This is a genomic window from Blautia sp. ZXY-1-B12 (assembly GCF_056339915.1).
This window is the reverse complement of record NZ_JBWJVP010000227.1, coordinates 1-57,671: the sequence shown is the minus strand read 5'-3', so window position 1 is coordinate 57,671 and position 57,671 is coordinate 1. Positions and strand designations below refer to the sequence as shown.

Genomic DNA, 57,671 nt, shown 5'->3' with positions numbered 1-57,671 from the left:
CCCTTATACGCTTTTCCGTTTTTCCGGAAATAATAGGTGTGCTCCCCACTTTTTTCCCTGACTTTGTACATTCCATTCTCGCAACGTACACCGTCGCTTCCAAAATAGTAGATATCGCCGGTAGATCTGGTCACGCGGCGGTTTTTAAACATATATCCGGATTTTGTATGGAACCAGTAACATTTCCCGTCTACTTTCTTCATTCCCATCAGAGCATAACCATCAGAACTGATATAATAGGTCTTTCCATTTACAGTTACCCACTGATCTGACACACGTTCGCCATTTTCATTGACATAATAGTATTTTCCATTTTCCTGATGAAGTCCTGTCTGTTCCTGGCTTCCATCATTGCTGCCTGTATCGGGTTTCATTGCCGGAACATAGGAATGCAGAGATTTCCATCTCGGCGTAATTTTCTTTGTATAGTCCACATAGCCAAAATCCATATCAACATCATTGCCTGCAGGAATTCCTGCTACCAGTCCGCTGGTACTATTCAGTCCGCTTTCCCGGTTACCGTCTGTGGACTGCCATATTGTATAATTGTACCGTTCCTTATCAGGTGCCTGAATCGTGTCCCCATATCTTGCGATCCATACATCCACTCCTGATAATAAGGACCAGTCTATGTAATTATCATACCAGTTGGTATTGCAGTAAACCATTGGATAATATCCGGCCCTGCGCACTTCATTGCAGAAGGTCAGTGCCATCTCTGAGACTGTTTTTGCAGAAAGCTTACTTGCTTTTGCATACTCCAGATCATATACGACCGGATAGGAAACCTTGTAACCCTGCATTTTGCTGATGGCAAGCTGTGCTTCCTTTAATGCGGTAGTTGTCGATAAGGCTGTACTGTACACATAGGTGCCTGTGGGTACTCCGGCAAGTTCTGCATTTGTCATATTCTCATCATAGGTATAATCTTCGTGAGTCAGGCCATAGGAGATCCGGACAAACGCAAAATCTATATCAGACCTCTTTACCTGTTTCCAGTCAATATTGCCCTGCCATTCAGAGACATCCATGCCTCTGGTTATCGCACCCGGAATGATTTCACCACTTCCGTTATAGCAGACACCGTTGATCTTTTTCCATGCTTTGGAGTTCACTTTTTTTCTTGATGACTCTGTACCGGAAGTTCTTGCAGAATAAATAAATTCCTCCTCAGCCACTGTATCACGTCTGTCATAATGCGGATTTGCAAAAACAGAGCTTACAGGCTGCGCTACAGCTATCGCAGCTGCCAGACAACCAACAATAAGCCTTTTTCTGATTTTTAAAAAATCTCTTTTCATCTTTCTACTCCTGTCTTCTAATAAACGTCCATTTTATTACAATACTATTAACATATTATACACACTATATTACATTTTCGCAAGATAATCCCTGATATATACCCAAAAACGGCTGCACATTTCTTGCTCTGTGCAGCCGTTTTGCATATTTCGTTTCTATAAGCAATTATGTTTATTTATCCTGGCAGAAATATCCGGATCAGACAGCCGGATCTGTAGGATCAAAATTAGCAGCTCCTCTTAACGGAGTCAGTGCTTTCTTTCCAAGAGGTCCTTTCATTGCATCATCTGCTTTATATTTACCATCAATAATACTGATCGGTGCGCCATTACAGTTCTCATAAACCCACTTCGCATCTGCCACACAGGTTCTGATACATCCATGTGATGCGGGAGATCCAAGCTTATTGTACTCTACTGCCGGAAGATTATATGAGTTTGCCTGGCCGCAGGCTACAGAATGAACAAAGATTCCTCCCTGTCCGGCACCGTCTACATGAGTTCCATACTGTCCCCAGGATGGTCCCATAAGAGGCTGCCACCTCAGGCTTCTGCTCAGTGTAAAGTTACCGGTCGGAGTTGGTGTTCCTGCTAAACCTACAGATACCCTGATCGTCTTAACAGGAATTGTTCTGGCTGAATCAGCATAAACAGTCATAACTCCGTTTACTCTGTCCACCTGAACAGAATACGGTCCTCTGTATCTGTTTGTCAGATCAGTGATACGGTATCCGTTACGGTCAAAGTAATACAGAATTCCATTAACTCTCATACTCTTATTTCTTGCAAATCCGTTTCCTGACGGATCGATATATCTCACCAGGTTTTTAGCATTACTTACAATTACCCATCCTCTTGTATATTTACCGTTTGCATCCAGATAACCGTTTACTCCATTCTTTTTCATAAACTGATTTGTCTGAACCACACATTCTTTAAGATAATAGTAATTGCCGCTGTATTTTCTCCATCCGCTCTTATACAGGCTTCCCTTAGAGGATGCGATATACCATTTCTTTTTATAGCGCACCATTGTGCTCTTATATACTTTACCTTTGTGTTCTGCGGATGTAGATGATTCAAATATATATTTCTTTCCATCGATTTCTGTCAAACCGCTTGCAAGCTTTCCTGATGGTTTAAAATAATAACCTGCGGAAGTCCACTTATCCGTATAATGATTTCCCTTGGAATCAAAATACAGCCAGCCAAGGAATTTGCCACTGGTGCTGACAAGTTTCTGCCAGCCATGTTTCTCAACAACACGACCCGGAGTACTTCCAAAGTAATAGTAATGATCGCCTGCTTTTGCCCATCTCTTTGTCCAGGTTGCCCGCTTTCCGTTTGAACCAAAATAATATCTGAAATTGCCGTATTTTACAAGTTTATTTCTATAAATCTGGCCGTTACTGTCGGTACAGTAATATGCACCATTCTGAGCCTTCTTTATCACTGATTTCAGAACATATCCATTGGCATCCAGCAAATAACTTCCGGTTCCTTTCTCCGGAATAGCTGTGGCAACTACGCCACGCTTATAATATTTACCTATATCTGCCGGAACACTTCCCTTTTTAAAATACAGCCAGCGCTCTCCCTTAGTGGTATCTGAGCGAAGCCATCCATTGTGGAACATTTTTCCGGGGATGTCGCTGCTTGCAGGATCAAAATAATACAGGTTTGATTCGCCGTTAACTGTGAGGGTGATCTCTCCTGTCTGTGGCTTACCTTCAGGATCGAGGCAGTAATAATCCTCATTGATCTTGAAATATCCGGTATATGTACCTTCTGCTTTTGCTTTCGCTTCAAGCTGTGCAATTGTCTCCAGATTACCATTCTCATCGTAGTACTGGAAATATGTTCCTGTCCATTTCCATACACTCTTCTCCTGCTGGCCTACTGTAGATGTATATGGAGTTATCGCTTCTCCTTCACATCCGGTATAAACAACAGCCTCATCTGCAGTTGTAAAATAGGACTGATTTGCCTGGGCTTCTGTTTCTTCCCCTGTGGCATCTTCTCCTGCTGACTGAGCTGCATCTGATGTCGGTTCTTCATCAGCTGAAGATTTTTCTTTTACCTCAGCCTGTCCAGTTACAAGGATTCCCTCTTCATCAAACAGATAATATCCTGTATGGGTTTCCCCTTTATACTCTGTGCTGATCTTTACAATTCCGTCTGCCGCTGTATAAAATTCTTCATTTGTTACAGACACTGTATCCGTTGCTGCTGGTGTTTCCATTGCTGTAACCTCTGCTGTCACAGCTGTTGTATCTGTTTCAGCCACTGCTGTTTCAGATGATTCTGTCTGATCTCCTGAGAATCCGTCAGTCTCAGACGGCATCTCCTCATCGGGTAGTGCTACTGTTGCTGCTTCCTGATCATCTGTATTTGCTGTATCCTGATTTTTTGCAGGTTTGCGCAGTTTAAAGCCATTCTCTGTGCTTACCCAGTCCTCAGCTTTCACTACAGCGGCTCCAACGGCATCCGTAGCATCTGCTGTTGACGGCGTCTCGTCCGGCAATGCAGCAGCCGTATCCGTTCCCGCTGTAAATGCGTCGTCTGTCTGTTCCTGTGATGGTACTGCTGTCCCATCATCTCCATCTGAAAAAGCGTCTGCTTCTGTTTCAGAGGTTTCTGTTTCAGAAGTTCCTGTTTCAGAAGTTTCTTCTGTAACATTTACTTTTTCTGCATCTGTCTGTGTGGCAACAGCCGGAGCTGTATCAGGTGAAGTAAATGCAGCAGCACCTGCTTCACTGACAGTTGCCATTGTCATAATAAGACTCAATGTAACCGCAACTAATCTTCTTTTCACAATAAGTTCCTCCTCTTTTAGTCATGTTACTTTATGGTTACTGTTCACTCTGTTTGTGCACAGCAGCTTTCTACTCGCCAAGGCCGCTATCAATAGCAGTAACAAGATGATCCAGGGCTTCCTGTTCATCAACACCTTCACAGGTAAGTTCTATCTCATTTCCGCATTTTACGCATGCACCAAGTACACTCAATACACTCTTTGCATTTGCCATGCCCCCATCGTAGACAAATGTTATCTGTGACTGGTATTTCATTGCCTCATTGCACAAAATCCCCGCAGGTCTCAGATGAAGACCTGTGGGATTTTTAACTGTCACTTTTTTACTGACCATTTCACTGTTCCTCTTATATTGTTACTACCCCTTCTGTAAGTGGAGAATTCTTTTATTCCTTGTTTTCCTTACTGTCATCAACAGCAGTCCCTGATGAAATCACTACTTCCGTAGTCACATCTTCCACTGTCTCATAACCATCCGGCAAGACTATCTCAACCGGGACTTCATAACTTCCTTCTTTTTTGCCATCCAGATCTATAGATGCCTTAATGTCTTTGTCATTATTCAGATCATCCAGATCTTTGTTATCTGATTTGATCCGCACTTCTATCTGTGCAGTCTCAAATGTTACCTGCAGATCTTTCGGTTTATTCTTAACCTCTATATTCTTAGTCGGAAATTCAAACTCTCTGCTTCCGGCCGGAAGAATACTTACAGTTACCCATACATCTTCACTGGAGTCACTGGTAAGTTTCACATTGTCCGGCAGAAGATTCGTAAGACTGATTTTTTTCTCCACATCTTCGGATTCACCGGAAATATCAATACTGTCTTCCGGTATAGTGATCACATTATTATTATCCGCAAGACTTTCAAGACCTTCTGCACTGCCTGCTACACTGATCGTATCCGGCACTGTTCTCACAGCCCCAACCTGATATCCTTCAGCCGGTGTCCCTACATAATCTGCAGATATCTGCACTCCCTGACGGATTTTCCATAATTTGGCAGTCACTGTTACTTTTGCATTATTCTCAATCCGCAATGAATTCATTTCAGAATCGGTAAGTACCTCCTGATTCTTATCAATGATCGTAAGGTTTACATCCTGTGTAAAATCCTCTGTATTCCCATCCAGTTCAATGGAAGCATTTACCTTATCTATTTTATTGATCAGCGTCTTCGGGCCTGTAATCCTTACTTTCTCCGGACTGGCAGTCAGACTTCCTACTTCATAATCTTTGCCCGGTTTCGTATCACCTCTGCTGACATTTACCACAAACTCCTGTGTCTCTTTTTCATCAAGATTTACACTGAGATTCTGAGGAGTAACTTTGATATCACTGGGAGATACCCCCGGTACAGAACAGGTAACGGTAATAGGAACCATAACCGGATTTGTATCCAGGCTTACCGCCTGCTGAAGATCAGCTACCGCAGAGATGTCTGTGACTTTAATCTTGTCTCTGATCTTCTTAGTTGCAGTGATCGCAACTTTTATGGAATCCTGGTTCTGTTCCGGCATACACATCTTACCGATGGTATCTGAAGATTCCACATATTCCTTGTTGATCAGTTCCACATCATTGAGCGTATAGTAATTGGTTCCTGTCGGATTATCTATATTTACAACGATCAGCCATAGCACAACAGCTATTGCGACAGACATGATTTTCAGAGGTATATTATCTGTTATTTTTCGCTTCTTCATGCTTCACTCTTCCTTTCAGTAAATGGCGAAGTTTGCTGTTGTCTACAACCTGCTTATTCTGCGCTCTGACCAGGATTTCTCTGAGTTTTGCACTGTTTACACCTCTGGTCAGCTTTCCTCCCTGCGCTACAGATACCTGACCGGTTTCCTCTGATACAATGATCGTAACAGAATCTGTCTGCTCACTGATCCCCACACCTGCCCTGTGCCGCGTTCCAAGCTGTTTGCTCAGTTCCATATTATCAGACAGTGGAAGATAGCATGTTGCAGCCACAATCCTGTTCTCTCTTACAATAACAGCTCCGTCATGAAGTGGTGTGTTATGTTCAAATATATTGATCAGAAGCTGACTGGTAAGGATTGCATCCAGATTAATACCTGTTCTTATATAATCGGTCAGCAGCTCATTCTGCTCAATTACGATCAGTGCTCCGGTCTTAACTTCTCCCATATCAAAACATGCTTTGACCAGCTCACTGATGGTTTTATCCGTAAATCTTTCCTTCACCTCTTTACCTGCATCAAAAGGTATCAGTGAAGCCATGATCCGCTTTTGTCCAAGCTGTTCCAGAACTTTTCTGAGCTCCGGCTGAAAAATAACGATCACACCTACGATCAGTGTACTTGCCAGATTTGAAAAAATCCACAGAATCGTATTCATCCTGAAAATATACGCGATCAGAATGAAGAGGAGAACGACCAGTATTCCTTTCAGAAGTGTATATGCATGAGTATATTTGATCCATACCATGAACTGATATACAAAAAAAGCGATCAGTGCAATCTGTATGATATCTATAATCCCAATCTTAGGAAATGCCAGTCTTGATAATGTCTCTATCAAATTTCCTGAAAATTCCTGCATATGGCTCTCCTTTCCTTATCATTTTTATATACCTTATCGTTGAAAATGTTTTCAGTGGATTTTGTGTTACTGTTCACTCCGTTCACAGTAACGATTTTGTCTCATCGTTACCGGAAACTGCTTTTTACAGATTTTTTAATGATTCTTCCAGTTTCTTCTCAAAATCCACGCTGTCAATATCTTTCTTTCTCTCTACAGGTGCTGCAGCCTCATCTGTCGTCACTGCTTTCTCATCACCATGAAAAATAGGATTCGCATAAGAAACAACGTTATCCTGTGCCGGTCTTTCATCCTTTGCAGAACTTCCGTTAATCTTCTTTATACTTCTTTCAGATGTTGTGACACAGGCTTTCGGCACTGCTTTTACATAATAATAATATTCATCATCCTCATATTCCAGTCTCTCGGTACGGGTATAGTCACCACCAAATACAAAGAATTCAAGAAGTAATCCTATCACCACAGAGATCACTGTATAAATGATCAGCGTAACAACATCAATATCCAGTCTAAAATAAAATCCACCTGCAATAATCATCAGAACATACACAACTCCACCTGCAATAATGGCAATTCTCCATGCATAGTCAAAAGAGCGGGTACGTATCAGATTCACCAGCAGAATCACTGCGATAAAGGCAATCACTGTGATCCACATTCCCCAGTTCTGCACGATTCCATCTGTCAGAAGTTTTAATTTGTCAGCTATGGCAACATCCGAGTTCTCCAGAAGTTTATGCTGTACACGTATAAAACGGATAAAATAGTAAATAATCACTCCGCAGCCTGCAGGAAGCGCAGAAAACGCATTGCACAAAAGTCCGCTTCCGATAGGAAGAAGCGTCGGAACACTGAACCCAAAGGAAAGCGGTGTAAATACAAGTACTAAATTATTGTCTGAACTGAATCTCAGGAAGAGAATTGCCATAAACAGGATCAGCACAAGCATAAAACCTGCAACTTCTATCCCCAGTGCATAACCATGTGCGACCATCAGGGCAAATCCTACAAAAATCATTACACCTGAAGGAAGAATGGAACAGATCAGTGCAAGGATCAGAACAATAAATATATTATCGATCTGCTTCATATATCCCATATTGGTATTGATCCATATGAAATAAACCATTGCCAGAACGAAACGTAAGACAGGCAGGATATAAATCTCATACTGGCTGTATAAATTCTTTATTCGCTGTTTTAATTCGAGTAATGCTGTCATTTTTTATATCCTCCTGTAACTCCTCTGGCTGAAGATTTTTTATCTTCGCGACCGTAGATTTTACTTAATTGTGTAAGTTCTTCATAATAATTTTTCACACTTTTCTTTGCTTTGTGGTATTTCACCGTATATTGGATATATGTCAGGACAGAAAACAGTACCAGCACTGCCACATACCCCAGAATAACTTCCACGCCCAGTGAAACAAGGTTCATCTTATGAACATTATCTATCAGATATTCAGCAAAATATGCTGCGATACCGGCCAGAATCAGGCAATACCCAATCGTAACAAGGAAAAAATTCTTAATCATGGCAAGTCCGATATAATCACTACGGTAGTACCTGCTGACCGGAAGATATTTCTTTCCTTCACCCTGTTCATACATGGCAAGTTTATTCATGATTTTTATCTTCTCTTCATTTAACATAAATTACTCCTTACTGTATGCTTTTCCTTTTGCTATAATCCGCTATTACTGTTCACTCTGTTCTCAGCAACAACCTGATATCATTCATATAATCATACAGATTAATTGTAACATATATCATTATGTATGAAAAGTATTTTTTCTTATCTCCTGCCTATGCAAACCGTAAGAAAATAAACATTTCCGGCACCTTTTCTCTTCAGGCATCCGGCCATTGCATCGATCGTACTTCCTGTTGTATACACATCATCTATCACCAGGATATTCTTTCCCCTGACATCTCCGGTCACGCAGAACGCTTTTTCCAGGTTTTTTCTTCTCTGCAAAGCATTCAGTTTTTTCTGCGACTTTGTCTTTAAAACTTTCTGCACAATATTGACATCTGTGGAAATCCCGGTATAATGACCGAGTTTCTCCGCCAGATATGCAGCCTGATTAAAACCTCTCTGCCGCTCCTTCGACCTGTGTACGGGAACCGGCACAATCAGATCCGGCTTCCATTCCCGCAATTCTTTCTGCGCATATCGATACATTGCTCTGGCATAAAAATCACCGTATTCTCTGCATCCATAGTACTTATATCTGGTAACAGATCTTCTCATTATGCCATCATAGACAAAAATACCTCTTCCCTGTTCATACACATGCCTGTGTTTCTGACAGTCTCTGCAGTATTCCCCTGTTTCTATGGGTTTTCCACATTTATAACATCTGGGATGACCAATCGGACGAAGTTCTTTCTCGCATTCCGGACAGATCATCCTTCGCTGATCTGCCAGTATTTTCTGACAGACCGGACAGCATCTCGGGTAAAAAATATCAGCTACCATGTTCAGAAACCGTTTCATTTCCATTTCCTTCCACTATTTTACTCTTTGTTTTGCTATCCTCTGTATTTCTGTTTTTCTCATATTATCGGAATAAATTTTTTCTCTGTTATTATTCAGTCATCAGATCACAGTCTGCAATATCATTCTTCACCATCTGTATTATTATCCCCTGTAGTCTCACTCAGTTCTCTGATCCGTTCATCCAGTGCACTGTATCTCTTCTGCTGTTTTTCATTGTGTATCATCTCTGCAAAGGTCTCCTCGTTTCCCACAACCGTCACACATTTTCTTGCTCTGGTAACTGCGGTATAAAGAAGGTTCCTGTTTAAAAGCATCTGTGGTCCGGAAAGTAATGGAAGTATGACTGCCGGATACTCAGATCCCTGAGACTTGTGGATTGTAATAGCATATGCAAGTTCCAGTTCCTCCAGCTGTTTGAACGAGTACATTGCAAAACGTCCATCCTCAAATTCCACTTCTGCTGTCTCAGCAAATTCATTGATTTCCCTGAGGATTCCGGTGTCTCCGTTAAATACTCCCACGCCTTTCTCAATGACAACCCCATATCGTCCCCGGATTTCCCATTCCATCTGATAATTATTTCTGATCTGCATGACCTTGTCCCCTGTGCGGAACAGCCGGTCTCCAACCGCCCTCTCGGATTTCCCGTCTTCCGGCGGATTCAGGTATCTCTGCAGGATCTGGTTCAGCCGCTCTACTCCCAGAAGTCCCTTTCTCATAGGTGTCAGTACCTGTATCTCAAAGGGTTTGGCATCTACATAGCGCGGCAGTTTCTCCTGGATCAGCGCGATCACTACTCTTATAATGATATCTGCATCATATCTCTTCAGAAAAAAGAAATCCCTGCTCTTATTATTGATCTGAACCTGTTCTCCCTTATTTATCTTATGAGCATTTACAACAATATCACTCTCTGATGCCTGTCTGAATATCTTAGTCAGTTCCACTACAGAGAAACATCTGCTTCGGATAATATCTCTCAGCACATTGCCCGGGCCTACACTCGGAAGCTGATTCTCGTCCCCCACAAGGATCAGTCTGGTTCCTGCTACCACTGCAAGAAGAAGAGAATGCATCAGATGAATATCCACCATAGACATTTCATCAATAATGATCACATCTGCCTCCAGCGGATTCTGTGCATTCCTCTCGAATTTAGCTGAATGCCCGTCCCTCTCTTCTTCCGGCATTCCATTCAGTTCCAGCAGACGGTGAATTGTCTGCGCCTCATATCCGGTAGTCTCTGTCATTCTCTTTGCAGCACGTCCGGTAGGTGCAGCCAGCCGAATCTCTGCACCTTCTCCCTCAAAAAAGCGGATGATCGCATTGATCGTTGTCGTTTTACCTGTACCGGGGCCTCCTGTAAGAATAAAGAGTCCATGATCCGCTGCTTCAGTGATTGCTTTCTTCTGCATTTCATCCAGAACAGTTCCTGTCTCTTTCTCGATCAGCTCAATTCTGTGCCTGACAAGCTCTTTATCCTCAGGACACACAATATTCAGTTCATTAAGCATCCTGGCAGTGTTCAGTTCCAGATAATAATACTGTGCCGGATAAACGATAGTTTCTCCGCTTTTTTCTTTCAGCACCAGCTTCCTGTCAATAACCATATCCATAAGATGTTTCTCCATATAGGATTCATCCACTCCCAGAAGTCTGGCACATCTTGTAAATAACTGTTCCCTCGGAAGATAAGTATGTCCTTCTCCCGAAGCCTGCAGAAGAGTATACAGCATTCCGCTGCGGATTCTGTAATCTGAGTCTGCGTGAATACCGACTCTGGCAGCAATCTCATCAGCAATCTTAAATCCCACACCGGAAATATCTTCCGCAAGTCTGTAAGGATTCTCCTGAAGGATCGTATAGACAGATTCCTTATATTTCTGATAAATCTTTGCGCCCAGGTTCAGGGAAATCCCATATTTCTGCAGAAAGATCATTACTTTTCGCATCTCTGCCTTCTCACTTACCTGCGCAGCGATCTCCCGGGCTTTTTTCTCACTGATCCCCTTTACCTCTGCAAGCCGCTCCGGCTCTTCTTCTACGATACGGAGTGTGTCATCTCCAAACTTCCGCACGATCCTGGCAGCCAGTGCAGCACCGATTCCCCTGATGGCGCCCGAACCCAGATAACGTTCTATTCCATATGTATCCTCCGGCATCTTCTCTGTAAAAGAACTGATCTGAAACTGTTTGCCATATACCGGATGATGGATATATACTCCGGTTGCTTCAATAGATGCCCCCTGTGTGATCGCAGGGAAACTTCCCACGCAGGTCAGCTCTTCCTCTTTTTTTGTACCTTTCAGTACCATAACTGTATATCCGTTATCTTCATTTCTGAAAATAACATGATCTATGTATCCTGTGACAGTTTCACTCATGTGCTTTTCTCCACACCTCCTGCTTCTTTGAGCCTCTGACAACGCAAAAAGGCACTGCACTGTGCAGTACCTCCTGCTTTATCCGTCAAAACGTGCCATTACCTCTGCATACTTACCGGTTCCCACTGCGACCACGCTCATTGCATCCTGAACAGTCAGTGTACTTACTCCGGTTCTCTGCTCGATCAGTGTATCCATCCCATGAAGAAGGGCACCGCCGCCTGTAAGTACGATTCCTCTGTCTACAATATCCGCAGCCAGTTCCGGCGGTGTCTTTTCCAGAATTCCATGAACAGTCTCCACAATCTGGCTTGTAGCATCCTTTAACGCCACACGTATTTCTTCTGAGGTAAGTGTCACTGTCTTCGGCAGACCGGTGATCACATTTCTCCCCTTTACTTCCATTGTTCTCGGATTTGATTCCTCTATAGCCGTACCAATCTGAATTTTGATCTTCTCTGCCATATCTTCTCCGATAAAAAGTCCATGATTCTTTCTCACATAGTTCAGTATAGCCTGATTAAAAGTGTCCCCTGCAACTTTCACAGAAGCCGAAACCACAACCCCCGCAAGAGAGATAACCGCAACATCCGAAGTTCCGGCTCCAATGTCTACGACCAGATTTCCAAAGGGCTTGGTCACATCCACCCCGGCTCCGATTGCCGCAGCTATAGGTTCCTCCACCATATAGACATCTCTGGCACCAGCCTGATAGGTTGCTTCCTCCACTGCCTTTTTCTCAATCTCTGTAATTCCACTGGGAACACAGATACTGATCCTGGGCTTGCGGAAAGCTCTTCTTCCTATTGCTCTGGATATAAAGTATTTCAACATCTTCTCTGTAACTGTATAATCAACGATCACGCCCTGTCTGATGGGACGGATGATCTCCATATCTGAAGTAATGCGCCCTTCCATCAGACGGGCTTCTTCACCGATCGCACGTATCTTCTCTGTATTTTTATCATAAACTACGATCGAAGGCTCATTTAGCACAAGCCCCTTTCCTGTAGAATAAGCCAGACTGTTCCTGGTTCCCAGGTCAATCCCAATATCACTTGTCGGCATGGAAATCCCCTTTCTGTTCTTACGTTCTCCTCATCCCCTTCAACTGATCATTACTTTTTACAGTCTCTACCGGGGACTTATCCGGTTTAGTTATAACAACTCCATAAAATAATGCGATCAAAACAGTCCAACAGGGCTTCACATCCTGATAAGCCGGATCAAAATATATTATTTACGAGAATTGCTATAAATAATCTCTTCTATTATATACAACTTCCATTTAAAAAGAAAGTCCTGCAATATGATTTCAAGATTATTTCAGATATTTCTTTACATATTTTCCGGTATAGGAAACCGGTGACTGTGCCACCTCCTCAGGAGTTCCCTGAGCAACTACGGTACCTCCTTGGTCTCCACCCTCCGGTCCGATATCAATGATATAATCTGCGGTCTTAATCACATCCAGATTATGCTCGATCACAACTACTGTATTACCGCCCTCCGATAATCGTTTCAGAATCTCCACCAGCTTATGCACATCCGCAAAATGCAGACCTGTGGTAGGCTCATCCAGAATGTAGATAGTCTTACCTGTGCTGCGCTTGCTCAGCTCTGTGGCAAGCTTGATCCTCTGTGCCTCTCCTCCGGAAAGCTCTGTGGACGGCTGTCCCAGCCGGATATAGGAAAGTCCTACATCATAAAGAGTCTGTATCTTTCTTTTAATAGAAGGAACATTCTCAAAAAAAGTCAGTGCTTCCTCCACCGTCATATTCAGCACATCGTAAATATTCTTATCCTTATACTTTACTTCCAGGGTTTCTCTGTTATATCTCTTACCTTTGCAGACCTCGCATGGTACATATACGTCCGGAAGGAAATGCATCTCAATCTTGATAATACCGTCACCGCTGCATGCCTCACATCTTCCGCCCTTTACATTAAAACTGAATCGTCCTTTCTTATATCCTTTTGCCTTGGCATCTGCTGTTGCTGCAAAAAGATCTCTGATCTGGTCAAATACCCCGGTATAAGTCGCAGGATTGGAACGTGGAGTACGGCCAATAGGTGACTGGTCAATATTGATAACCTTATCCAGTTGGTCTGTTCCCAGAATATCCTTATGTTTTCCCGGAATCACTCTTGCCCGGTTCAGATCTCTTGCCAGGCGTTTATAAAGAATCTCATTGATCAGAGAGCTCTTACCTGAGCCCGAAACTCCTGTGATACAGGTCATGATCCCAAGAGGTATCTTCACATCGATATTCTTGAGATTATTCTCTGCCGCCCCCTTGACAGTAAGAAAACCGGTTGGCTTCCGTCTCTCCAAAGGTACCGGAATTTTTAATTTTCCGCTCAGATAAGCTCCTGTGATGGAATCCTCATTCTTCATCAAATCCTCTGCAGTTCCCATGGCAACCAGTTGTCCGCCATGCTCCCCTGCACCGGGACCTATATCTACAATACAGTCTGCGGCACGCATGGTATCTTCATCATGCTCCACAACGATCAGGCTGTTTCCAAGATCACGCAGTTTCATCAGAGAACCAAGAAGTCTGTCATTATCCCTCTGGTGAAGTCCGATACTCGGTTCATCCAGAATATAGGCAACTCCTACCAGCCCGGAACCAATCTGGGTAGCCAGACGGATTCTCTGCGCCTCGCCGCCGGAAAGAGTTCCTGTCGCACGTCCCAATGAAAGATAATCCAGTCCTACATCTGACAGGAAACTTACCCTTGCCCTGATTTCCTTCAGAATCTGTCTGCCGATAAGCTGCTGCTGCTCGGAGAGCTGCATATCCGCCAGAAAGGCTTTCAGCTTCTCTATGGAAAGATTGGTGACCTCATAAATATTCTTATCCGCCACAGTCACAGCCAGTGATTCCTTCTTCAGTCTCTGACCTTTACAGGTTTTACATGGAGTAATGCGCATGAAAGATTCATACTCCTGCTTCATGGCATCAGAGCCTGTCTCTCTGTAACGCTGCTCCACATTTCGGATCAGCCCCGGAAACGCCACATCGTAAACGCCCTCTCCGCGCTGCCCTTTATAGTAAACCTTTACAGAATGTCCATTAGTTCCGTTGATCAGAATGTCCTGTATCTTCTCCGGATACTCCTCAAAAGGTGTTGCCAGGCTGAAATCATATTCTCTGGAAAGAGCATCCAGGATTGCCCTGGAAAAGCTTCCCTCATTTGTGCAGGACTGCCATCCTGTGACCACAATGGCACCATCCAGGATACTCAGAGATCTATCCGGGATCATCAGATCAATATCAAATTCCATTTTATACCCAAGTCCCAGACAGTCCGGACAGGCGCCAAAAGGATTATTGAAAGAAAAGCTTCTCGGTTCGATCTCATCTACACTGATACCACAGTCAGGACAGGAAAAACTCTGGCTGAAATTGTGAATATTTCCATCCATAGTATCTACCATCAGAAGGCCCTCTGCCAGATCCAGCACTGTCTCAATGGAATCTGAGAGTCTTTTCTCAATCCCGGGCTTCACGATCAGACGGTCTACCACAATCTCTATATTATGCTTGATATTCTTGTCCAGACTGATCTCCTCGGAAAGCTCATACAGGTTTCCGTCAATCTGCACACGTACATATCCGCTTCTCTTTGCCTGCTCCAGAAGCTTTGCATGAGTTCCCTTGCGCCCCCGCACAACAGGCGCCAGAAGCTGGATCTTCGTTCTCTCCGGAAAAGACATGATACTGTCTACCATCTGGTCAACTGTCTGCTTCTTAATCTCTCTTCCGCACTTCGGACAATGAGGGATTCCCACTCTGGCATACAGAAGTCGGAAATAATCATAGATTTCTGTCACTGTTCCTACTGTGGAACGGGGATTGCGGTTGGTAGATTTCTGATCAATGGAAATGGCCGGCGGCAGACCTTCGATGCTCTCCACATCCGGCTTCTCCATCTGTCCCAGGAACTGTCTTGCATAGGAAGAGAGAGATTCCATATAACGACGCTGTCCCTCTGCATAGATGGTATCAAAAGCCAGTGAAGATTTACCGGAGCCACTCAGTCCTGTAAATACTACAAACTTGTCTCTGGGAATATCCACACTTAAATTCTTAAGATTATTAACATTGGCACCTCTGATCCTGATAAAGTGCTTCTTCGTTGTATCTGCTGCCATTGTGGGCCTCCTGTTTCTCATTTATAAATAATAACTGTTTCTTACCTTGACAGTTACACCTTTTTCGTATGTTATGATATTCATGGATTGTGCGCAGTTTCGCTGCCCCGCAATCCTCATGGCATCAGTATAATACAGGAACATTTGTTCGTCAAGGCGTTTACGGCAAAAAATCCGCCATAACGGAATTGCTTACATGGATTCCTTCTCTGCTCAGAAAAATCCTTCCGTTTTCTTCCAAAAGCAGTCCCATTGACTTATATTTTCTCAGAACATCCCCGTATATTGCATCTATTTCACTGCCAAACTGCCGCTCAAACTCAGCTTTTGCGATTCCTCTGGTCATACGAAGTCCCAGAAACATGAACTCCGCCATCTCATCCTCTCTGGTGAGGGGCGGCTCTTTTTCTCTTATTTTTTCCGGAGTTCTGCTGTTTTCCAGATATTTTTTCATATCCTGTGTATTGGCAAAACGTTCCTTTCCATAAAGAGAGGAAGCTCCCAGGCCAAACCCCAGATAATCCTGTCGGATCCAATAGCCCACGTTATGCCTGCATTCTCTGCCTTTCTTTGCGTAATTGGAAATCTCATACTGCTCAAAGCCATATTCTCTCAGAATCTGTGCTGTTGCCTCATACATATTGTACTCCGCATCTTCATCCGGCAAATTCAGCGTCCGCGATGCAAAAGGTGTGCCCTCCTCAATGATCAGGCTGTATGCGGAAATATGTTCCGGATCCAGTCCTGCAACAGTGCGAAGATTGTGGATCCATCCTTCATAAGTCTGATCCGGGATCGCACTCATCAGATCAATATTGATATTGTCGAACCCTGCCTCTCTTGCACTTCTGTAAGTCTCCAGAAACTGCTCATAATTGTGGATTCTTCCAAGGATCTTCAGTTCTCTGTCATCCGGCGACTGTAAACCTATGCTCAGGCGGTTGATTCCATATGTTCTGTATGCCTGCAGTTTGTTTCTGTCTGCAGTCCCCGGGTTTACTTCTATGGTAATCTCAGCATGATCCGCAATCTGAAATTTTCGTCTTATATGATTTAAAATTTCTCCTATGAATCTCTCATCCAAAACAGAAGGAGTGCCCCCTCCAATAAATACAGAGGATACACTCCTTCCTTTTCCTTCTTCTGCTGCATTGATTTCTTCAAGCAGAGCATCTACATAATCAGCCTGCTCCTTTGGACCTGACGGACCGGAAAGGAAATCACAGTAATCACATTTTTTTATGCAAAATGGAATGTGGACATAGATTTCCATGGGAGAATCTGTGATATTCCTTCTCTCCATTGTAATCTGCTCCTGTTATGACCTGTTTTCTATTCCTCAGTATCTGATGTACTGCTGTCTTGCTCATTGTTATCTGCTGAGTCGACACTGTTATCTGTACTGTCGGCATCACTTTGGCTGTCTGAACTTTCCGCAGATGAGATACCTGCTGCATCCTGCTCTGCCAGATACGTATTTACCATTGTCAGATTACCATTGGTGGTAACTGCTGCGGAAGCTACCTGATCCGGTGCCGGAGTGGGACTTGTCTCTTCCGGCGCAACACTGATCTGGATCACTTTGGAGGACGCTTCATCTACCTCCCTGGTTTTCCCACATCCGGAGACAGAAATTCCAAGCAATAACATACATAGTATAACTGTTTTTCGCTTAATCATTTTCTTCAATATTTTAACCTTCTGTTGAGATGAGCACTATTCACAGATAACTGTTCAGTACCTTCACAGTTATCTGGACAGCAGGCTGCCGAATAGTTACCATTCATACTTTATTTATCATCCAGTTTCAATACACTCATAAATGCTTTCTGCGGAATCTCCACATTGCCTACCTGACGCATACGTTTCTTACCTTCCTTCTGTTTCTCCAGAAGTTTCTTCTTACGGGAAATATCACCGCCGTAACATTTGGCAAGTACATCCTTACGCATGGCTCTGACTGTCTCTCTGGCAATAATCTTGCTTCCGACAGCTGCCTGGATCGGAATCTCAAAAAGCTGGCGGGGAATCTCGTCTTTTAATTTCTCGCACATCTTACGGCCTCTCTCATATGCTGTATCTGCATGCACGATAAAGGAAAGAGCATCCACCTCTTCTTTGTTTACCAGAATATCCAGTTTCACAAGCTCGCTGCGCTCATATCCGCAGAGTTCGTAATCCAGAGAAGCATAGCCTCTGGAGCGGGATTTGAGGGCATCAAAGAAATCATAGATAATCTCATTTAACGGCAGCTTATATTTCAGAAGCGCACGTGTTTCTTCCATATAATCCATTCCCAGATACTGCCCTCTTCGTTCCTGGCAAAGATCCATAATGGCACCGATAAATTCAGTTGTTACCATGATCTCGGCATTTACCATTGGTTCTTCCATGTATTCAATCTCTGATGGATCCGGCAGATTGCTTGGGTTTGTCAGATTGATAACTTCGCCGTTAGTTTTGTATACTTTATAAATAACACCGGGAGCTGTGGTCACAAGATCAAGGTTGTATTCTCTTTCCAGACGCTCCTGAATAATCTCAAGATGGAGCAATCCCAGAAAACCACATCGGAAACCAAAGCCAAGGGCTACAGATGTCTCCGGTTCATAGAACAGAGAGGCGTCATTGAGCTGAAGCTTCTCAAGAGCATCTCTCAGATCACCGTATTTGGCACCATCTGCCGGGTATAATCCGCAGTATACCATAGGGTTTACTTTCTTATAGCCCGGAAGTGCTTCTGCACATGGTCTTTCCTTATCTGTAACTGTATCACCTACACGAGTGTCACCAAGGTTTTTAATACTCGCAGTGATGTATCCTACCATGCCTGCTGTCAGTTCCTCGCATGGAATGAACTGTCCTGCACCAAAGTATCCGACTTCCACAACTTCTGTGGTGAAGCCAGTTGCCATCATATGGATCTGGGTGCCTCTTTTCACACGGCCATCCATGACACGGCAGAATACGATAACGCCTTTGTATGCATCATAAATGGAGTCAAAGATCAGGGCTTTTAATGGTGCATCTACATCGCCATGAGGTGCCGGGATCTTTGTTACGATCTGTTCCAGGACTTCTTCTACATTAAGTCCTGTTTTGGCAGAAATCCTTGGTGCGTCATGGGCTTCAAGGCCGATGACATCTTCGATTTCATTTACCACACGATCCGGTTCTGCACTTGGCAGGTCGATTTTGTTGATGACCGGAAGGACATCCAGGTCATGGTCAAGGGCAAGATATACATTTGCCAATGTCTGGGCTTCGATTCCCTGAGCTGCATCTACTACCAGGATTGCACCGTCGCAGGCTGCAAGGCTTCGGGATACTTCGTAATTGAAGTCTACATGGCCGGGGGTGTCGATCAGGTTGAAGATGTATTCTTCGCCGTCTTTGGCTTTGTATACGATTCGTACTGCCTGAGATTTAATGGTGATTCCACGTTCTCTTTCAAGTTCCATGTTGTCCAGTACCTGTGACTGCATTTCACGTTCTGTCAGAGTGCCGGTCATTTCGATGATTCGGTCGGCAAGAGTGGATTTGCCGTGGTCTATGTGTGCAATAATACAGAAATTTCTGATTTTGCTCTGGTCTATCATTAAGGAATTCCCTCCTGAGTTCTTTCTTATATACTATAATTGATGGGTTTGCTAATTTTGTATTATAACATATGGGGGAAGGGTTTGTCATCTATTTATCTACATGGACGCACAGAAACATCCTGGTAATTATTATCTTTGCCGTGCGTCGGCACGCCTGCAGGTATCTTCCTTGTCCTTCGCACTCTGCTGAACTGTCTTGATTGCATTATTTTATGGAATTGCTATAGAATTTATCCTTGCAGTACCTTGTCTAAGATGTCGGCAAATGGTTCCATGGCATTTTTTACTTCCTGGACAGTGTTGGTCTGGGCTCCGGCTTCCAGAAGAAGGGAGCGGGGACGGAGGTGGAGATTGTAGCGGTAACCTGCAAGGTAAATTCCCCGGTAAAATTGAGGATAGTATTGGGCTGCCTGGTATTCCAGCTGAAAGGAGAATGCCAGATTTTGCTGTATGTATGGATTTGGCAGATAGTCCAGGGAACCTTTGGATGTCGTATAACTCAGTCCATTGTAAAAAAGGATCTGAGCTGTGGGTTTTCCATTGATCTCTGTTACAAGATGCCGGTCTTCAGGGACGCCGTCCCGGTGCAGGTCTATGATCACCTGGATATCCGGGTTTTCCTGAAGATAAGGTTCCAGATAATCGCGGGCATAATCATAAGCAGCGCTGCGGTCCAGTTCACCGCCTGCCATGTCAAACTGCTCTTTGAGATGGACTACCTGATAACCGTAGTTTTCTGTGAGAAGCTGTGTCAGATAATCTCCTACTCCTACAATCGTGTCGGATTCTTCCCCTTCTCTGGAATCTGCGAAGGTTTCCTGCGAATGGCTGTGATAGATCAGAATCTGAGGGGTATCGGTTTCTTTGGTAATTTTTAAGTCCTGTTTCAGAAAATCCCCGGCATTAATCTGTACGGCATCTGCTTCTGTGTTGGAATCTACGATATAGAATTGTCCCAGAAGATAATTATAATCTGCCAGTTTTTCGGGGGACAGGTCGATTATTGGATGAGGAACTGCAGCAGCAATGGTTTCTGTGCTGTTCTGAATATTTTGGTCATTCTGCGCTGCTGACTCTTGCGGCTTCTGTGATTTGTCCGTTTCATGATTTTCCGGTGACGCAGTTATCTTTTTCGGTTTAGGTGTCTTGTCTGATTTTTTTGAAGTTTGTTCTGATTCTGATATTTTCGCTGACTCTGATATTTTCGCTGATTTTACTGTTTTCGAAGGAATTGCTGTTTCTTTCGGTACCGGTGTAGATTCTGGTGTCTGTAATTCTTCAGATTCGTTTTTTTCTGCCAGCAATTGTTCGGACTGTGCACGCTCTCCCAGATATTTTCCGTTTTCTCCTGCTATTTTTTTATAGGTTTCAAGATCTTCACAGGAACTCGTATGAGCTCTTTTTTCCAGAAAGCGGTACAGAGGCAGATGCCTGTACACATTTTCTCCTGTAAAAAATGTCCCCGGCAATACTGCCAGAGTGGCAAAAAAGCACATGCTAAGCAGAATGCAGAACGCTTTCTGAAAGTTTGTCACATGGATCACCTCTTGACTTATCCTATGTCCATGTTTTCCCATTTATACCCTGTTCACACTGACGGAACAATTTTCCGGTCAGCCGCCTATTTCCTCAAACGCCATGTTCAGTCCTTCTGAGATTGTGAAGCTCAGGTATTTTACTGTCTCATCCACATCTTTGGGAGTTACAAACATGGTGTGAAGATGAGGAGATATCATTTCTTCCAGAAATTCTTTCTGTTCTGCCTCTTCCAGAGCTTCCAGAAGGTGTGCCATGGAATCATGGACGATAGTTGCCGCATCTACTACGGTGGGTACTCCGATCCCGATCACTTTTACCTGCAGATTTTCTTCTGTAAGCCCCACTCTGTGATTGCCTACACCGGAACCCGGGTTGATTCCTGTATCTGTGATCTGAATTGTACGGTTCAGGCGTCTGGTGCTTCTTGCTGCCAGCGCATCAATGGCAATCACTATGTCCGGCTTTGTCTCTGCCACGATTCCCTGTATGATTTCAGATGTCTCCATCCCTGTCTGCGCCATTACTCCCGGGATAATTCCGCTGATACGGTGCATTTTTTCTTTTCCAAGACTCTGCAGGCCATACTCTCTTATCATATGTCTCGTTATATGAAGATTTTCTACCACATGAGGCCCCAGGGAATCGGCTGTGATCGCTGAATTTCCCAGACCTACTACCAGAATGGACAGCTCACGCTCCAGATTGATCACATTCTGTAAATGACGGGCGATTTCCAGGGAAATTTCTCTGTGATAATCCTCATCATGTACAGAAAGCCCCGGAGCTTCTATCGTAATATAGCTTCCCTGGGGCCGTCCCATTGTCCGGGCACCGTTTTCTGTGGTGATCTTTACCACAGTGGTACGGATATCTTTCTCTTCATTATAATCTTCGTGGATCTCCACTCCCCGGACTTCTACGTTTTCCTCTGTAAACCGTTCGGTTGCCTCCAGCGCCAGGTCTGTTCTTATTCCGTAATTATCCAGCATCTCTTTTCCCTCCATACTTCATTCAATATTTGTTACTGTTTACTCCGTTCTTATAACAATCTTTTATATCTATTTTTAGCTTTTTTTATGGAAATATGTATTGACAAGGAAGATTATTTGAGATAATATATATAAGCATGTTCATAGGAGCGCCCGTGTCTGTTTCTATGACAGGAGTATAATAATATTTTATCGAATTAAATTGGAGGTGTACGAATTGGCTAACATTAAATCTGCTAAGAAAAGAATTTTAGTAAACAGAACTAAAGCAGCAAGAAACAAAGCAATCAAATCTGCAGTTAAAACTTCTATGAAGAAAGTTGAAGCAGCAGTAGCAAATAAAGATAAGGCAGCTGCAGAAGTAGCATTAAAGGATGCTGTTTCCACAATCAGCAAAGCTACATCCAAAGGTGTTTATCATAAAAACAACTGCGCAAGAAAAGTTGCCCGTTTAGCTAAAGCTGTTAACAGCATTGACTAATTATAGATTGAATTTTTAATTATAAGCTTATGATTAAAAAGGACAGCCATCACCGTCATGTGGCTGTCTTTTTTGTTATTATCTTTTGTAACTGCCAGAATATCCGGCAGTTACCGTTTTTCCTATTTTACTTTACTGCTGTACTTAATGATCAGCAATTCTACGCTCAGCTTATCTTCCAGGCGTCCTGTTTTCACCGATTCTTCCGCATCCACAAAATCTTTTACTGCCTGTTCCAGTTCAGATATGGTGTAAGCTCTGGCACATATTGTAATGTTTCTCACAACAAATCCGGGAACTCCCAGTTTCGAAGCTATTTCTGTCTGTGCAAGTCCTGCTGCCGCAAACTGTTTTGCCAACAGCAGCTGGCGATACTGCTTCGCAAGAAGAAACAGGATCCTCATCGGTGGCTCTTTCAATGTCAGCAGATCATAATAAAGTTCCAGTGCACGCTTCTGATTTTTCTCTGTTACTGCACGCACCATATCAAAAATTCTGTTGGTTGTCTGGGTGGTGCAGATTTCTTCAATATCCTCTGCAGTCACCACATCCCTGCCTTCTGTATAACTGATAAGCTTCTCCATCTCCATCCTGAGATTCCCCATATCAGTTCCTGTTTTGGTCAGCAGAAGTTCCATATCTCTCTGGGTGATCTTTTTTCCGGCTTTCCCCAGGATCCCTGCTGCCCAGCGCATCAGAGTTTTTTCATCCTGTCTGATAAATTCCGCAATACTTCCGCAGGCTTTTACTGCTTTGTACATGCGGTTTCTCTTGTCTACTTCCGTTTCTGCAAAAACCAGATACAGATAGTCCGGCAGCTCTTTCATATAATCTGCCAGTTCCTCACACTTATTTTTGAAAAAACCTGTATCTTCCAGCAAAACAACTCTGCGCTCTGCGAAAAATGGCATGGTTTCACAGAGGTCGATCAACTGTTTTACATCAATCCCCTTGCCTTCATAGTGATTGAAGTTCATAGTATCCCCATCCGGATTCAGTGCCTTTACCAGATTCTGTTTATACTGTTGTTTCAGATATGCTTCCTCTCCATAGAGAAGATACACCTGTTTAAAATTTCCTGATTTAATGTCTGCCTGTATGTTTTTCAATTTTCTACTCCTGAGGCTGTTTTGTCTGTAACTGTTCAGCAATCTGTTGTTCTATTCACAGATACCAGGATATCAGACTGCAGAGCAGTTACTTTGTTACTGTTCTCAGTAACGTTACTTTTATTGTATCAATTCCATGACATAATAGCCAGCAGAAAATTTCAGATTATTATTCAGCCGCCCAGCTCCACCATTCTGTGAATGCATCTTCCGGCGCCTTCCATGATATTTTCCGGAAGGAGGATTTCTTCCCCGCCCTGTCCTTTCAGGCAGTTGTAGATGTCCATTAAGGTGGTAACCTTCATATTCATGCATGTAAGCTGTACTGCAACCGGGTAAAATTTCTTATCAGGACATTCAAACTGAAGATGCTCTACAATGCTGTTTTCTGTTCCGATGATAAATTCTTTATGTTCAGATTTCTTTGCAAATTCCATGATTCCTGTGGTGGAGCCTACATAATCAGCCTGCTCTGCTACTTCCTGACGGCATTCCGGGTGTACCAGGAAAAGTGCATCCGGATGCGTTGCGCGGGCTTTTTCTACATCTTTTGCACTGACCACGATATGTCTCGGACATCCGCCTTTATAAAATGCAAATGTTTTCTCCGGAAGCTTTTCCGCCACATAATGTCCCAGGTTCGGATCCGGAATAAATAAAATCTTATCCTGCTCCAGCCTTTTGCAGATTTCAACTGCTGATGAGGACGTAACGCATACGTCACATTCTGTTTTCAGTTCTGAAGTTGTATTAATATAGGCGACAACTGCATAATCCGGATACTGTGCTTTTAATTCACGCAGACCTTCCAGATCCAACTGCTCTGCCATGGGACATCCGGCTACAGGATTAGCAAGCCATACTCTCTTCTTCGGGCTTAAAATCTTGCAGGTTTCTGCCATAAAACGCACGCCGCACATGATCACACCGCTGCAGTCTCTTTTGGACGCCTGTACACTCAGGCCATAGGAATCTCCTGTATAGTCCGCCACTTCCAGAATCTCCTGACCCTGATATGCGTGTGCAAGAATACAGATATCCTGTTCTTTTTTCATTCGCAGGATTTCCTGCTGAATTTCTGCTATTGTCATCTTCTGAATCCCTTCTTACTTATATATTATGATGTTTTTCCTTTTCCCATGGCTGAAGTGGTGCAAGGAAACCTGCTTTCTTTAACTGTTCTCCGATCAGATCCAGCCTTTCCTGGCTGGATGCTTCTATCAGATGATAATGATACCCGGAAGTAGCACTGCTTAATACGCTGGAATGGCTGCTATTGATCGCCTGGACAAATTCATTCACATCCTGTCTGGAACGAATATCCATTTCTGCAGTGACACGGCCATAAACCCTGTGGCTGATGCTGATATTTTTCACTCGCCCGCCACAGTCCACGATCAGATTCAGTTCCTCCGCTGCATGCTCCTGCCCATGGCGTACTTTAAATTCCCTGGTGCATGCAATATCTTTATCATGCTGCAACACATATCCTCTGGTCGTTGACAGGATTCCCGGTGTAGATGCACGTATCACAGCCATATCCTGCACGATCACCTGTCTGCTTACTCCGAACTGTGATGCCATCGCCCTGGCAGCCACAGGTTTTTCTTCCTGCTGAAGGAGCTTTAAAATTTCAGTTCTTCTCTGAGCAGTATTCATACTTTCCCATCCTTTCTCCACGATATAATCCTATAGCAAATTATCCGCTGCAAAACAGCTTCGCTGCCATGTTATTATATTGCATGAAGATTCTTCATGGAAATGTCAAGGATTGGAGCAGAATGTGTCAGTGCACCGCTGGAAACAAAATCCACACCTGTTTCCAGGATTTTGGCGATATTTTCCTTTGTGATATTTCCGGAGCATTCTGTCTGTGCCCGGCCTGCGATAAGCTCTACTGCTTCTTTCATCATTTCCGGTGTCATATTGTCAAGCATAATAATATCTGCTCCTGCTTCTACTGCTTCTTTTACCTGTTCCATAGTCTCTACTTCAATCTCGATCTTACGGACAAATGGTGCATATTCTTTTGCCATGGCTACTGCTTTCGCTACGCTTCCGGCTGCTCCGATATGATTATCCTTAAGCAGTACGCCGTCAGAAAGATTATATCTGTGGTTGCATCCGCCGCCTATGCGTACAGCATATTTTTCAAAAACACGGCAGTTCGGAGTTGTCTTTCTGGTGTCCAGAAGTGTTACCTTACTTCCTTCCAGAAGCTTTGAAACCTGTTTTGTATAAGTAGCGATACCACTCATTCTCTGGAGATAATTCAGGGCAACTCTCTCTCCGGAAAGAAGCACCCGGATATCTCCTGTTACTGTTCCAAGAAGATCGCCCTTCTTTACTGCATCACCGTCTTTAAAGTTGAAACTGATCTCTGTTTTCTCATCCAGGATCTGGAATACTCTCGCATATACATCCAGTCCGGCAATGATTCCGTCTTCCTTTGCGATCAAATCTACGGTTCCTTTTACTGCGCTTCGCATCACTGCATTCGTGGAAACATCCTCACTGGTAATGTCCTCCTGAAGCGCCATACGGATCAGCTTGTCTGCCTGCATTTTCATTGTAATACTATTCATGACTCTTTTTCATCCTTTCAATTTCTTTTAATACGGTTTCGTGGCAGGCATTAAGCAGTTCTTCTCTGCTTTCATACATATTCATATCAATTGCATCTGCCCGCACATATTCCGGTGTCTGTCCAAATATCATATCATCTGCAGCCTTTCTTGCAAAGACCAGAGATTCCAAAAGAGAATTACTTGCCAGACGGTTTCTTCCATGAACACCATTACAACTTGTCTCTCCACACGCATAAAGTCCCTTCATGGAAGTTTTGCTTCCCAGATTTACCTTGATCCCACCCATAAAATAATGCTGTGCCGGAACAACCGGGATTGGCTCTTTTCTCGGATCAAAACCTTCTTCCACGCATTGTTCATAAATATGAGGAAAATGTTCCAGAATTGTTTTCTCTCCCAGAGGGCGCATATCTTCCCATACAAACTCTGTTCCATCCTTTTCCATCTGGGCAAAAATCTTCTGGCTCAGCAGATCTCTCGGCTGTAATTCGTTTGTAAAACGCTGTCCGTTCTTATCATACAGAAGAGCACCTTCTCCTCTGACTGATTCTGAAACCAGGAAACGCCGTCCGGGTTTCTTTGAATAGAGAGTTGTCGGATGAATCTGGATATAGTCCAGATTTTCCATTTCCACATGGTGCTTCATTGCAATTCCCACACCATCTCCCGCAATATGCGAAAAGTTGGTAGAGTTTTTAAAAAGCCCGCCGATTCCGCCGCAGGCAAGAACCACATACTGAGAATAAACAGGAAATGCCTGGTCATTCCGGTCCATTGCAATGATTCCGCAGACTGTATTGTCTTTGGAGATCAGGTCTACCATAGTCATATATTCACAAATTTCAATATTTTCTTTTATTTTTGCAGCAGTTAAGAGAGTCTGTGTGATTTCTTTTCCTGTAATATCCTCATGAAAAAGAATTCTTGGCTGGGAATGTGCTCCCTCTCTGGTAAATGCCAGATTTCCCAGACCATCCCTTGCAAAATCCACATGATAACGCAGAAGATCTCTGATAATATCATTGGAGCTGCGGATCATCAGATCTACTGCCCGTTTATTATTCTCATAATGTCCTGCCCGCATGGTATCTTCAAAATAATTTTCATAGTCATCTTCGCCGCGCAGCATACAGATTCCGCCCTGTGCCAGGAATGAATCTGACTGGTCTGCCTCCTGCTTGGTGATAAGCAGGATTTTCATTTTCTCCGGAAGGTTCAGCGCACAGTACAGTCCGGCTGCCCCTGTTCCCACAATAATGACATCATAATGTTCTTTCATCTTTCTTTCCTCACATCATGCCTGATTTTCGTTTGTCTGTGCAATTATACTCCCCGGATATATAGGTGTCAAGACACCTGTATATAATTATGACAACATTGTTTGCTTTGAGTTACTGTGAACGTAACCACTTTGAAAATCCTACTGCTTATTGCTTTTCACATCTCCACAGGGGGCTTACTTGATTCGGTTAAAGGCAGAAACAGATTTTCCATTGACTATTGTAACCGCCCCACAGTCTCTGGTGATCAGCACTCTGCTTCCACTCTTCTTCAGCCGTTCCAGCGTATCCGGCGACGGATGCCCGTATGTGTTTGTTGCAGAACAGGAAACAACAGCCAGTTCCGGTCTGACGATTTCCAGAAACTCTGCTCCTGTAGAATATCTGGAACCGTGATGAGCAGTTTTCAGGAAGTCCACATCTTCAAGACACCCATTCTGTATCAGTTTTTCTTCTGTCACCATTCCGATATCTCCGGTAAAAAGCCCTTTGAAATCTTTGCTTATCATTTCCAGAACCATCGCATCTTCATTTACTTCCTTCCCTGATGCTGTGGACTCCGGCCACAGAACCTTCAGTCTGACAGTTCCATATCTGATCTCATCTCCTGCTTTCATAGTAAGCACCCGGACTCCCGCTGACTCTGCCAGCTCTGTCAGCTCCCGATAATTTTTATTCTCCTGAATATCGCTCCATTTGGGCAGGATCAGATTCTCTATGCGCAGAGAAGTCAGATCTTTCTCAACAAATTCCAGAAGTTCCCGCACCCCGCTGATATGATCTTCATCTGTGTGAGAAACATAAATTCCGTCCAGTCTGGAAATCCCTCTGCTCTTCAAGTATGGGAGCAGCTGATATTTTCCCAGTTCATTCTTATTCGTACTGCCCCCGTCGATCAGGATATTCCATCTGTTTTCTATTTCCACCACAATTCCGTCTCCCTGTCCCACATCCAGACAGGCGATACGGAAATCTTCATACGGTCTGTAACTGATCAGCAGAATTGCAAAGCATACCATACCTGCATATACAGCCCGGATTTTCCACGCAAAGATCTTACCATTTTCACTTTTCTTCACACCCGCTCTGTACATCCACACCGCTGTTGCCAGAACCAGATAATATCCAACGATCTGCCACACTTCCGGCTTTCCACCGATCCATGTACAAAACGAAAGTCGCCCCAACAGCACTGTCAGGAACTCATATCCTCTCAGAATAATCCTGCCCGGAACAACAGCCAGAAACGCTCCTCTGACAGTGACTAATCCAAGTAATGCACCGGCAGTTCCGCTTCCCAGTACAATCCCCACAGTAGGAAGCACCAGCAGATTCAGAAAAATCCCCAGCATCGACACTTCTCCGTAAAGCCACAGCACTATGGGAAGTGTGGTAAGCTGCACAACTCCGGATGCCAGAAATGACATCAGAAGTTTATTTCTGATTTTTCCCTTCTCATTAACCTTACTTCGTTTTTTCCGGTTTAATACATCCATCCCCTCCTGCACTAATGGCCAGACACAGCCAATCCCAATCACCGATCCAAAAGACAGCAGAAAACCTCCATCAAGCAGATACGCCGGATTTTCCATAAGGATCAGGATCGCCGCAGCCGCCATTCCTGTAGGCATATCATAAATCCGTCCTGCGATCTTTGCACCTACAGAAAGTAAAAACATACATACTGCCCGCATGGTTGAAACAGTCCCTCCGGTCATCATCCCATACTGAAGCATGATCACCAGCGCCAGCAGGCCTGCCGGCCAGATACCCAGACCGATTTTTTTCAGCAGATTATACAGTCCCATTCCAAGAAGACTGATATGGAGCCCCGAAATCGCCAGGATATGTATAATTCCTGCCATCTGATAACGCATTTTCAACTCCGGATCCAGATTTGTTTTATCTCCCAGCACGATTGCTTCAAACGCTCCAGCTTCCATTCCACAGGTCTTCTCCAGAATACCTGCAAATTTCTGCTGCATATCGATCAGGAACTGCCCATATACAGAATGACTCTGCGACTGCTTCTTTATCTTTCCTTTCTTCATCACATAATAGATCCTCTGGCAGCCATAGTATGCTTTACTGTCAAACTCTCCCGGATTCGTGGGGCTTTGCACCTCTTCCAGTTTTCCGGACACCAGAACAAGACTTCCTGCCAGAAGTTTATCAACATCACTGTTACCGCTATGATTCTTTTTTTGTTTTAAATAAACCTTTATATTATCAATGGAAACTTTTTCAGAATTGTAAATAAGATAAGTATTTCTAAGATATACAGATTGAAAATCTTCATTCTCCCGGCACCTGACCACCTCCCCGCAGATGGTGGATTCCGGATGCTTTCTGATCCATGTCTGCACAGACTGTGGCAGTGGATTCCCCCTTATCAGGGAAAATCCCAGCCAGTCTGTCACACACAGAAAAACAACCAGAAGCATGCACAGGATACACACAGGGCGTCTCCTCACTTTTGTGCCTCCTCTTCGTTTATGAATATCACTCTTTTTCCTTGACTACCAGCTTATCATTTCTTTCATAAAAATGATACAGCTCCATCTTCTTACCAAAGGTATCCAGCCTGTCCTTCCCGCCGACCGTAATCTGCACTTTGTCTGCATCCAGCGCATCCAGCAGCGAATTTACCACAGAATATACCGGTATTTTCTCCGATACATCCAGCGCATAGGAAGAAAATACTCCGTCAAATGCCACATAGCAGATCCTGTCTGCTATGGTCACATTCAGAACCTCCGTATTCTCCGGAATTGTGGGGTAATGCCCTTTTTCCAGCGGTCCCTTCATTAACTGTTCCAGAACGATTCTCTCTTTGGGGATACTGCGTTTATACCGCACAGTACGCTGTTCTTTTACCAGCTTCTGACCACTCTTATCAGTAAAATAAAGCGTAAAGGTATTGCTGCAATAGGCATCCGGTTCAGTTCCTGTGAACTCGGCAAAGGTATCTGCAGTCATATTTCCCACAGCCTGTCCCCTGGAATCTGTCAGATCTTCATTTTCTATTGTAAAACGCACAGAATTGATCCCCGGAACCTGAAGGAAAGTCTTCACAACACCTGTCCGCACAAGTAATTCCCTGGCGCGGCTCATGCTGCTGTACTGACTGTTAAAGTTGACCACCAGCACGTCCTCTTCTACACTGTAATTCATCTGTACTCCTTCAGGAAGCAGACTGACCCGGTTCTGCGAATCTGTCTGCTGGCTGTTCATCCGCTGCATCATATCCTTAAGCATATAGTCTGCAGTTGTCTCCTCCGGAGAGTAGCTTTTCTTCTGAAGCTGAGTTTCATCAGAGCTGATATCGTACAGATAATATTTGGCATCCTGTTTACCCGGATCTTCATGTATCTCCACAGAACACCCGGTCGCAAGGATGCTTAGTATTAACGCTGTTATAATGATTGAAAGTTTCTTTTTCACAATGGCACCTCCTATGACGGTATATAAGACAGAGGAATACGCACAGAGAATGTAGTTCCCTCTCCTTCTTTACTGAATACTTTGATCGTTCCATGGTGCATTGCAACAGAACTCTTGGTGATCGCCAGTCCCAGACCGGTTCCCCCGATTTCCTTGGAATGGGACTTGTCCACACGATAGAAACGCTCAAAGATTCTTTCTATACTGTCCTCAGGGATTCCCATACCGGAATCCGCCACTGTTATATAGAAATATTTATGGTCTGCATCCAGTGACACGCGCACCCATCCATCATCCACATTATATTTAATGCCATTCTCCACCAGATTGCTGACAGCAAGAGTAAACTTCACCTCATCCACATCTGCATCCACAGGTCGGAAGCAATCCAGGATCAGATCGATATTGCGCCTGTCTGCAATGGGACGCAAGCGCTTGAGGATATCCTCCAGAAGCTGATTGATATCCATATGGGTGATGTTTACATCTGCTGCTTTCTTATCCATCTTTACCAGCGAGAGCAGATCTGTAATGATCTTATTCTCTCTGTCGATCTCAGCAGTAATATCACTCATAAACTCCTGATACAGTTCCTCCGGGACGCCCTGCTGTCCAACCAGAGAATCTGCCAGAACCTTCATGGAAGTCAGGGGTGTCTTCAGTTCATGGGACACATTGGATACAAACTCCTGCCTGGATTCATCAAGAATTTTCATGCGGTTGACCATCTTGTTGAATGCATCTGTGATCAGCTCTGTCTCCGTATAGTCAGGAACACTGATTTCTTCATCCAGCATGCCATCTGTCAGGTCTTCAATGGCCTTCGTCACTCTTGCAAGTGGTTTTACAAGTATTGTAGAGAGCAGCCATGCCAGAAATACTGAAAGAACAACAATACTTCCGATCAGCATCACGCCTCTCTGTTCCATCTCTGCCAGTGTTTCTGCAATATCAACAGCCGAAACACTTACCAGCATCACGCCCTGAAGCTGCTGCACATCCGGACTCTGTACAGGAACTGCAAGCTCCAGTACTTTACTTCTGGCGTCATAATTGCTTGTCTCTTCTCCTTTCAGACAGGCTACAGCCAGTGAACTGAGAAGCGTCTTTCCCTCCTCTGTGTGGAAGGTATCACTTACTATCTTAAAATCTCTGTCAGCCAGCAGGATACGTCCGTTATACACATTGGAAAACAGTTCCAGCTTGCTGTTTACAACCTCTGAATCTGTATCATTGAGATAATTCTCCCTGATGATCAGATTACATAAAATATCGCACTGATCACCCACTGTCTCTGTAAGCATTGCAACCGCCCGGTTCTGATAGTTATGAAGCATCGTATATGTTACAATAACCCCCGGCACGATTCCCAGAATGATCAGGATGATCAGAATACGAAAACGCAGACTTCTGAAAAAATTTTTTCTTTTTTTCACCTTTTCAACTCCGTTCTCTTCTGTCATGCAGTTTGATGCATGCTTTCTGTCTGTTCGTAAAACAGTCATTGTTTATCGAATCCTTATCATCTTATCACAGAAAAATGGGCTTTTCTACATCTTAGCGAAAAGTAATTTATTTTTTGCAGCAATCAATGCGCAAGACATATCTCAGGAAATATTACCTCAATCACTCTTTTATTATATACGCTCACTTTTGCTTCTCCGAACAGATATGACACAATGGGTACAAAAAGAACGGTCGGTGGGGAATGCCAACCGTTCTCTATTCTACTAATTTTATATTTTATTTGATAGATTTGAAAAATTCTTTATTTCCCATGCACCCTGAAATAGAACGCCATCGAAGTTTCACTGCACATATAAGAACTTTCGCATCATTTTCCGCTTTTATGTCTTTTCCGTTTGCACAGTCACACCAGATAATACTATCATCTTTTAATAATATTGTAGAATCCAAAATTTCACATGTATAATGAGGATCTGTTGGAAATAATTTCAAATATTTTAAATCTTGAAATTCCATTTCAATCATAGATTCCTTTTCATTTTGACATTGAATTATAACTCTTAAAATTCTACAATCGTTTATCGGATACATATCCAACCTTTCATCAACATATGCACCACTTAAATAATGAATCTCCTTTATACAACTATCGTGAAAATATGATAATTTTTCATTAAACTCTTTTAATGTTTTATTATTTATGATTTCATTCCACATATCTTGTCCTCTTATCCAAATATCATCAGTATTCCCTGACTAATTCCTGCACTAACCGGTCCAATAAGAAAATCATCTGCTACGCCAATGCCCGTAATATCATCCATTGATAAAACTCCCATTCCAATTAAGCTTATTGCAAATAAAGCAACTCCAGCTACAGGTCTAAGACTAAATTCATATTCTGGTGAAGGCGGTAAATGCTTTTTTCCCCTTTAAAATAACAGTTTTACTGACTGATGCTATATGCTTTACTGCGCTTTTATTTAATAGTGTTTTTTACTGTTTTTCCAAAATTTCTAATCCATTTTGGCCAATTCACACTCATATCTTTCATATTTAATGGATTATTAAAACAATAGCAAAACAGATTGTTTCCTTTAGTATCTTTAATAATACTTGTAATTCCAACATCTGCACATATGAATCGTTTAATTTCCGCATCATAATATCTACTTTTCAGATAATACATGCCTGTTTCATTATCATAATAATATCCCTTATAGCGGAATGGATTCTGAGCACCTACTGTGTCTGCCAGCTCACCAGTAACAGCTACCACTTTTCCCCAGCTGTCATAAGTATATTTTACTACCACTTTTCCATCTGCGTCAACAAGGGCAATGATGTCACCCTGTACATTTCGTACATAAAAATAGGTGATTCCCCTGATGGTAACAGAAATCAGATTTGCCTGGGAGTCATAACAGTACCAGATGATTCTTCCGTCAGTTTTCTCAGAAAGGAGAAGATCTCCTGCCCACTGATATTCAGTCACTGTATTGTCTACTGTTTTTTTCACTCTGGCACCTGTGTGGTCGTAAAGATATTTAATGCTCTTTCCATTTTCTACACCGGAAAGCCTGCGTCCCTGTGTCCAGGTATAAGTTGTTCCTCCTCTGGTAAGCATGTTTCCAATGGCATCATAAGTCATTGCTGTGCCATCCCAGCTCAGGAGTTTATCCTTCCATGCACTGTCATAAGTTCCTGTCATTGTCTTCACAGGTGTATCAGGAAGAGTTTCCGCAGTCGTAAATGCGTACTCTTTTTCTACTGTAAGATTACCACCCAGATCATAGGCATAAGTAATGGTTTTGTTTAACTGATAATTATTTTCCCGGATCAGCTGATTTAATTCGTCATATCGAAATGTACTCTCACCTGCAGAATCTTTGATACTTATGATATTTCCGTTTGCGTCATACGTATAGTTTAAGGTTTCAGAACCATTTTTAACTGCTTTAGGAAGACTGTAAAGATTCTCTTTAATACCGGAAATGCATCAACAATTTGCTCCGTTAGACTTTTCTGAAATAAGTAAGCATTCAATTACTCGCTTATTTTTGCCGCAACATAATACCAGCCTTTTTCTGACAGATTAATTTCATATTCTTTCACTATCTGAATCACATCCGTCCGGTTATCATTCTTGCTATAAGCAAATAAAGAAAATCCACTGTACAACCGCCATTATTCTGCCAGACTACAGTTCCTTCAACCAGATAAGTCACATTTAAGTTGTACAGCAACTGTCCTTACAAAATGCAGGTTATTAAACTCTGTCAGATATTAATAACCTGCATACGTATTCTCTCTCATATGTACAGCAATTGCCGTCCAGCTGTTTTTGCCACAAATTCCATCAGCCGACTGATTCGTATTTTTCTGAAATGTACGAAGCGCATTTTCTGTTTCTGTTCCGAAAATACCATCTGTCTGCACCTGTAAAAATACCTGCAGCATCTTTACAGCTGTACCCGTACATCCTCGTGATAATTCAGGAAGGATGACTCGCAGTTCTTCTGTCAGTGTTATTTTCTTCCCACCTGAAGGCGAATTCTCTTCTTCCTTTTCCTGAATCAGCTTTTTAAAACGGTTCCAGTCATTTTTTGCACGGATAGTGGAAGGACAGTTTTTGGCGCATACATCATAGTGCTGTATTACTCTGTCTGCCGGAATATTCAATTCCGACATAAGCCGTCTGCATACCTCTGCTGTATTTGCAAATGCCTTATCATAATCAAAACCGGCCTGCACACACATTTCAATTCCTACAGAATTACGGTTATTCACTGTTCCAAATAATCTTCCTCCATAATTCACCCCTACATGCCATGCGCCTCTGCTATATGGCATTGCCTGATATGCTGATTTATCATCCACATACACATGAGCTGAATATCCATCAAAATTCCCGTGATACTGTGCCATTGCATGAGCCCTGGCATCTGCGTCTGTGCTGTAATTGTCCGTATTGTGGATCACAATATATCTTGGTATTTGTCCCGAATAACTGTTTCTTTCTGATATATACTGCTGATTTATATTCATAACCTGCTCCTTTCTGCTGAAATCATATATCTTTTCTAAGTCTGTTTCTCTATCGTATTTTGTGAATGTCGTTTCAGTACATCAATTGCCTGGCAAATGCTTTCCGGAAGAGGCAGACCCATCAGTCCCGCATTCTCTATGATAGAAAGACCTTCATTTGTAATAAATCCAATGCATACCGCATCTCTCAGATATTCTGTCCCCATCAATGCATCCAGACGGGAAGCAATGAGAACATACAACAATGTCATGCCTTTTCTGCACAACCCTTTCCAGCCTGCTCTGCTTTCCAGTGCACCGTTTTCAGATTTCGGACTTTTTCCAAATACTGCCGGAAGAAGGATTCCTCCTGTAAACCAGTCGATTGCCATAAACAAAAGCAATGTCTGCAGGAATTTATCCCAGCCTCCAAAACACACTGCCAGAGTACTTCCGACAAGACCAATTAATGTAATTATTCTGTATTTCATAGTTTTTCACCTCTTTTTTCTTAAAAATGGGTACAAAAAGAACGGTCGGTGGGGAATGCCAACCGTTCTCTGATTCATCATTTATTCTTCTTTTGTTCTTTTTTTATACGAACCATTTCATCATAAAACTTTTGTTTTTCTTCTTTTTTTAAATTTTCTCCTTTTTCAACTTTTACTCCCCAGTCCTTCAACTGGGTAAGTATATTTTCAGAAGTCTTCTTAAATTCGGGAACTTTTCCCAGCTTTTTCTTCAATGCATATATTCTTTCCACATCTTCATCATCAAATATAATAAAAAAGCAATTCAGAAATTGTAATGATTGAAAAATTTTCTTAGTTGAATAAACCTTTCCATTTTTTCCCATTCTCCTACTTGAAAAAACAATTCCTTTTAAATGCAGTCTTCCACTGTTCCAGCAATCTTCACGAATGATTTCTAAATCTTCCCACTTATATGTTTTTTTCCACAAAAGCAACTTTACTGTGCATCCATTTTTATCCATGATAATAATACGCATTCGCGAAATCATAAATACAATATTCCAAATGGTCACACATATCAAAATCATAATACATTTTTCTTTTAATGAAATTACTTTATATGGACTATCCAAAAATAAAAATATACCAAAACCTAATTCCCCAATAAAATACAGTGGAAATTCTGGATTTCTCATTCTGATTTTCATTTTCTTATACTCCTAATTTGAACCGCCAGACATATTTCACTTTCATTTTTTCAATTACTCACTGACTTTTGCTGTAACATAATACCAGCCTTTTTCTTTCTCTGACAGATTAATTTCATATTCTATTCCACCATATTCTTTTACCATCTGAATCACATCTGTCCGGCTTTCATCCTTACTATATGCAAATAAAGAAAATCCACTGTCCAAAAAGCCTTGTGTATACCAGAATCCCACTGTATAACTGCCATTATTTTGACGGACTACAGCTTTTCCACCTGAAGAACATTTTTTATAATCTTCTGGTAGTTCGATTAATTCCATATCTTTCCTTATTTTTATCTGGTTATTCTGTACCATCTGAACAATTTCAGTCCTTTTTTCCTTATATACCTGAAAGTTTAATTTTTTTATTCCATCATTAAACAAAAATGCCAGATATATTCCAAATAGAAAAACTGGTATTGCCGCAAACCAAAATACACGAATCTTTCTCAAACAGCAAAAACTCCGTATGATATATATAAAGGTTAAAATAAATGATGCAAAAATAACATACCAAAGTCCCCTGAAAAAAAGTTCTTCGAAATACCAGATTGTAATAAAATTTGCAGTTATCACAGCTATACATTGTAATATAATTAATTTTAATTTTTTTCTCTCATCCTTCATTCCCGATTCTCCAGTCAAATACCAATTCTTATACTTCGCCATAATCACGCTCTTTTTTATTATATTGTAACCATACTCTTATTTTCCCTTAAAAGCTGCTATAAAAAGAACGGTCGGTGGGGGAATACCAACCGTTCTTTACATCTCTAGTTATTTTTCTTATGTTCTTTTCGGATGCGAACTATTTCATCATATACTTTCTGCTTTCCTTTCTGTTTTCTCTCTTTTCGAAGATTTTCTCCCTCCTCTACTTCAACGCCCCATTCAGATAATTGCTCAAGTATTTTTTCGGATGGTTTCTTAAATACATCACTTCTATCCAAATGATTTTTAATAATATATTTAATCTTTGCACTTTTATCACAAAAAACAATACAAAAACAATCTAATCGAGAACTCCGCACATAATTCGAATAAAGTTCATAACTGGAATATACCTTCCCTTTTTTTCCTCTTTTTTTTTCAGAAAAAACAATTCCATCCACCCTTGTCGCATACTGTCCTCCAGAACTCCAACAATCTTTTCGTATAATTTCCAATTCATTCCATTTATATGATTTTTTCCTAAACAATGCAATTACTTCGCACCCATCTTCTGTCAGAATAACGCTTTTTAATGTAATAAGCGCTGATGGCAACATTATTATTATAAAGCTTACACCCATAATAATACCTATGCTCTCTTTTGTATAAAACCACATTCCCCATGCCAAAAATTCTACTATAGCAAATAACAAAAGCACTTCCGAATTTGTTTGTTTTATTCTCATTTTATTGCTTCTCATATACCAATCATCTCCCCGTTTTCTACTCTGCTCACCCTCTAGTTCTTTATATAACTTATCTAAACGCCTTTTTCTGATACAGCCAAATTCCAGTACATCGAATAAATAAGTAACTGACTCAAGACTTGCCTGATTTTTCATTTGCTGCGTTGTCGTCGGTCGCCGTAGCCACCGCTACGCCTCCTTCCTCCGCCTTGAAATAAAAAATTTATCCTGCAAGATTGTTTCAAGAATCAACTTGTCGGCACACTGGTTATTATCTATTGCTTTTCGCATTATAAGTAGTCAGAGAATTTTCCTATTTTCATACAAATTATTTTTAAATACACTTATTCAATCCATTTTTAGGTATATTCAACTATATACATAATAAATCAATCCTGTACTCGACTGAAATATTTTAAATATACTTGTTTTTCCTGTTCTTGGATTGTAACGCTTTCCACCGCCTATACATCTACTGGTTGCTGATTTATATGGATGAAGTGTATCTGTTCTGGAATACTGATTATATTGATGTGTTTGCACTATTCCTGCATTTGTACTTGAAGAAACTAAATTCCCACCGGTTCCATATACAGCATTAAATGTATTTTCTGGAATTCGTGGCAAATCTTTTCCTCCTATAGCCCCAGCTAAACTTCCTATCCCTGCAGTTCCAACAAAAGCTGTTGCTGAATTAATCGCTATTTCAAGCATCGTTCCTCCATTATTCCAAGCCGACCAGCCAGCATAAATAGCACTAGCTATTCCACCCCACACAGCACTGCGAGATGCTATAGCTCCTGAAAAAGCAGCAGCAGCAATGTCCCATCCTGTATACGATTGACCAGTTACTTTTGCTGCAATTCCACAGGATACTACATTCATCGCTGCTCCTATAACAACTTCAGTCCAAAATCTTCCTGTTGGATCTTCTCTGCTATATGGATTATTGTCACAATATACATATAGATTTTTAAAAGATCTGTCCTTTGGTGATGCTACTGTATATTTTATTTCGTCTGTACAAATAAATCTCTTCAGAGCCGGAACATAATATCTACTTTTCAGATAATACATGCCTGTTTCATTATCATAATAATATCCCTTATAGCGGAATGGATTCTGAACACCTACTGTGTCTGCCAGCTCACCAGTAACAGCTACCACTTTTCCCCAGCTGTCATAAGTATATTTTACTACCACTTTTCCATCTGCGTCAACAAGGGCAATGATGTCACCCTGTACATTTCGTACATAAAAATAGGTGATTCCCCTGATAGTAACAGAAATCAGATTTGCCTGGGAGTCATAACAGTACCAGATGATTCTTCCGTCAGTTTTCTCAGAAAGGAGAAGATCTCCTGCCCACTGATATTCAGTCACTGTATTGTCTACTGTTTTTTTCACTCTGGCTCCTGTATGATCATAAAGATATTTAATGCTCTTTCCATTTTCTACACCAGAAAGCCTGCGTCCCTGTGTCCAGGTATAAGTTGTTCCTCCTCTGGTAAGCATATTTCCAATGGCATCATAAGTCATTGCTGTGCCATCCCAGCTCAGGAGTTTATCCTTCCATGCACTGTCATAAGTTCCTGTCATTGTCTTCACAGGTGTATCAGGAAGGGTTTCCGCAGTCATAAATGCGTACTCTTTTTCTACTGTCAGATTACCACCCAGATCATAGGCATAAGTGATGGTTTTGTTTAACTGATGATTATTTTCCCGGATCAACTGGTTTAATTCATCATATCGAAATGTACTCTCACCCGCAGAATCCTTGATACTTATGATATTTCCGTTTGCATCATATGTATAGTTTAAGGTTTCAGAACCATTCTTAATTGTTTTAGGAAGACTGTAACGGTTCTCCCCATTGTCAATGTAAGTATATGCTGATATATAAGGAGATGTTGTATTCCAGGTACGCCTGGACACTCTGCCGAACTTGTCATACTCTGTAGTTCTTTCACAGGTCTTTGCACATTTGGTCTTTGTTTCTCTGCTGTCCTTGTCATAGGTATATACTGTTTTCATTGTATGTGTTCCGCAGGTATGTACCATTGACTCCATACAGTTATTTGCATCATAGGCATATTCATAAGTGCTCCCCAGCTCATCTCTTACTCTCACCAGACGATCCAGGAAATCATAAAACAGATAGTATGTCTTTTCTGCTTCATATGATTTTACTGCATAAATATTTCCCTGTTTATCATAAGCATATCTGTAAAGATTCTGTTCTTTGCTGTCTGCCGCATCTTTGAAATAAACCATATGAATCCGATTCTGTTTATCATATTCATAACGAATATATGCACCATTTCCATAGCATACTTTTAACAGATTTCCATTTCCATCCTCATATTCATATCTTACTGCCTGTTTCCCGGCTACAGACACATCACTGACATTTCCAAAAGCATTATAGTTAAAATCATAGGCAAAACCATTATGAACAATTCCCGTCAGATTGTCATCCGTATAAGAATAATTATTTCTGACTGTTTCTCTATTTCCATTTACAGTTACTGTCTGTGCAGCTGAAAGAAGACGTTCCATGTCATCATAGGTATAACTGATTTTATTCCCCTTTGCATCCTGGAATGCCGTCATCAAATCTCTGGTCATATCCCATGTATAATGAACCGTATTTCCTCCTGCATCTGTCACTGATTTCACATGATTCTTATCTGATGTCATAACTCTGGTAATCCAGGTACCCGTATCCGGAACTTTCAGATCAACACATCCGCTTTTCAGGACATTGCCCGCTGAATCATAGGTAAAACGATATACCACATTCTGTGCAGATGTCCCCTTAACTACATTACGTGTTGTTTCTTCATTGTCATACTCATACTTGAAAGAATTACCTTTCGCATCTGTGATACCTGTCATATCAGACTTACTGTTATACTCAAACTTCGTTACCTGTTCCTGCAAATCTTTAACTGAAATGAGGTTATTTTCATCATCATAAGTATAACTGCATCCAAAATTTTCTTTATATAATGCCAGCCCATCGAAATATGCTATATTTGCATTATGACAGTATGTGTAGGCAACCTCAATACTGGTATAATCTTTCTTTGCTACATAGACGTCGCTGAGGAACTGCCAGTCCATGATGTCCGGACTAAAATTTGTATAATGTATATCTGCCTTCCCATCTGTGCCGATAAATCTTACCTCAGTACCAAAACGCCTCTTTTTATCATTATCTGTCTCAGGCAGAGATGTTCCCATTCCCCAGGCATTCACCATATAGGTATCACCTTTTTTTCCGGTAATGTCCACAATCTTTACCAGTTTTTTATCTTTGTCCGGCTCACCGACAAAATGATAAACAGATTCATCCAGACCTGCTACCGACTCTTCTATTTTGTCACGGCTCAGTCGGTCATTTTTTGCGGACAGTTCATACATGCTATCCTTTTCTGTTCTCTGCTCCTGCGTTTGCTCTCGTTTGATTTCTCCCTCCGTATCTTCTTGGCACAAGCAGGACAATACCTTGATGCACCAGAGCCCGGGACATATTCAACGCCGCACACCGTACAATTTTTAGCGGGCATTGCTGCCCACCGTTTTGTAGGTATGATATGTAATTCATCGACAAAGCCGATGAATTTATAGTAAATCTTGATTTCCTGCTTCACTGTTCCGTCTGCCATCTTCTCACGCTCCGAAACAAGTATCTTGTCTATGAGTGCGTTTATAACTGTTGCATCCAGTTCTTTTAAGCCTTGATAATTTCGGATAAGGGCGAGGAAGTCACGGATTCCCCGTGATTTCTCGTAGCTTTCATTAAGAGTTTCCGTCACCTCTTTCAGCCTTGCTTCAATTTCAAGCTGCTCTTTCTGGTATTTCCCCGACATCATCTCAAAATTCCGCTCGGTAATACGCTCCATGACCTTATCCTCGTAGAGAGAGGAAAACAGCCTGTCCAGTTCCGCAAGGCGTTTGTTCAGCTTCTTACGTTCTTTCTCTAATGCTTTCGCCCTGCTCTGGTCTGTTTCCGTGAGCCGCTTTTCTATGGCCCTGACCGCCTTTTCATCATTCACTGCCATATCCGCAAAACAGTTGATGTCGGCAAGAACGGCATTGAATAAATCCCTTGCTTCTATATTGTGGGCACTACACTCGCTTCTTCCGTTTCTTGCATAATTATTACATGAATACTGTACACAGTCGATAATCTCTGGGCGTTTCCTCCTGTGTACGTTCATTGCCCGCAGAGCACATCCGCAGTCCACACACTTGATAACGCCTGCAAAAATATTTACAAATCCTCCCTTGTTCTGTGGAAGCCTACGACTTGTAATAAGCTGTTGGACAATATCAAATTCCTCCTGCGTGACTATTCCCTCATGGGTATTGGGTATCACTTCCCATTCTTCGGGCAGCTTAGAGGGGCGTTTCTTGCTTTTCATATTGGCGGCAATCCGTTTGTAGCCTACAAGATTTCCCGCATATATCGGGCTTCTTAAAATGCTCCTCACGCTGTTCCCACTCCAAATATAGCGTTTGTCCTCGTTCCCCTCAAAATGACGTTCAAAGCCTGTTTCGCCACGCTCCGCCGCATAAGCGGCAGGGCGTAGGATATGCTGTTTATTAAGATGTCTGCAAATTTTGGCAACTCCATTCCCTTTTAATGCAAGGTCGAATATCTCTTTTACAACATGTGCCACTTTATCATCTATCAGCAGATGGTTGTGGTCGGCAGGGTCTTTGATATAGCCATAAGGGGCGGTAGTTCCCATGAATTTCCCCTGTTGAAACCTCGCCCGATATGCCGATTTTATCTTAACAGATATGTCAGCGGCATACATTTCGTTTAAAATGTTGCGGAAAGGCGTGATGTCCATAGCAGATTTATTCAAGGTATCTACGCCGTCATTGACCGCTATATACCTCACGTTATGCTCTGGGAAGAAAACTTCCAGATATAACCCACAATCAAGATAGTTTCTCCCCAGACGGGATAAATCTTTCGTAATCACGCAGTTTATCAGACCGCTTTCAATGTCTTTTATCATATTCTGGAAACTTGGTCTTTGGAAATTTGTACCAGAATAACCATCGTCCACATACGTTTTTGCTATGTGCCATCCCTGCTTTTTCACATAATCCGTGAGGATGGATTTCTGTGTCGCAATGCTCGCACTCTCGTTATCCGTACCATCGTCTTTAGATAAGCGGCAATAAATGCCGACTAAATAGATTTTCTTTTCTTCTTTGATTCCTGCCATACTGTAAAACCTCCGTATCTGTCCTATCTGTTTTCATGTCCCATTGCGTACATTCTAAGCGGACAGCCCCTCATTGTCGAAGGTGTCGCCCTCGGCAATCTTCTTCCGAATATCCTCGGAGATAATCGGGACAAACGCTTCTGTAACGGTCTGTGTGCCGACATATTCACGGCTGATTATCATCTGCACTGGTGCTTTTGGCACGATACGCTTTCTCTTTTTATCTGCTTTCTTATCCTCGCCCATACTTAAATCTTCCTTTCCAGACAGGGCAGGGAAGAGTTTGGAAATGTCCCCGCCCTGCCAATCAGATACCATTAATCCTCGCTGTTTAATTCTTTCTGTAATGCTTTAAGGAGTGCCGCCGCTTCATCAGCGTTCAGCGTGATTCCCTTGCCGCACTTTTCACGGTTCGGGGAAAAGCTGCGGATGTCATACTTCGGCTCTTTCCCATTCCATGAAATGAGATTGATTTCCTTTGTGTAGCCACTGTCGCCCGTAGACAATACTGCGATTTCCTTTACGATTTCATACTGGATTTTCTCTCATTCTCCATACCTCAACTCTCTGTATTTACTTCCCGAAAAAAGAAGATTAGCGGCTGTCACGGTTGCGTTTCCTCTGCAACTCACGCTCCAAAAGTTTGATGATGGTTTCCTCCATCTGCTTCGGCGTTGTGTTCTTCGGAAAGTATTTTTTCAGCTTGCTTGTGTTGATTTTCAAGGTTTCTTTCTGGTTGCCCTTTTCCTCCGTCATAATCGCAAATATCGTATCCATGTCAAGCCGCCCGCTCTGGCTTAACTGTTTCATCCGCTGTGCCTGTGAGAGTGAGGGCGTTGCTTCTTCGCTCTCCATCGTGGCAAAGAGGTTTTCCTGCTCGTCTTTCTTCAAGAAGGACAGTTCCACCGCAGGCGTGAGGGCGATTTTCCCCTCGTCCACCATCTGCAAAATCGGCGGTATCAGTTCCGTCAGGCGGATAAAACGCTGCACGGTCATCCTGCCCACGCCGAAGCCCTGTGCCACCTTGTCGTCCGTCCGCAACTTCGTCACAACTTGTGACGAGGTTAAGTCTGTGCGGAAACCCTGCCGCTTCATGGCTTCGGATTTCATCTTGTAAGCAAACGCCCGCTCCGATGGCAGGATATTCTCACGCTGCAAATTGCTGTCTACAAGGGTGATGATGGCTCGGTCACGGTCTAAGGGCAGGACAAACGCAGGCACGGTATTTATCCCTGCAAGTTCAGAAGCACGGACACGCCGCTGTCCTGCAATCACTTCATAACCGTCCCCGTCCTCTTTCGGGCGTGTGATTATCGGCGTGACAATGCCAAATTCCTTGATGCTTTCCGCTAACTCTGACAGTGTTTCATCTTCTGCCACATGAAACGGATTGTCGGGGAACGGGTACAAGTCTTTGGTCTTTAACACCTTAAAATCCTGTTTCTTCATTCACATATCTACCTTTCTTTCGCTCTGCTTCTATGATTTTTCTGCAATTCTTCCAACACTTCGGGCGGTATTTTTGACAGCAGCCGCCCCATCTGCTCGTTGGTTCTCTGCAATTCAAATATCTTCTGATTCGCTTTCTGCACCTTTAGTTCCTGCTCGTACTTTTCATCACGCATACGCCCCGCATAGTCTGATTCCTGCCCAATTCTCTCTTTCAAACTGTCGATATACGCCTGCTGTTTCCCGATTTCCTTAGAGAATTTCTCCACGTCTGGCAGCCATGCAGAGAGTAAATCTAACGCTTTATCCCTTTTCTTCCCTGCGTTAAAGGCGTTGATGTCGGATAGGGCAGACACGATTTCTTCATACTGTTTATCAAGCCTGCCGCCTAATTTATAGAGCCATGTGGGGACGTGTTTCCGCTTGGTTTCCATTGAGGACTGCCCCCGTTCAAGCTGATTCCACCGTGAGGACATCCGCTCATGGTAGGCGGTCTGCCACTCGGATAATGATTTCTGGTTGCCTAAGATAGCTTTCGCTGACAGCTTATTGTCTGGCGTAATCGGCACAAAGCAGAGGTGCATATGGGGCGTTCTCTCGTCCATATGGACGACAGCGGAGAGGATATTCTGCTTTCCAACACGCTCCGAAATGAAGTCAAGAGCCGTCTGGAAATACGCTTTTTGTTCTTCGGGCGGTAACTGGTTCATAAATTCTGGTGAAGCTGTGATGAGCGTTTCCACCATCATCACGCTGTCTTTCCTTGTCCTGCACCCCGCTTCGGCTACCATGCGGTTAATCTCTTTCTTGTAGGTGTACTTTGGTGGTGCTATGAGATGGTAATTGTTTTTAGAGCGTTCCATATCTATATCTGGGTTGCTTTTGTAGGCTTCTTTCTTCCGCTCGTTGTGGCGTTCACAAGCCGCAACGCCGCCCGCTTTTCGTTTCTGGAAACGCAGGATTGCATAAGGCATAGGCGGATTCCTCCTTTCTTTCGGCGGGTGACCGTCCTTTGGGGTGACAGCGGTGACGGTGGTGACAGCAGTTTTGGGATACCCCCTGCCGACTGCCGCAACTGTCACCCTCACCCCCTGCATGACGGTCATGTCGATGATGACGGTGTTTTTGGGATACCCCCCCCCCCCTCGCAAGAGCCGTCACCGTCATGCCGCCATTCTTTTATCCGAAGCCGTAAGGCGTAGGATAGCAGGGCACAGCCCTGCCTTAAGGGAGTCCAGAGGGAACGTCTGGCACACGACTTTGCAGGGCAAAGTGTAGTGTGTTACACCCTGTAAACGCAGTCGGAAAAATCGGAATGATTTTTCTGACCGCAGGGGTGGTTTTACACGACCGAAAAGGGCGAGTAAATCTCACGCCTGCATTTTGCGTTTACGGGGTGTTCTCCCGTAGGGATGACAGCGGCAGGGTATCCTAAAATCACTGTCACCACCGTCACTGCTGTCACCCGCAGGGCAGAGCCGCCAGCTTTACATGGCTTTAAGCGTCAATGACAGTAACAGGGGGGGTATCCTAATATCGCTGTCACCACCATCACCGCTGTCACCCGCCCTCCTTGCAAGGGCAATCCGCCTGCCGTCTTTCCTGCGGCTGTACTGGTAGCAGATACGGTTCTCGCTTAAAAATGTGGTGCGGTATTCATTCAGCCATTTCGTAATCACCGTGGGTATGGTTTCCGTTTCCCCCATAGCGGCTAACAGTTCCGTTGCCGTGCCTATCCATTCTTCCTTATCCCTCATAAAATCCACCAACCGAAAAAGGACATCTGGTATCGTTTCTTTCGCAAGCTGCTCCTGCGTTTTCCGCTCCACAAGCTCCCAACGGCAATCACGGAAACGCAGCGTGTATTCCTGATAAGGCGTGTCCCTGCCCGTCACATACAGCTTGGCGGTGTCAGACGCACGTTTCTCCTTTTCCAGAACAAAGGTAGCGTCCGCACTCCCCGTTAATCCTGTCGTCCCAGACACCTTGTTGAACACGTCGCTGTCATTCTGCTTTCGGATGTGGTGTACGACAATGACCGCCAGAGAGTGCCTGTCGGCAAAGTCTTTGATGAGGGAGATGTCCCCATAGTCGCTTGCATAGGCATTGTCTTTTGAAGCTGTACGGACTTTCTGCAAGGTATCAATGACAATGAGCCTGCTGTCTGGGTAATCTTTCAGATAATCTTCAAGCTGCACGATAAGACCGTCTGACAGCTTGCAGCTTGCCACGGCAAAGTGGAGCCGCCCGCTTGCTTCGTCCGTCAAACGAAATAACCTGTCCTGTATGCGGCAGAACGTGTCCTCAAGGCAGAGGTAAAGCACATCGCCCTCCATTGTCGGCATATCCCATAAAGGGATTCCCTGCGACACGCATAAGCATAGCTTCAGCATGAGCCAGCTTTTGCCTATCTTCTGTGAGCCGCAGAACAGCGATAAGCCTGTCGGGATAAGGCTGTCCACCACAAAGGATGGTTTCTCAAGCGGTTCATAAAGGAGCGTTTCGGCGTTGACTGTCTGTAACTTCTGCATGGCTTTCCTCCTTTCGGGCGGTGTCTTTGTTTTCGTTGCACATAGGCGTTGACCTCCTTAAAAATAGATTTACTCCCACGGAAAAAAGTGAGAGTATGTAATGCCGCCAATCCCACACAAATAAAAAACAGATTTCTTTTTCGGGCGGTGTCGGTCACGGTTGGAGATATTTCTTCAATTTCCGCCTTTACTTTCTCCTTTGCAATCGCAACAGATTTCTGTATTGCCGAAGCGGTGCAATGCTCCATAGCGGCGATTTGGTAAAAATTGAACTCATACTCGTAGTAGAGCAGGAAACGCCGCCTTTGTATCTCTGGAAGGCTCCCAACCGCCTTATAGAGCGTTTCATTCCGTTCTTCCTCAACCATGCGTTCATCAAGGCTCTTAGGCACACGCAACGCCCGTCTGTAAAGGGTTTCGTCCCATACCTCGTTAAACTCCCTGTGCCGCTCGTCCCATTAGAAAAGATTCCTGTTCCTGCGCTCCATCTGCCGAAACTCCATAAAGAACTGTTCCGACACTTCCAACTCGTGGGATTTGCCCTGCCCGTCCTTAAAGCTGATAAAATACCTTGTGCCGCTTTCCGTGGATTCCTCCCGAAGCGTGTATGCCTTAACCCTGTATGCCATCCTGTTGTCCTCCTGCAAAAAATGAGTGAGGGGATTTCCATCCCTCACCCAGTAGCCCGCAGGATGGCAGGCTGTTTTAGAAGCTATAAAATTTTCCGCAGCTTCTTCCGCAGATGGTCTAACCTCGCATAGATGGCACCAGTCGTCAAATGCACAAGCGGGGCAATCTCCTTTGTGGAATACCCCTGCATTTTCAGCAGGACGATTTTCAAGGTACGCCCGTCCACCGTGACTAATACTTGATAGAGATTTTCGCTCTCAATCTCTTCCAGTAACTCCGCAACCGTACCCACTTCCGCCTGCCGCTCCCTGCCTGCCATGTCCTCAAGATATTCCGCAACGTCATTCGTCCATCGGTAAAACCGCCTGTTGGAATTGAAGTCTGCCCTGTCCGCCATGCGTATCTGCTCAATGGTCGCTTCATCAACGCCGCACTCACGCAGCAGCTTTTCCTCCGCTTCTTTCCAGATACGCCATTTCCTGTCCTCCCGTCCGTGGTTGTATGCCATTCTTACTTCCTCCAATCAGAATTGATTGAGAGGGCAGAGAAAAGCCCCCTCATCTTCCCAAAGGAAAAAACAAGGGGGCTGAACGCCTTAAATTTTAATTTTCTATTATCTTTCTTAGTTTTATTAGGATTCTGGCTTTGCGTTTGTTTACAACGCTCTGGGTTATGCCCAACCTCGCCCCGACTTCACGCTCGGAAAGTCCGTCAAAAAAGATTGCCTGTATCAGCTCCTGTTCACTATCCGACAGCAAAGGCAGGGCGGCTTTCAGCCTGTCCACCATGACCGCATTGACAACGGTTTCTGCAATGTCCACCGCTTCATCAGTGATAAAGTCCAGAGGATTCCCCTCGCTGTCCGTAAATCCGTCGAGAGATAGCAGTCTATTCTTTGTATCTAATTTTTGCAGATAACGCCACCGTTCCTTGTCACGGTAGAAGTCTGTGTATTGCTCCCTCACGACTTCAAGCAGACAGCCTTGAATGGGGATAAACAGCTTGTCCATATAGGTCTGGTCGGATTCCCTGCAACGGCAGAACTCCGTGTAGGATAATTCCACATAGCCGCCACTTTCTCTGATATATACCTTTCTTGGTGCATATTTCACCATAAATACCTCCCATCTGAATTTTTGAAATGTAAAAAATCCAGATGGAGAGGCGGAGAACGACACCGCATATCAGAAACAGCCCTACGGCACTTTCCAACAAAAATCGACAAAAGAAAAACCGCAAAGGCTCTGTGACCTTTACGGTTATAGGAAATAGTAATTCTATTGTATGGAGATTGTACTTCTACTTTCAAGGTGAGAAGTACCGTTGCACTGGCAGAAATTTTTTTAACTGGTTTCCTGCCGTTCTCTGATATGCTATGTATTGATAAATTTTGCTTCGTATGAGCAGATAGATAACTGCCCGAAAAAAGGACATAAAAAAATCCCTCCAAATTTAAAAACAAATTCAGAGGGTAATTTAGGGTATAACAAAATAACCCACCCGAATATCGTTTTTTTTATTTGGTGAGTTTGTTCTTTCAAATACGAAACAAATGCTCATGTACGGTAAAGTATCACAAGAAAATTATGTCGAATTGACAGCCGCCTCCGCTATACCGAATAAGGAAATAAAGAGTCCTCAAATTTTGCGCTACTAAATGAAGACGAGCGGAAGTAATCTCCCGCTCGTCAGTAAACTTAACTATGCCATATCAATCCCGCTTCTTTCCCGCCACCGGCACTAAGAACAGCGCGGGCAACAGCAGGAAAGCGGTACAGACCAGCCCCCAGGGTATGGACACCTGCTGGGCTACCAGCCCCACAATAGGCCCGCCGATGATCTGCCCGAAAGAGTCCAGCTGTCCGCTGGTGGAAAAGACTGTGGCGCGCATTTTCTCATCCACTTGGTCGTTCATCCAGGCGGCCAGCACAGGCTCCTTGATGGTGCGCATAAGCCCCGCCAGCAGGAACACCAACAACATGAACCAAAAGCTCCGCCCCACCGCGAAGAGAACCAGGAACAGGATATACCCGGCGCTGGTGGACATGACCACACTGGTTCGGCTGACAGTCCCTTTTTTCTCCATGCGGGCGATGAGCAACTGAGAAGCCAGAATACCTAAGCCGTTGCCGATAAGACTGATAACACCGAACCAAGTGACGCTGTTCAGCGGCCCGATAACGGGTATTACCGTGTCATCCAGAAAATGAGCGGTGGAGAGCCGGTCAAAGCCTTCACTGGCAAGTCCCCCGCATAGTGTGATTGCTAAGAGCGCCAGCAACACAGGTGCGCCTTTCACAAAGCCCAGGTTGAGCTTGAACAGGCAGACAAAGTCTTTAAGCAAGCCCTGCCGTTCCTCAATAGCAGGGGAGAAGTTGGTTTCTGGCATGATGCGAACCATCACCAGCCCCAACAACAAGCACAAACTGCCCCCCAAGATGAGAGGCATTTGCAGGTTTATGTTTCCCAGCAGTGTGCCCAGCACCACGCCCAGAACGCCGCCGATTTGCCCCATTTGACTGCCCCGCAGGAACACCTTGTCTATGGGTTTGTCCTCTTCCTCCGAGGCAATCCACGCCTCCAGAGCGCCGGTGATGAAGGTATCACCGCAACCCCAGACAACCTGGGCCAGCAGAACCGGCGCGAACCACGGTAGCGCACCCTCCATCAGAAAGCCCAGGCCGTAGAGGAACATTCCAATCAGCACCGAGCGCCGACGGCTATACAAATCCGCCACCACACCGGTGGGCATCTCGAACAGAAAGCAGGAGGTCTCCTGAACCGTCCCTACCAGGACAAGCTGGAAAGCATCCAGCTGCACCACCTCCAGGTGGTACACGATGGAAAGCACTGTGGACATAGAAACCGCCAGGGAACAGACAAATCGGAACAGCAGGTAGACAGAATATGCCTTTGAATTTTTAGCAAACATGAAGTTACATTCTCCTTTCAAATCTCATTTTATATGACTTTTGCAAGCTGTTAAGCTAACTTGTGGAACATATGCCGAACCTTATCTATACGGCTATTCGGGCGGCGGGGTTGGCAAATAAATTTACCAATAGCTGGCTGGTATCCTTTTAACTCTGTCAAGCAGACTCCCTGCCCATTTGTGAAATAAGTTAAATCGTTCCTGTATTCTTGAATACATCTAGCAGGGATTTCTCCTTTCAGAATGACCTCGTCATTCTTTATCTGAGTACTTACAATATCTGCACAATACCTTGGAGCATCATGATACGCCCGTGAGAGATATTCCTGCGGTGCATAAATTTCAAAGTGGAGATATGGCTCTAATAGTTCTGTCCCTGCTTTTTTTAAAGCCTGCTCCAATACGATAGGGGAAAGCAGCCGAAAGTCTGCGGGGGTACTTACAGGACTATAATACAATCCATATTCAAAACAGATTTTACAGTCTGTCACTTTCCATCCATACAGCCCCTGCTCGCAGCCATAAAGAACCCCCTCCATAACCGCATTTTGGAACGATTGATTTAAATATCCAAGTGAAACTCTGCTTTCATACTGCACTCCGCTTCCAATAGGGAGCGGCTCTATGGACAACCCGACAGAAGCCCAGAAAGGATTTGGCGGGACTTCTATGTGGATGGTATATTCTGCTTTTCTAAGCGGTCTTTCCATATATATAACAGTAGGCTCTTTTATTTCTGCCTCCACATGATATTTTTCCTCAAGGATGGCACAAATGACTTCCATCTGCACATTCCCCAAAAAAGATAACATAATCTCATGGGTAACAGTATCAATGTCAAAATGCAAAAGAGGGTCTGTATCAGCAATCTCTGCGAGGGCATTTAACAGGGCTTCCCTTTGCTCCGGCTTTTGCGGCTCTACCGTTGTCCGAAGTAATGGCATGGGATTATCAATCCGTGTTTTGTGAGGCAGGAGTTTTTCATTTCCCAGGATATCGTTCAGTTTCAAAGTATCATCAGCTAAAATAACAATTTCTCCCGGACAGGCATGGTCAGCCGGGACGATTTCACCGTTTGTCGGAACACACATCTCTGTGATTTTTATTTTCTCTTTTTCAGATATTCTAATAACATCCCTCAAATGCAATGTTCCGCTATATATACGCACATAAACAAAACGCCGCCTTTTCTCTGAATATTCAATCTTAAAAACCTGCCCGCATAGTTCAGATTGACCTTCAGGCGTTGATGAATAAAATTTACTGGCAATTACTTCTATAAGCTGCCGAATCCCCAGATTGTTTTTAGCGCTTCCGTGATAAACGGGAAATAACGTTCCGTTTTGGAATCTCCTGTTTTCTTCCTGTTCCAGTTCTGACATTTTAAACGGTTTCCCTGACATATATTTCTCTAATAGTTCATCGTTTCCCATAATTACCGCATCCCACTGTTCCATATCGTCATTGTCCGTTACATTTATATGGGGATGCTGCCCAACCTTTTGCTTCACTATAATTTCCGAAGAAAGCTTTGCTTTCATTTCCCGATATACCATTGGCAAATCAATCCCCTCTTGGTCAATTTTATTGATGAAAAAAATTGTCGGAATCTTCATTATCTGTAGTGCATGAAACAGTATACGGGTCTGTGCCTGTATGCCATCCTTTGCAGAAACTAATAATACTGCTCCGTCTAATACGGATAAAGAACGGTATACTTCCGCCAAAAAATCCATATGGCCTGGCGTATCTATAATGTTGACTTTTACATCCTCCCACTGAAAAGATGTCACTGCTGTCTGGATAGTGATTCCCCTTTGACGCTCCAAATTCATTGTATCTGTCCTTGTTGTGCCTTCATCTACGCTCCCTAGTTCTGCAATTGCACCACTGGTATACAATAAACTTTCCGTTAATGTTGTCTTTCCTGCGTCAACGTGAGCCAGAATGCCTAAGTTAATTATTTTCATGTGATTTTCCTCCTATCAACACCCAAAAAAGGGCATAAAAATACCCAGTGATAAATACTCCTATCACTGGGTAAATAACTCCAATAGCCCCAAAACACTTATATGTTTTCGGGCATATAAAATTACATGATAAAAGTATTCTTAAACTGGGTACAAAAAACTAAGCCCCATATTAAAAGTGAAACGGGACTGCTACTTTTTGTTCCCACTATCAAATTGACAGTTTATTTAAGAATACCTTGCCGCATATTTATTAACTCCTTGTATAATACTGAATCTAATTATATTCCTTAACCCTTTATTTGTCAAGCTGACAAACTAAAGCAGAAAAAGCGGCAGGATTTCCCCCTGCCACTAATCATCTGTTTATGCAAAAATAATTTCCTTTTCCACAATCTCCCTCGCACAAGCCCTTATGTTATTGAGGCATCCTGTCCATTCTAAGGCGTTTTCTGCCTTTAGCTGTTCCGTTATGCCCTGTGCCTGTTTCATACCCTCTATGAGCCTTTCAAAGCGTTCCTGTGCCTGTCTGTTGATGTCGGCAAGGTAGGCGTTTAGCCTGCCGCTTGTAAGAAGATTGGTGTATGTAACTTTACGGTACTGTTTTAGATAATCTAAATGCCGTTGCCCCCAGATGCCTATTGCCTGTTCTTCTTCGGCGGGTACAGTTAAGCACGGTATCAAATAATCCCCTTGCCTTTCGTATTTGCCGCCCAGTTCCTCAAATAATGATTTTGCCATTGTCTGTTACCTCCACATTCTTTTTTATTTTGAATGTCCGCAAAATCCGTCCTACATCTTTCGTACAGACAACGGAGCTGTTTTTATCTGCAGATTTGACATTGGAACATAATAAAATTTACTGCCTCTTCTGATCACTCCCCATTCTTTTCCATCAGAATCAACTGAAGTTCCTCTGATTGCCATACGGGTTCCGGCTGTGAGGCTTCCCGCTGCTGCTCCTGATGTACTCCTGGAAGAATAATAGCTGCCGTCCTTTTTTACTTCTACTTTCGCGATATTCCTGCACAGACGTACAATGGCAGAAACCGGCATATAACCGAAAAAGCGATTGCCATCAATCTGCAGTCCCATATAATACCATTTATTTCCATCCGTTCCATCTACAGTTTTTACAAGAGCAGCACAAACTCCTGCATCAATTCCTTCCTGTACTCTGGCACTGGTTTTATCTGCACTTTTATATAAAATAGAGTTTCCTACTACTACGAATGCTGAATTTGTTCCTTCATGTCCTCCCAGATATGGAATCGCCTGACCTGTTGAGACATATCCCTCTTTGCCATCTGCTGTCTTTGCATAGTACCAGTTTCTTCCATTCTTCTCGACAGTAATGTATCCGGAAAGTAACTGATGTTTCGTCAGACTGGACAGAACTTCTCCCGTATCTGATGGGGTTTTCCTTAAAACTCCCTGCGAAGATGCAGTTACCAGAAGCTGACTTTTAATCGGAATATTATCTTCGATTCCAACTTCTGAAAGACCATCCGTGTTGCTTTCATTTTTCTCAAATCCTTCTATAGTTCCAAGGTGGAAATCCCCATTATCAATCAGGTTACATCTGTTAGCGGACGTTCCTGTTTCAAGCTGTGCCATATCACCATACATTACACCTTTGGCATGCCACATAACCATATAAACCTTAACAACAGTATCACTGCTGTCTTCCGGAACAGTAAATGTATTAGTCAGGCGTACAAAACCTTCTGTTGTCTTTTTGATAATTTCACTGTCTTTCAGCTGCTGTACCCCATCTTTGTCCATATAGCGGACTCTCAGAATTGCACCTCCATCTTCTGCAGTCTCACTGACAGATGCTTTTACATACATGGATGCGGTATAGGTTATTCCCTTTTTCACTTTAACATTTTGTGCCCAGTATGCATATCCACTCACGGAAGTGCATTCTGCCTTCAGTGAACGATTTCCCATCATGCATTCAGCTGCTATTGTATTGATTTCTGTATTTCCGGCACCTTCCGGAGAAATCTTTGATGTCCAAGGAGTATTTTCAGCCTGCACTACTGGATCTTTCAGCAGCTGCACTACATTGTCCTGTAACTTGGTAGCATTCTCAAGACGGTTTACATGATTTCCGTCAACATTATATTTACAGCTTACAGCATGCCCAAAACCATCATGTACATGAAGCAGATTTCCATTATTATCAAATCGGTAAATCTCTTTTCGCCCTTTGTTATCTGTAAATCTTGTACTGTTATATCCATACGTCATAGTAAGGCTTTTACCTTTTGTTCCATCTCCATACTCTGCGATAGATTTTACACGATGAGATTCCTCTGTATAATACCCGTATTTTACCTGATATCCATTAATATTCTCTGCACTGGCAAGCATTCCATTACTGTCATATGTGTAAAATACTTTTTTGCCATCTATATCTGTTACCGTGGTAAGCCTTCCTGCGGTATGGGCAAAAGTCTTCTTATTGCCCGATGGTGATACTGCCTGAATCAGGTTTGCTTCTTCTCCATCGCTTCCCAGAGAATAATTTAGTGTAATAATTCGCCCGGCTCCATCTGTAATAGTTTTTACACGATTATTCACATATGAAACCGTTAATTTATTTCCGTTTTTATCTTTTACCGCAATCAAATATCCAGACTCATTAAACACCATACTATTTCCGTCTTTATCCTGTATTGTGTAAGGTTCTTCTGATTTTAAGTTTCGGATCAGGGTCAGATCCAGCCCTGTTTCATCTTTCCACTCTTTAACCGTATTGCCATCCTTTTCTACTTCTTTTTCCACAAAATAATGAACTGTACCATCTGCATCTGTATGAGCATAATAAACATTCCCCGCTATTGATTTTTTATGGATAATCTGATGGAAATTTAAACGAAATCCTTTTCCATATCCAATATTGGTATCCTTATCATTTGTGTTATAAACCAACGATACCTCTGCCGGCATTCTGCTTCCTGATGTTTCCATGACACGATGTTCCAGAATCAGATTTCCGTTATAATCGTTTACATGGACAGTCCCTGCACGTCCGATATTCTGACTATGATACGTCCAGTAATCTTCAAGTCCGGAATAGTTTACATAAGAAATTTCAATTTTGGGTCTGTAATCACTGAGTGAAGAATCCCAGTCTGATGACATCAGCTGTACGGAACCTGATAATTCGTCAATTTCTTTCAGCATCAGCCCATTATTACTGCCATCTCTGTACCACTCCTTTACCATTCTGGTAATATCCATCACAACATATTTGATTTTATCAGCAGTAAACTTGCATAAATCCTGAACTGTTTCTTCATAAATTGGTTTATTATCCCAGTTAATGGTTTTTGATTCCCAGCTCTGAATCACTTTATGTACAGCAATTGTTTTCTCTGCACCATTCTCTCCCAGCGATACCATTACAAGACGTGCATTTACAATCATGTCTCCTGTCTTAATCTCAGGCAACTGGAATTTCAGAAAACTTCTTCTGATTTCGTTTCCTCCTTTTAACCAGAGATTTTCATTGTTATAATAATTGTCTGTATTATTTTTAGATGAAATATAAGCATCTTCAATATCTGTCGCTGCTTTGGAAGTAGTTGTCACAGGATCAATCACTACCGGAAACTTCCTGCTCGCTTCATTTAACCAGTTTCTATCAGGAGTAAAAGTAACTCTGCACTTACCATCAGCAGTCATCTCAGCTGACACCTCAATACTTTCTGATTTTGATCCTGAAAAATCTCTCATATATGGAGCCTGAACCCTAAAAATTTCGTTTTGACCTTCATCAAAGAAGAGTACTTCTTTCTCCCTCAACTCAGGTACAAGTCCTTCTGTCTGATAAAGATATGTATATGATTTTGCAGCTTCCTTTCTAAGCAATACCATATCTTCTTTCATACGCATTCCCTTTACACGACAGCGCAGTTCCATTCCCTCCAGAATTTCAGGATAACAAACGGTATTATCTTTCTGTTTTACAGCTTCTACCGTATTACAGTTTTCTACGCCCCATGAAATACTGCCATACTGATCTTTAATCCTCATCATATTATCTTCTGATGTTTTTTTGGCGAAAAATGCCCCAAAAGTTCCCTTCCTGTTTGTGAAACCTTCTTCTGAAACAAGATTTGTTTTTTGTGCATAAACACTTGTTTCATATGACTCTTCCAGCTTATTATCCATTTCCTTCCAGGTTCCATCTGTATCCTTATAATGTACAGGAGCAAGATAAATCTCTGCTGTACAGGAATGGTCCTGATTTTCAAATACTTTTGTATTGATACTTCGTTTCTCTATAAGTTCTTTTCGATTCATATTTACTGTCCTCACTTTCATTTTCTTTTCCAGCCTGCAGTGCTGAAATATTTCGAGCTCGTTTACAGTTATGATTTTATCGAACATTTGTTCTATTTTCCATAGCAAATATGTAAATTTTCCACATTATAATAAATCTTTGAAATAATTCCGGACATTTAGTCTTTTTCCAAACTTATAATATTATCAATTGGCTGTTCTAATATCTTTGAAATATTCATAAGAATCAAAATATCCATCGCAGAACTGCCATTTTCGATCCTGGATACCGTAGCAACAGACACATCTAATAATTCTGCCAATTTTTCCTGATTATAATGTTTTTGTTTTCTATACTCTCTTACATTATTTCCAATCTGTAATAATTTGGAGTCTACTTTCTTATACATGATACAACACCTCCCGGGCCCATACAAAAAAGCCGCAAAAATATAATCTCTTTTCAGAGTATATTTTCACGGCTTTGAATCTAAAAACAAGAAAATATATTATTGTTTTTGACTGCTCACTCGTTCTATATATAATTTGTTTTTCTTATTAGCCTCCTTATTCTTTAATGTTGAAAATACATCAACAATTCATTTTGTCAGATATTCCTGTAATAAGCAGTCAAACGTTTCTGTCGACTCTCATCACAGTTTTCCAATTGAATTTCAACAGGATTTCTGCATACCGGACATTTAATCCTCACTGTTCCCTTTGCTT

General features: G+C 42.9%; 46 protein-coding genes and 1 pseudogene (1 of these 47 running past the window's edge). 1 reads left to right on the top strand and 46 read right to left on the bottom strand.

Annotated elements, in window-relative coordinates:
• From AC075L_RS15520 to gpr, 16 genes are all read right to left on the bottom strand, one after another.
• A protein-coding gene (locus AC075L_RS15520) for a glycoside hydrolase family 25 protein (protein ID WP_008706131.1) crosses the window boundary here: on the bottom strand, positions 1-1,301 show its 5' portion. Its footprint begins 157 nt before the window's first position; the window shows 1,301 of its 1,458 coding nt (coding positions 1-1,301); it begins with the start codon at positions 1,299-1,301; its stop codon lies off the left edge, out of view.
• Positions 1,302-1,500: 199 nt separating this feature from the next.
• Entirely contained in the window at positions 1,501-4,116 is a 2,616-nt protein-coding gene (locus AC075L_RS15515; protein WP_476387882.1) for a L,D-transpeptidase family protein, read from the bottom strand.
• Positions 4,117-4,186: 70 nt separating this feature from the next.
• Entirely contained in the window at positions 4,187-4,450 is a 264-nt protein-coding gene (locus tag AC075L_RS15510) for an HPr family phosphocarrier protein (protein WP_008706135.1), read from the bottom strand.
• 52 nt (positions 4,451-4,502) lie between these two features.
• Positions 4,503-5,825: a CdaR family protein gene (locus AC075L_RS15505; protein ID WP_008706136.1), complete on the bottom strand. Its 1,323-nt coding sequence runs from the start codon at positions 5,823-5,825 to the stop codon at positions 4,503-4,505.
• The gene (cdaA, locus tag AC075L_RS15500; RefSeq protein WP_055057595.1) at positions 5,800-6,690 is read right to left on the bottom strand and encodes a diadenylate cyclase CdaA; all 891 of its coding nucleotides are present in this window, start codon (positions 6,688-6,690) and stop codon (positions 5,800-5,802) included. Before cdaA ends, AC075L_RS15505 begins: the two co-directional genes overlap by 26 nt.
• Before the next feature lie 124 nt (positions 6,691-6,814).
• Positions 6,815-7,912 carry a hypothetical protein gene (locus AC075L_RS15495; protein WP_118569059.1) on the bottom strand — a complete coding sequence of 366 codons (1,098 nt, stop codon included), beginning with the start codon at positions 7,910-7,912 and terminating at the stop codon, positions 6,815-6,817.
• The gene (locus AC075L_RS15490; protein WP_008706141.1) at positions 7,909-8,343 is read right to left on the bottom strand and encodes a hypothetical protein; all 435 of its coding nucleotides are present in this window, start codon (positions 8,341-8,343) and stop codon (positions 7,909-7,911) included. The genes AC075L_RS15495 and AC075L_RS15490 overlap by 4 nt, the downstream gene beginning before the upstream one ends.
• A 143-nt stretch (positions 8,344-8,486) precedes the next feature.
• Entirely contained in the window at positions 8,487-9,191 is a 705-nt protein-coding gene (locus AC075L_RS15485; RefSeq protein WP_025578505.1) for a ComF family protein, read from the bottom strand.
• Positions 9,192-9,313: 122 nt separating this feature from the next.
• Positions 9,314-11,578 carry an SF1B family DNA helicase RecD2 gene (recD2, locus tag AC075L_RS15480; RefSeq protein ID WP_118569058.1) on the bottom strand — a complete coding sequence of 755 codons (2,265 nt, stop codon included), beginning with the start codon at positions 11,576-11,578 and terminating at the stop codon, positions 9,314-9,316.
• Positions 11,579-11,656: 78 nt separating this feature from the next.
• The gene (mreB, locus tag AC075L_RS15475; protein ID WP_008706145.1) at positions 11,657-12,646 is read right to left on the bottom strand and encodes a rod shape-determining protein; all 990 of its coding nucleotides are present in this window, start codon (positions 12,644-12,646) and stop codon (positions 11,657-11,659) included.
• Between the two features lie 253 nt (positions 12,647-12,899).
• Positions 12,900-15,740, bottom strand: a complete 2,841-nt coding sequence (gene uvrA, locus AC075L_RS15470) for an excinuclease ABC subunit UvrA (RefSeq protein ID WP_118569057.1) — start codon at positions 15,738-15,740, stop codon at positions 12,900-12,902.
• Positions 15,741-15,900: 160 nt separating this feature from the next.
• Positions 15,901-17,043 (bottom strand): radical SAM family heme chaperone HemW, encoded by a 1,143-nt coding sequence (gene hemW / locus AC075L_RS15465; protein WP_118566970.1) that lies wholly within the window; start codon positions 17,041-17,043, stop codon positions 15,901-15,903.
• A 29-nt stretch (positions 17,044-17,072) separates the two neighbouring features.
• The gene (locus tag AC075L_RS15460; protein ID WP_025578510.1) at positions 17,073-17,429 is read right to left on the bottom strand and encodes a hypothetical protein; all 357 of its coding nucleotides are present in this window, start codon (positions 17,427-17,429) and stop codon (positions 17,073-17,075) included.
• 101 nt (positions 17,430-17,530) lie between these two features.
• Positions 17,531-19,339, bottom strand: a complete 1,809-nt coding sequence (gene lepA, locus AC075L_RS15455; protein WP_022380111.1) for a translation elongation factor 4 — start codon at positions 19,337-19,339, stop codon at positions 17,531-17,533.
• Between the two features lie 233 nt (positions 19,340-19,572).
• Positions 19,573-20,877: a stage II sporulation protein P gene (locus tag AC075L_RS15450; protein WP_271764073.1), complete on the bottom strand. Its 1,305-nt coding sequence runs from the start codon at positions 20,875-20,877 to the stop codon at positions 19,573-19,575.
• Between the two features lie 78 nt (positions 20,878-20,955).
• Positions 20,956-21,870, bottom strand: a complete 915-nt coding sequence (gene gpr, locus AC075L_RS15445; protein ID WP_022380109.1) for a GPR endopeptidase — start codon at positions 21,868-21,870, stop codon at positions 20,956-20,958.
• A gap of 217 nt (positions 21,871-22,087) precedes the next feature.
• On the opposite strand from gpr, the gene rpsT reads away from it, so the two are divergent.
• The gene (gene rpsT, locus AC075L_RS15440) at positions 22,088-22,351 is read left to right on the top strand and encodes a 30S ribosomal protein S20 (RefSeq protein WP_020993497.1); all 264 of its coding nucleotides are present in this window, start codon (positions 22,088-22,090) and stop codon (positions 22,349-22,351) included.
• 122 nt (positions 22,352-22,473) lie between these two features.
• Here the strand turns inward: rpsT and holA are convergent, their stop codons facing one another.
• From holA to AC075L_RS15290, 30 genes and pseudogenes are all read right to left on the bottom strand, one after another.
• Positions 22,474-23,460 (bottom strand): DNA polymerase III subunit delta, encoded by a 987-nt coding sequence (gene holA / locus AC075L_RS15435; protein WP_118569056.1) that lies wholly within the window; start codon positions 23,458-23,460, stop codon positions 22,474-22,476.
• Between the two features lie 173 nt (positions 23,461-23,633).
• Positions 23,634-24,551 carry a quinolinate synthase NadA gene (gene nadA, locus AC075L_RS15430; RefSeq protein ID WP_118569055.1) on the bottom strand — a complete coding sequence of 306 codons (918 nt, stop codon included), beginning with the start codon at positions 24,549-24,551 and terminating at the stop codon, positions 23,634-23,636.
• Positions 24,552-24,570: 19 nt separating this feature from the next.
• Complete coding sequence (locus tag AC075L_RS15425) at positions 24,571-25,119, bottom strand: 3H domain-containing protein (protein ID WP_476387881.1); 549 nt, start codon at positions 25,117-25,119, stop codon at positions 24,571-24,573.
• Between the two features lie 74 nt (positions 25,120-25,193).
• Positions 25,194-26,045, bottom strand: coding sequence for a carboxylating nicotinate-nucleotide diphosphorylase (gene nadC / locus AC075L_RS15420; RefSeq protein WP_055053023.1), 852 nt, complete (start codon positions 26,043-26,045; stop codon positions 25,194-25,196).
• Positions 26,038-27,327, bottom strand: a complete 1,290-nt coding sequence (locus tag AC075L_RS15415; protein WP_025578522.1) for an L-aspartate oxidase — start codon at positions 27,325-27,327, stop codon at positions 26,038-26,040. The genes nadC and AC075L_RS15415 overlap by 8 nt, the downstream gene beginning before the upstream one ends.
• Positions 27,328-27,504: 177 nt before the next feature.
• Entirely contained in the window at positions 27,505-29,802 is a 2,298-nt protein-coding gene (locus tag AC075L_RS15410) for a DNA internalization-related competence protein ComEC/Rec2 (RefSeq protein WP_118338558.1), read from the bottom strand.
• A gap of 28 nt (positions 29,803-29,830) precedes the next feature.
• Complete coding sequence (locus AC075L_RS15405) at positions 29,831-30,772, bottom strand: GerMN domain-containing protein (protein WP_118338559.1); 942 nt, start codon at positions 30,770-30,772, stop codon at positions 29,831-29,833.
• Between the two features lie 11 nt (positions 30,773-30,783).
• The gene (locus tag AC075L_RS15400; protein ID WP_025578528.1) at positions 30,784-32,235 is read right to left on the bottom strand and encodes a sensor histidine kinase; all 1,452 of its coding nucleotides are present in this window, start codon (positions 32,233-32,235) and stop codon (positions 30,784-30,786) included.
• A gap of 280 nt (positions 32,236-32,515) precedes the next feature.
• The gene (locus AC075L_RS15395; RefSeq protein WP_118566972.1) at positions 32,516-32,956 is read right to left on the bottom strand and encodes a hypothetical protein; all 441 of its coding nucleotides are present in this window, start codon (positions 32,954-32,956) and stop codon (positions 32,516-32,518) included.
• Between the two features lie 262 nt (positions 32,957-33,218).
• Complete coding sequence (locus AC075L_RS15390; RefSeq protein WP_243282161.1) at positions 33,219-33,950, bottom strand: RHS repeat-associated core domain-containing protein; 732 nt, start codon at positions 33,948-33,950, stop codon at positions 33,219-33,221.
• Positions 33,951-34,525: 575 nt separating this feature from the next.
• Entirely contained in the window at positions 34,526-35,287 is a 762-nt protein-coding gene (locus AC075L_RS15385; RefSeq protein WP_118340622.1) for a peptidoglycan recognition protein family protein, read from the bottom strand.
• A gap of 35 nt (positions 35,288-35,322) precedes the next feature.
• A complete protein-coding gene (locus AC075L_RS15380) occupies positions 35,323-35,757 on the bottom strand; it encodes a phage holin family protein (RefSeq protein WP_118340624.1) in 435 nt (144 codons plus the stop codon).
• 77 nt (positions 35,758-35,834) lie between these two features.
• A complete protein-coding gene (locus tag AC075L_RS15375; protein ID WP_118342378.1) occupies positions 35,835-36,446 on the bottom strand; it encodes a hypothetical protein in 612 nt (203 codons plus the stop codon).
• Positions 36,447-36,500: 54 nt separating this feature from the next.
• On the bottom strand, positions 36,501-37,160 hold the full coding sequence (locus tag AC075L_RS15370) for a hypothetical protein (RefSeq protein ID WP_147422062.1): 660 nt from the start codon (positions 37,158-37,160) through the stop codon (positions 36,501-36,503).
• A gap of 104 nt (positions 37,161-37,264) precedes the next feature.
• Positions 37,265-38,044 carry a hypothetical protein gene (locus AC075L_RS15365; protein ID WP_062807414.1) on the bottom strand — a complete coding sequence of 260 codons (780 nt, stop codon included), beginning with the start codon at positions 38,042-38,044 and terminating at the stop codon, positions 37,265-37,267.
• Positions 38,045-38,257: 213 nt separating this feature from the next.
• Entirely contained in the window at positions 38,258-41,314 is a 3,057-nt protein-coding gene (locus AC075L_RS15360) for an RHS repeat-associated core domain-containing protein (RefSeq protein ID WP_476387880.1), read from the bottom strand.
• Positions 41,281-43,137, bottom strand: coding sequence for a recombinase family protein (locus AC075L_RS15355; RefSeq protein WP_001820670.1), 1,857 nt, complete (start codon positions 43,135-43,137; stop codon positions 41,281-41,283). Before AC075L_RS15355 ends, AC075L_RS15360 begins: the two co-directional genes overlap by 34 nt.
• Positions 43,138-43,191: 54 nt before the next feature.
• Positions 43,192-43,383, bottom strand: coding sequence for a hypothetical protein (locus tag AC075L_RS15350; RefSeq protein ID WP_001820669.1), 192 nt, complete (start codon positions 43,381-43,383; stop codon positions 43,192-43,194).
• 71 nt (positions 43,384-43,454) lie between these two features.
• The gene (locus AC075L_RS15345) at positions 43,455-43,676 is read right to left on the bottom strand and encodes a YdbC family protein (RefSeq protein ID WP_476387886.1); all 222 of its coding nucleotides are present in this window, start codon (positions 43,674-43,676) and stop codon (positions 43,455-43,457) included.
• Positions 43,677-43,731: 55 nt separating this feature from the next.
• On the bottom strand, positions 43,732-44,586 hold the full coding sequence (locus tag AC075L_RS15340; protein ID WP_000743700.1) for a ParB/RepB/Spo0J family partition protein: 855 nt from the start codon (positions 44,584-44,586) through the stop codon (positions 43,732-43,734).
• Between the two features lie 8 nt (positions 44,587-44,594).
• Positions 44,595-45,560: a MobV family relaxase gene (gene mobV / locus AC075L_RS15335; protein WP_001820668.1), complete on the bottom strand. Its 966-nt coding sequence runs from the start codon at positions 45,558-45,560 to the stop codon at positions 44,595-44,597.
• A gap of 513 nt (positions 45,561-46,073) precedes the next feature.
• Complete coding sequence (locus AC075L_RS15330) at positions 46,074-47,117, bottom strand: AAA family ATPase (RefSeq protein ID WP_055152801.1); 1,044 nt, start codon at positions 47,115-47,117, stop codon at positions 46,074-46,076.
• A gap of 154 nt (positions 47,118-47,271) precedes the next feature.
• Positions 47,272-47,746: pseudogene (locus AC075L_RS15325) on the bottom strand (RNA polymerase sigma factor).
• 83 nt (positions 47,747-47,829) lie between these two features.
• Positions 47,830-48,255 carry an RNA polymerase sigma factor gene (locus tag AC075L_RS15320; RefSeq protein ID WP_000323895.1) on the bottom strand — a complete coding sequence of 142 codons (426 nt, stop codon included), beginning with the start codon at positions 48,253-48,255 and terminating at the stop codon, positions 47,830-47,832.
• A gap of 94 nt (positions 48,256-48,349) precedes the next feature.
• Complete coding sequence (locus AC075L_RS15315; protein WP_105116765.1) at positions 48,350-48,859, bottom strand: sigma-70 family RNA polymerase sigma factor; 510 nt, start codon at positions 48,857-48,859, stop codon at positions 48,350-48,352.
• 599 nt (positions 48,860-49,458) lie between these two features.
• A complete protein-coding gene (gene tet(40) / locus AC075L_RS15310; protein ID WP_109215034.1) occupies positions 49,459-50,679 on the bottom strand; it encodes a tetracycline efflux MFS transporter Tet(40) in 1,221 nt (406 codons plus the stop codon).
• Between the two features lie 50 nt (positions 50,680-50,729).
• Positions 50,730-52,649 (bottom strand): tetracycline resistance ribosomal protection protein Tet(O), encoded by a 1,920-nt coding sequence (gene tet(O) / locus AC075L_RS15305; protein WP_109215033.1) that lies wholly within the window; start codon positions 52,647-52,649, stop codon positions 50,730-50,732.
• 366 nt (positions 52,650-53,015) lie between these two features.
• Positions 53,016-53,390, bottom strand: a complete 375-nt coding sequence (locus AC075L_RS15300) for a TnpV protein (protein ID WP_001129922.1) — start codon at positions 53,388-53,390, stop codon at positions 53,016-53,018.
• 51 nt (positions 53,391-53,441) lie between these two features.
• Positions 53,442-56,966, bottom strand: coding sequence for a DNRLRE domain-containing protein (locus AC075L_RS15295; RefSeq protein WP_476387879.1), 3,525 nt, complete (start codon positions 56,964-56,966; stop codon positions 53,442-53,444).
• Positions 56,967-57,124: 158 nt separating this feature from the next.
• Complete coding sequence (locus AC075L_RS15290) at positions 57,125-57,355, bottom strand: helix-turn-helix transcriptional regulator (protein ID WP_044956436.1); 231 nt, start codon at positions 57,353-57,355, stop codon at positions 57,125-57,127.
• Between the last annotated feature and the right edge of the window lie 316 nt (positions 57,356-57,671).

What these genes read in the sequence shown, in the direction of transcription:
- gpr (WP_022380109.1), bottom strand. Translation starts at nt 21,870, where the DNA reads ATGCTGGATAATTACGGAATAAGAACAGACCTGGCGCTGGAGGCAACC.
- AC075L_RS15485 (WP_025578505.1), bottom strand. Translation starts at nt 9,191, where the DNA reads ATGAAACGGTTTCTGAACATGGTAGCTGATATTTTTTACCCGAGATGC.
- AC075L_RS15330 (WP_055152801.1), bottom strand. Translation starts at nt 47,117, where the DNA reads ATGCAGAAGTTACAGACAGTCAACGCCGAAACGCTCCTTTATGAACCG.
- AC075L_RS15390 (WP_243282161.1), bottom strand. Translation starts at nt 33,950, where the DNA reads ATGACAGGAACTTATGACAGTGCATGGAAGGATAAACTCCTGAGCTGG.
- AC075L_RS15380 (WP_118340624.1), bottom strand. Translation starts at nt 35,757, where the DNA reads ATGAAATACAGAATAATTACATTAATTGGTCTTGTCGGAAGTACTCTG.
- AC075L_RS15370 (WP_147422062.1), bottom strand. Translation starts at nt 37,160, where the DNA reads ATGGCGAAGTATAAGAATTGGTATTTGACTGGAGAATCGGGAATGAAG.
- AC075L_RS15355 (WP_001820670.1), bottom strand. Translation starts at nt 43,137, where the DNA reads ATGGCAGGAATCAAAGAAGAAAAGAAAATCTATTTAGTCGGCATTTAT.
- cdaA (WP_055057595.1), bottom strand. Translation starts at nt 6,690, where the DNA reads ATGCAGGAATTTTCAGGAAATTTGATAGAGACATTATCAAGACTGGCA.
- nadC (WP_055053023.1), bottom strand. Translation starts at nt 26,045, where the DNA reads ATGAATAGTATTACAATGAAAATGCAGGCAGACAAGCTGATCCGTATG.
- lepA (WP_022380111.1), bottom strand. Translation starts at nt 19,339, where the DNA reads ATGATAGACCAGAGCAAAATCAGAAATTTCTGTATTATTGCACACATA.
- AC075L_RS15350 (WP_001820669.1), bottom strand. Translation starts at nt 43,383, where the DNA reads ATGGGCGAGGATAAGAAAGCAGATAAAAAGAGAAAGCGTATCGTGCCA.
- mobV (WP_001820668.1), bottom strand. Translation starts at nt 45,560, where the DNA reads ATGCCTTATGCAATCCTGCGTTTCCAGAAACGAAAAGCGGGCGGCGTT.
- AC075L_RS15490 (WP_008706141.1), bottom strand. Translation starts at nt 8,343, where the DNA reads ATGTTAAATGAAGAGAAGATAAAAATCATGAATAAACTTGCCATGTAT.
- recD2 (WP_118569058.1), bottom strand. Translation starts at nt 11,578, where the DNA reads ATGAGTGAAACTGTCACAGGATACATAGATCATGTTATTTTCAGAAAT.
- AC075L_RS15510 (WP_008706135.1), bottom strand. Translation starts at nt 4,450, where the DNA reads ATGGTCAGTAAAAAAGTGACAGTTAAAAATCCCACAGGTCTTCATCTG.
- AC075L_RS15395 (WP_118566972.1), bottom strand. Translation starts at nt 32,956, where the DNA reads ATGTGGAATGAAATCATAAATAATAAAACATTAAAAGAGTTTAATGAA.
- AC075L_RS15375 (WP_118342378.1), bottom strand. Translation starts at nt 36,446, where the DNA reads ATGAAAATCAGAATGAGAAATCCAGAATTTCCACTGTATTTTATTGGG.
- AC075L_RS15495 (WP_118569059.1), bottom strand. Translation starts at nt 7,912, where the DNA reads ATGACAGCATTACTCGAATTAAAACAGCGAATAAAGAATTTATACAGC.
- AC075L_RS15365 (WP_062807414.1), bottom strand. Translation starts at nt 38,044, where the DNA reads ATGAAAAATCAGGCAAGTCTTGAGTCAGTTACTTATTTATTCGATGTA.
- hemW (WP_118566970.1), bottom strand. Translation starts at nt 17,043, where the DNA reads ATGGAGAGAAGGAATATCACAGATTCTCCCATGGAAATCTATGTCCAC.
- mreB (WP_008706145.1), bottom strand. Translation starts at nt 12,646, where the DNA reads ATGCCGACAAGTGATATTGGGATTGACCTGGGAACCAGGAACAGTCTG.
- AC075L_RS15295 (WP_476387879.1), bottom strand. Translation starts at nt 56,966, where the DNA reads ATGAATCGAAAAGAACTTATAGAGAAACGAAGTATCAATACAAAAGTA.
- nadA (WP_118569055.1), bottom strand. Translation starts at nt 24,551, where the DNA reads ATGACAATAGCAGAAATTCAGCAGGAAATCCTGCGAATGAAAAAAGAA.
- AC075L_RS15385 (WP_118340622.1), bottom strand. Translation starts at nt 35,287, where the DNA reads ATGAATATAAATCAGCAGTATATATCAGAAAGAAACAGTTATTCGGGA.
- uvrA (WP_118569057.1), bottom strand. Translation starts at nt 15,740, where the DNA reads ATGGCAGCAGATACAACGAAGAAGCACTTTATCAGGATCAGAGGTGCC.
- AC075L_RS15340 (WP_000743700.1), bottom strand. Translation starts at nt 44,586, where the DNA reads ATGAAGAAACAGGATTTTAAGGTGTTAAAGACCAAAGACTTGTACCCG.
- AC075L_RS15320 (WP_000323895.1), bottom strand. Translation starts at nt 48,255, where the DNA reads ATGGCATACAACCACGGACGGGAGGACAGGAAATGGCGTATCTGGAAA.
- AC075L_RS15300 (WP_001129922.1), bottom strand. Translation starts at nt 53,390, where the DNA reads ATGGCAAAATCATTATTTGAGGAACTGGGCGGCAAATACGAAAGGCAA.
- AC075L_RS15425 (WP_476387881.1), bottom strand. Translation starts at nt 25,119, where the DNA reads ATGAATACTGCTCAGAGAAGAACTGAAATTTTAAAGCTCCTTCAGCAG.
- AC075L_RS15505 (WP_008706136.1), bottom strand. Translation starts at nt 5,825, where the DNA reads ATGAAGAAGCGAAAAATAACAGATAATATACCTCTGAAAATCATGTCT.
- AC075L_RS15290 (WP_044956436.1), bottom strand. Translation starts at nt 57,355, where the DNA reads ATGTATAAGAAAGTAGACTCCAAATTATTACAGATTGGAAATAATGTA.
- AC075L_RS15400 (WP_025578528.1), bottom strand. Translation starts at nt 32,235, where the DNA reads ATGACAGAAGAGAACGGAGTTGAAAAGGTGAAAAAAAGAAAAAATTTT.
- AC075L_RS15360 (WP_476387880.1), bottom strand. Translation starts at nt 41,314, where the DNA reads ATGTATGAACTGTCCGCAAAAAATGACCGACTGAGCCGTGACAAAATA.
- AC075L_RS15415 (WP_025578522.1), bottom strand. Translation starts at nt 27,327, where the DNA reads ATGAAAGAACATTATGATGTCATTATTGTGGGAACAGGGGCAGCCGGA.